At 64.8% G+C, this 55,975-nt stretch carries 56 protein-coding genes (2 of these 56 only partly in view); 38 read left to right on the top strand and 18 right to left on the bottom strand.

Features of this window, described 5'->3' with window-relative positions; all coding sequences use genetic code 11:
- The 3 genes from A7X65_RS36615 to A7X65_RS36605 form a co-directional block, all read right to left on the bottom strand.
- Positions 1-166, bottom strand: partial view of a cold-shock protein gene (locus A7X65_RS36615; protein WP_007599788.1) — the 5' portion only. 47 nt of this gene lie to the left of the window's left edge; only the first 166 of its 213 coding nucleotides appear in the window; it begins with the start codon at positions 164-166; its stop codon lies off the left edge, out of view.
- Positions 167-433: 267 nt separating this feature from the next.
- Positions 434-721, bottom strand: a complete 288-nt coding sequence (gene infA, locus A7X65_RS36610; protein ID WP_008131890.1) for a translation initiation factor IF-1 — start codon at positions 719-721, stop codon at positions 434-436.
- 24 nt (positions 722-745) lie between these two features.
- Complete coding sequence (locus tag A7X65_RS36605) at positions 746-2,320, bottom strand: DEAD/DEAH box helicase (RefSeq protein WP_063694243.1); 1,575 nt, start codon at positions 2,318-2,320, stop codon at positions 746-748.
- Between the two features lie 507 nt (positions 2,321-2,827).
- Here A7X65_RS36605 and urtA point away from each other — a divergent pair.
- The 16 genes from urtA (at position 2,828) to A7X65_RS36525 (ending at position 17,367) form a co-directional block, all read left to right on the top strand.
- Entirely contained in the window at positions 2,828-4,150 is a 1,323-nt protein-coding gene (gene urtA / locus A7X65_RS36600; protein ID WP_063694242.1) for an urea ABC transporter substrate-binding protein, read from the top strand.
- 81 nt (positions 4,151-4,231) lie between these two features.
- The gene (gene urtB, locus A7X65_RS36595) at positions 4,232-5,839 is read left to right on the top strand and encodes an urea ABC transporter permease subunit UrtB (RefSeq protein WP_063694241.1); all 1,608 of its coding nucleotides are present in this window, start codon (positions 4,232-4,234) and stop codon (positions 5,837-5,839) included.
- On the top strand, positions 5,836-7,002 hold the full coding sequence (gene urtC, locus A7X65_RS36590) for an urea ABC transporter permease subunit UrtC (RefSeq protein WP_063694240.1): 1,167 nt from the start codon (positions 5,836-5,838) through the stop codon (positions 7,000-7,002). Before urtB ends, urtC begins: the two co-directional genes overlap by 4 nt.
- A gap of 6 nt (positions 7,003-7,008) precedes the next feature.
- Positions 7,009-7,770 carry an urea ABC transporter ATP-binding protein UrtD gene (gene urtD, locus A7X65_RS36585; RefSeq protein WP_018646608.1) on the top strand — a complete coding sequence of 254 codons (762 nt, stop codon included), beginning with the start codon at positions 7,009-7,011 and terminating at the stop codon, positions 7,768-7,770.
- A 3-nt stretch (positions 7,771-7,773) separates the two neighbouring features.
- The gene (urtE, locus tag A7X65_RS36580; protein WP_063694239.1) at positions 7,774-8,469 is read left to right on the top strand and encodes an urea ABC transporter ATP-binding subunit UrtE; all 696 of its coding nucleotides are present in this window, start codon (positions 7,774-7,776) and stop codon (positions 8,467-8,469) included.
- A 33-nt stretch (positions 8,470-8,502) separates the two neighbouring features.
- Positions 8,503-9,333 carry an urease accessory protein UreD gene (locus tag A7X65_RS36575; protein WP_063694238.1) on the top strand — a complete coding sequence of 277 codons (831 nt, stop codon included), beginning with the start codon at positions 8,503-8,505 and terminating at the stop codon, positions 9,331-9,333.
- A gap of 37 nt (positions 9,334-9,370) precedes the next feature.
- Positions 9,371-9,673: an urease subunit gamma gene (locus A7X65_RS36570; protein WP_007605424.1), complete on the top strand. Its 303-nt coding sequence runs from the start codon at positions 9,371-9,373 to the stop codon at positions 9,671-9,673.
- A 131-nt stretch (positions 9,674-9,804) separates the two neighbouring features.
- The gene (locus tag A7X65_RS36565) at positions 9,805-10,110 is read left to right on the top strand and encodes an urease subunit beta (RefSeq protein WP_025576653.1); all 306 of its coding nucleotides are present in this window, start codon (positions 9,805-9,807) and stop codon (positions 10,108-10,110) included.
- Positions 10,111-10,279: 169 nt separating this feature from the next.
- Positions 10,280-10,819, top strand: coding sequence for an HD domain-containing protein (locus tag A7X65_RS36560; protein WP_063694237.1), 540 nt, complete (start codon positions 10,280-10,282; stop codon positions 10,817-10,819).
- 37 nt (positions 10,820-10,856) lie between these two features.
- Complete coding sequence (gene ureC, locus A7X65_RS36555) at positions 10,857-12,572, top strand: urease subunit alpha (protein WP_063694236.1); 1,716 nt, start codon at positions 10,857-10,859, stop codon at positions 12,570-12,572.
- 126 nt (positions 12,573-12,698) lie between these two features.
- Entirely contained in the window at positions 12,699-12,998 is a 300-nt protein-coding gene (locus A7X65_RS36550; protein ID WP_063694235.1) for a putative quinol monooxygenase, read from the top strand.
- A gap of 23 nt (positions 12,999-13,021) precedes the next feature.
- The gene (locus A7X65_RS36545) at positions 13,022-13,321 is read left to right on the top strand and encodes a putative quinol monooxygenase (RefSeq protein WP_063694234.1); all 300 of its coding nucleotides are present in this window, start codon (positions 13,022-13,024) and stop codon (positions 13,319-13,321) included.
- 12 nt (positions 13,322-13,333) lie between these two features.
- Entirely contained in the window at positions 13,334-13,918 is a 585-nt protein-coding gene (ureE, locus tag A7X65_RS36540) for an urease accessory protein UreE (protein WP_063694233.1), read from the top strand.
- Complete coding sequence (locus A7X65_RS36535; RefSeq protein ID WP_063694232.1) at positions 13,899-14,627, top strand: urease accessory protein UreF; 729 nt, start codon at positions 13,899-13,901, stop codon at positions 14,625-14,627. Before ureE ends, A7X65_RS36535 begins: the two co-directional genes overlap by 20 nt.
- A gap of 161 nt (positions 14,628-14,788) precedes the next feature.
- On the top strand, positions 14,789-15,412 hold the full coding sequence (ureG, locus tag A7X65_RS36530) for an urease accessory protein UreG (RefSeq protein ID WP_063694231.1): 624 nt from the start codon (positions 14,789-14,791) through the stop codon (positions 15,410-15,412).
- A gap of 299 nt (positions 15,413-15,711) precedes the next feature.
- Positions 15,712-17,367 carry a CHASE domain-containing protein gene (locus A7X65_RS36525; RefSeq protein WP_063694230.1) on the top strand — a complete coding sequence of 552 codons (1,656 nt, stop codon included), beginning with the start codon at positions 15,712-15,714 and terminating at the stop codon, positions 17,365-17,367.
- A 62-nt stretch (positions 17,368-17,429) separates the two neighbouring features.
- Here A7X65_RS36525 and A7X65_RS36520 read toward each other — a convergent pair whose 3' ends face one another.
- The gene (locus A7X65_RS36520; protein WP_208608646.1) at positions 17,430-18,038 is read right to left on the bottom strand and encodes a TetR/AcrR family transcriptional regulator; all 609 of its coding nucleotides are present in this window, start codon (positions 18,036-18,038) and stop codon (positions 17,430-17,432) included.
- Positions 18,039-18,130: 92 nt separating this feature from the next.
- Positions 18,131-19,279: an OpgC domain-containing protein gene (locus A7X65_RS36515; protein ID WP_063694229.1), complete on the bottom strand. Its 1,149-nt coding sequence runs from the start codon at positions 19,277-19,279 to the stop codon at positions 18,131-18,133.
- 696 nt (positions 19,280-19,975) lie between these two features.
- Here A7X65_RS36515 and A7X65_RS36510 point away from each other — a divergent pair.
- The 3 genes from A7X65_RS36510 to A7X65_RS36500 are packed head-to-tail and all read left to right on the top strand — an operon-like array spanning position 19,976 to position 23,381.
- Positions 19,976-21,985 carry a TonB-dependent siderophore receptor gene (locus A7X65_RS36510; RefSeq protein ID WP_245324042.1) on the top strand — a complete coding sequence of 670 codons (2,010 nt, stop codon included), beginning with the start codon at positions 19,976-19,978 and terminating at the stop codon, positions 21,983-21,985.
- Positions 21,986-21,990: 5 nt separating this feature from the next.
- Positions 21,991-23,199, top strand: coding sequence for a PepSY-associated TM helix domain-containing protein (locus tag A7X65_RS36505; RefSeq protein ID WP_063694309.1), 1,209 nt, complete (start codon positions 21,991-21,993; stop codon positions 23,197-23,199).
- Complete coding sequence (locus A7X65_RS36500; RefSeq protein WP_063694227.1) at positions 23,196-23,381, top strand: hypothetical protein; 186 nt, start codon at positions 23,196-23,198, stop codon at positions 23,379-23,381. The genes A7X65_RS36505 and A7X65_RS36500 overlap by 4 nt, the downstream gene beginning before the upstream one ends.
- 2 nt (positions 23,382-23,383) lie before the next feature.
- Here A7X65_RS36500 and A7X65_RS36495 read toward each other — a convergent pair whose 3' ends face one another.
- From A7X65_RS36495 to A7X65_RS36485, 3 genes are all read right to left on the bottom strand, one after another.
- Complete coding sequence (locus A7X65_RS36495; protein ID WP_063694226.1) at positions 23,384-23,839, bottom strand: hypothetical protein; 456 nt, start codon at positions 23,837-23,839, stop codon at positions 23,384-23,386.
- A gap of 78 nt (positions 23,840-23,917) precedes the next feature.
- Positions 23,918-24,289, bottom strand: coding sequence for an ElaB/YgaM/YqjD family protein (locus tag A7X65_RS36490; RefSeq protein ID WP_063694225.1), 372 nt, complete (start codon positions 24,287-24,289; stop codon positions 23,918-23,920).
- A 79-nt stretch (positions 24,290-24,368) separates the two neighbouring features.
- Entirely contained in the window at positions 24,369-25,481 is a 1,113-nt protein-coding gene (locus tag A7X65_RS36485; protein ID WP_063694308.1) for an AI-2E family transporter, read from the bottom strand.
- Positions 25,482-25,691: 210 nt separating this feature from the next.
- Between A7X65_RS36485 and A7X65_RS36480 the strand changes: the two genes are divergently transcribed.
- Both A7X65_RS36480 and A7X65_RS36475 read left to right on the top strand, forming a co-directional pair.
- Entirely contained in the window at positions 25,692-26,468 is a 777-nt protein-coding gene (locus A7X65_RS36480) for a L,D-transpeptidase (RefSeq protein ID WP_063694224.1), read from the top strand.
- A 19-nt stretch (positions 26,469-26,487) separates the two neighbouring features.
- Positions 26,488-27,135 (top strand): DUF2865 domain-containing protein, encoded by a 648-nt coding sequence (locus tag A7X65_RS36475; RefSeq protein ID WP_063694223.1) that lies wholly within the window; start codon positions 26,488-26,490, stop codon positions 27,133-27,135.
- Positions 27,136-27,361: 226 nt separating this feature from the next.
- On the opposite strand, the gene A7X65_RS36470 is transcribed toward A7X65_RS36475, so the two are convergent.
- The gene (locus A7X65_RS36470) at positions 27,362-29,455 is read right to left on the bottom strand and encodes a methyl-accepting chemotaxis protein (protein ID WP_063694222.1); all 2,094 of its coding nucleotides are present in this window, start codon (positions 29,453-29,455) and stop codon (positions 27,362-27,364) included.
- Positions 29,456-29,781: 326 nt separating this feature from the next.
- Here A7X65_RS36470 and A7X65_RS36465 point away from each other — a divergent pair, with 326 nt between their 5' ends.
- From A7X65_RS36465 to A7X65_RS36455, 3 genes are read left to right on the top strand one after another with little or no spacing between them, the layout of a single operon-like run.
- Positions 29,782-30,060: a hypothetical protein gene (locus A7X65_RS36465; RefSeq protein WP_063694221.1), complete on the top strand. Its 279-nt coding sequence runs from the start codon at positions 29,782-29,784 to the stop codon at positions 30,058-30,060.
- Between the two features lie 10 nt (positions 30,061-30,070).
- Positions 30,071-30,955: an ATP-grasp domain-containing protein gene (locus tag A7X65_RS36460; RefSeq protein ID WP_063694220.1), complete on the top strand. Its 885-nt coding sequence runs from the start codon at positions 30,071-30,073 to the stop codon at positions 30,953-30,955.
- On the top strand, positions 30,942-31,166 hold the full coding sequence (locus A7X65_RS36455; protein WP_063694219.1) for a hypothetical protein: 225 nt from the start codon (positions 30,942-30,944) through the stop codon (positions 31,164-31,166). The genes A7X65_RS36460 and A7X65_RS36455 overlap by 14 nt, the downstream gene beginning before the upstream one ends.
- 167 nt (positions 31,167-31,333) lie before the next feature.
- On the opposite strand, the gene A7X65_RS36450 is transcribed toward A7X65_RS36455, so the two are convergent.
- Entirely contained in the window at positions 31,334-33,427 is a 2,094-nt protein-coding gene (locus tag A7X65_RS36450) for a methyl-accepting chemotaxis protein (protein WP_063694218.1), read from the bottom strand.
- Positions 33,428-33,700: 273 nt separating this feature from the next.
- Here A7X65_RS36450 and A7X65_RS42300 point away from each other — a divergent pair, with 273 nt between their 5' ends.
- A complete protein-coding gene (locus tag A7X65_RS42300; RefSeq protein WP_063694217.1) occupies positions 33,701-33,856 on the top strand; it encodes a Thivi_2564 family membrane protein in 156 nt (51 codons plus the stop codon).
- Positions 33,857-33,984: 128 nt separating this feature from the next.
- On the opposite strand, the gene A7X65_RS36440 is transcribed toward A7X65_RS42300, so the two are convergent.
- The 4 genes from A7X65_RS36440 to cysD all read right to left on the bottom strand — a co-directional run bounded on the left by A7X65_RS36440 (position 33,985) and on the right by cysD (position 39,714).
- The gene (locus A7X65_RS36440; protein WP_025033984.1) at positions 33,985-34,185 is read right to left on the bottom strand and encodes a CsbD family protein; all 201 of its coding nucleotides are present in this window, start codon (positions 34,183-34,185) and stop codon (positions 33,985-33,987) included.
- Between the two features lie 161 nt (positions 34,186-34,346).
- Positions 34,347-36,512 carry a malate synthase G gene (locus A7X65_RS36435; RefSeq protein WP_063694216.1) on the bottom strand — a complete coding sequence of 722 codons (2,166 nt, stop codon included), beginning with the start codon at positions 36,510-36,512 and terminating at the stop codon, positions 34,347-34,349.
- Positions 36,513-36,981: 469 nt separating this feature from the next.
- Positions 36,982-38,898, bottom strand: a complete 1,917-nt coding sequence (gene cysC / locus A7X65_RS36430; protein WP_063694215.1) for an adenylyl-sulfate kinase — start codon at positions 38,896-38,898, stop codon at positions 36,982-36,984.
- A 21-nt stretch (positions 38,899-38,919) separates the two neighbouring features.
- Positions 38,920-39,714 carry a sulfate adenylyltransferase subunit CysD gene (gene cysD / locus A7X65_RS36425; RefSeq protein WP_063694214.1) on the bottom strand — a complete coding sequence of 265 codons (795 nt, stop codon included), beginning with the start codon at positions 39,712-39,714 and terminating at the stop codon, positions 38,920-38,922.
- A 236-nt stretch (positions 39,715-39,950) separates the two neighbouring features.
- Between cysD and cysG the strand changes: the two genes are divergently transcribed.
- The 12 genes from cysG to A7X65_RS36365 all read left to right on the top strand — a co-directional run bounded on the left by cysG (position 39,951) and on the right by A7X65_RS36365 (position 51,164).
- Positions 39,951-41,375: a siroheme synthase CysG gene (cysG, locus tag A7X65_RS36420; protein ID WP_063694213.1), complete on the top strand. Its 1,425-nt coding sequence runs from the start codon at positions 39,951-39,953 to the stop codon at positions 41,373-41,375.
- Positions 41,372-41,686 carry a DUF2849 domain-containing protein gene (locus A7X65_RS36415; RefSeq protein ID WP_063694212.1) on the top strand — a complete coding sequence of 105 codons (315 nt, stop codon included), beginning with the start codon at positions 41,372-41,374 and terminating at the stop codon, positions 41,684-41,686. Before cysG ends, A7X65_RS36415 begins: the two co-directional genes overlap by 4 nt.
- A gap of 11 nt (positions 41,687-41,697) precedes the next feature.
- The gene (locus tag A7X65_RS36410; RefSeq protein WP_063694211.1) at positions 41,698-43,353 is read left to right on the top strand and encodes a nitrite/sulfite reductase; all 1,656 of its coding nucleotides are present in this window, start codon (positions 41,698-41,700) and stop codon (positions 43,351-43,353) included.
- Positions 43,340-43,855 (top strand): DUF934 domain-containing protein, encoded by a 516-nt coding sequence (locus A7X65_RS36405; RefSeq protein WP_063694210.1) that lies wholly within the window; start codon positions 43,340-43,342, stop codon positions 43,853-43,855. The genes A7X65_RS36410 and A7X65_RS36405 overlap by 14 nt, the downstream gene beginning before the upstream one ends.
- A complete protein-coding gene (locus tag A7X65_RS36400) occupies positions 43,852-44,583 on the top strand; it encodes a phosphoadenylyl-sulfate reductase (protein WP_063694209.1) in 732 nt (243 codons plus the stop codon). Before A7X65_RS36405 ends, A7X65_RS36400 begins: the two co-directional genes overlap by 4 nt.
- 112 nt (positions 44,584-44,695) lie before the next feature.
- Positions 44,696-45,697 (top strand): sulfate ABC transporter substrate-binding protein, encoded by a 1,002-nt coding sequence (locus tag A7X65_RS36395; protein ID WP_145668315.1) that lies wholly within the window; start codon positions 44,696-44,698, stop codon positions 45,695-45,697.
- Between the two features lie 33 nt (positions 45,698-45,730).
- Complete coding sequence (cysT, locus tag A7X65_RS36390; RefSeq protein ID WP_082885187.1) at positions 45,731-46,567, top strand: sulfate ABC transporter permease subunit CysT; 837 nt, start codon at positions 45,731-45,733, stop codon at positions 46,565-46,567.
- An 11-nt stretch (positions 46,568-46,578) separates the two neighbouring features.
- Positions 46,579-47,496 (top strand): sulfate ABC transporter permease subunit CysW, encoded by a 918-nt coding sequence (gene cysW, locus A7X65_RS36385; protein ID WP_063694207.1) that lies wholly within the window; start codon positions 46,579-46,581, stop codon positions 47,494-47,496.
- On the top strand, positions 47,486-48,520 hold the full coding sequence (locus A7X65_RS36380; protein ID WP_063694206.1) for a sulfate/molybdate ABC transporter ATP-binding protein: 1,035 nt from the start codon (positions 47,486-47,488) through the stop codon (positions 48,518-48,520). Before cysW ends, A7X65_RS36380 begins: the two co-directional genes overlap by 11 nt.
- Before the next feature lie 99 nt (positions 48,521-48,619).
- Complete coding sequence (locus A7X65_RS36375; protein ID WP_063694205.1) at positions 48,620-49,120, top strand: CAP domain-containing protein; 501 nt, start codon at positions 48,620-48,622, stop codon at positions 49,118-49,120.
- A 78-nt stretch (positions 49,121-49,198) separates the two neighbouring features.
- A complete protein-coding gene (locus A7X65_RS36370) occupies positions 49,199-50,374 on the top strand; it encodes a DUF3734 domain-containing protein (protein ID WP_063694204.1) in 1,176 nt (391 codons plus the stop codon).
- Between the two features lies 1 nt (position 50,375).
- Positions 50,376-51,164 carry a 3-hydroxybutyrate dehydrogenase gene (locus tag A7X65_RS36365; protein ID WP_063694203.1) on the top strand — a complete coding sequence of 263 codons (789 nt, stop codon included), beginning with the start codon at positions 50,376-50,378 and terminating at the stop codon, positions 51,162-51,164.
- Between the two features lie 153 nt (positions 51,165-51,317).
- Here A7X65_RS36365 and A7X65_RS36360 read toward each other — a convergent pair whose 3' ends face one another.
- The 3 genes from A7X65_RS36360 to A7X65_RS36350 all read right to left on the bottom strand — a co-directional run bounded on the left by A7X65_RS36360 (position 51,318) and on the right by A7X65_RS36350 (position 54,782).
- Positions 51,318-52,142 (bottom strand): sulfite exporter TauE/SafE family protein, encoded by an 825-nt coding sequence (locus tag A7X65_RS36360; RefSeq protein ID WP_063694202.1) that lies wholly within the window; start codon positions 52,140-52,142, stop codon positions 51,318-51,320.
- A gap of 188 nt (positions 52,143-52,330) precedes the next feature.
- Positions 52,331-53,698 carry a flippase gene (locus A7X65_RS36355; RefSeq protein WP_063694306.1) on the bottom strand — a complete coding sequence of 456 codons (1,368 nt, stop codon included), beginning with the start codon at positions 53,696-53,698 and terminating at the stop codon, positions 52,331-52,333.
- A gap of 244 nt (positions 53,699-53,942) precedes the next feature.
- Positions 53,943-54,782, bottom strand: coding sequence for a protein-disulfide reductase DsbD domain-containing protein (locus A7X65_RS36350; protein ID WP_063694201.1), 840 nt, complete (start codon positions 54,780-54,782; stop codon positions 53,943-53,945).
- A 142-nt stretch (positions 54,783-54,924) separates the two neighbouring features.
- Here A7X65_RS36350 and A7X65_RS36345 point away from each other — a divergent pair, with 142 nt between their 5' ends.
- Positions 54,925-55,569: a YqgE/AlgH family protein gene (locus tag A7X65_RS36345; protein WP_063694200.1), complete on the top strand. Its 645-nt coding sequence runs from the start codon at positions 54,925-54,927 to the stop codon at positions 55,567-55,569.
- A gap of 167 nt (positions 55,570-55,736) precedes the next feature.
- Here the strand turns inward: A7X65_RS36345 and A7X65_RS36340 are convergent, their stop codons facing one another.
- On the bottom strand, positions 55,737-55,975 hold the end of the coding sequence (locus tag A7X65_RS36340) for a TauD/TfdA dioxygenase family protein (protein WP_063694199.1). It continues 649 nt past the right edge of the window; only the last 239 of its 888 coding nucleotides appear in the window; its start codon lies off the right edge, out of view; it ends in the stop codon at positions 55,737-55,739.

Below are 55,975 nucleotides of genomic sequence, written 5' to 3'. Positions count from 1 at the left end.
GGTCAGCGACGATCTCGTAGGAGATCTTCTGGCCTTCGCGCAGCGTGCCGAGACCGGCGCGCTCGACGGCGCTGATGTGCACGAAGACGTCCTGGCCGCCATCGTCGGGCTGAATGAAGCCGAAGCCCTTGGTCGCGTTAAACCACTTCACGGTTCCCATGCTCACGGGGGTAGTTCCTTCTCAGATATGCAGTATCGAAGCCCACTTTCGCAGGCAGGTTAGATCGAGTTTCTGGAAGGGTCGTCAGCGTGTCTGAACCGGCTGTACCGGTGGATGCCAATGTCGTCCGGCCGAAAATCGATTAGTTCATTTTATTGGAAATGGGGTCTCAAAACAATCGGGACGTGCACGATTTTTTGATCCGCCATGGCGTCCATGGCGGATCAGCATACAGGTCGGAATTTTACCTCTGCACTTGCGTGCGCGAAGTGATCAGCGGCGACGGAACTGGCCGCCGCGCTGTCCGGGACGCGGCGGTCCGCCAACGCCGCTCGGACGTTCGTCCTTGTGGCGGAAAATCAGCCGGCCCTTCTCGAGATCGTAAGGCGACATCTCCACCGTCACGCGGTCGCCCGCGAGCGTCTTGATGCGGTTCTTCTTCATCTTGCCGGCGGTGTAGGCGACGATCTCGTGTCCGGCGTCGAGCTGCACGCGGTAGCGGGCGTCGGGGAGGATTTCGGTGACCAGTCCTTCGAACTGGATCAGCTCTTCCTTAGCCATGTGGTTGTCTCCAGTCGTGGACGGCTAGTGCGAATGAGGATTGCGGTTCGGTCGGCCGTTGGGGCGACTCTCGCGACGCAAAAAGGCAACGCCTTGTATTCCATCAGGCTTGCCGGCGCTATGCGCGGGACGCTGTTCCGACCGATCGGCTGGTGAGGAATTCATCTTACCACCGGAACCGCGGCGGCGGCGAGACCCCTTGGAGGCCTTGTGGGCTTCACCGGGCCTGCCATCAACAGGTCTGCCATCGGCATGACGTCCTTCATGGCGGCCCTCGCCGGGCCGTCCGTCGCCGTTCCTGCCGGCGCTGTGGTGGCGTCCGTCGGCATGCCTGTCGTCGCCACGCCGTCCGTCACCATGCCGTGCGCCCTGCGGACGCTGGCCCGGGCGGCCGCCCGGCCGGCCCTGCCGCTGCTGCTGCGGCGGAGGACCCGCATCGCGGCGGCCGGCGTCGGTGCGGTGGTCCTCACGCGGCAGCGCCACGCGGATCAGCCGCTCGATGTCGCGGAGATAGGCGAGTTCCTCGCCACCGGCGACCAGCGAGATCGCGGTGCCGTCGGCACCGGCACGCGCGGTGCGGCCGATGCGGTGGACGTAGGTCTCGGGGACGTTGGGCAGGTCGAAATTGATGACATGGGTGATGCCGTCGACGTCGATGCCGCGGGCGGCGATGTCGGTGGCGACCAGGGTGCGGATCTCACCCGAGCGGAACTGGGCCAGTGTGCGCTCGCGATGGTTCTGCGACTTGTTGCCGTGGATGGCGCTGGCGGGGATGCCCGCCTTTTCGAGCGTCTTCACGACCTTGTCGGCACCGTGCTTGGTGCGGGTGAACACCAGTGCGCGGTTGATCGGTTCGTCCTTCAGGAGCTTGGTCAGGAAGCCGGGCTTGGCCGTGAAATCGACCTGGATGATGCGCTGGTTGATCCGCTCGGCGGTCGAGGAGACCGGGGTCACCGCGACGCGGGCGGGGTCGCGCAGCATGGAATCGGCGAGCTCGGCGATGTCCTTCGGCATGGTGGCCGAGAAGAACAGCGTCTGCCGCTTGATCGGGAGTTTCGCGACGATTTTGCGGATGTCGTTGATGAAGCCCATGTCGAGCATGCGGTCGGCCTCGTCGAGCACGAGGAACTCGACGCTCGAGAGCTTCAGACCGTTGCTCTGCACGAGGTCGAGCAGGCGGCCGGGGGTGGCGACGAGCACGTCCACGCCCTGCATCAGGGCGCGAACCTGGCGGCCCATCGGCACGCCGCCGATGGCCAGCGTCGAGGACAGGCGGATGTGGCGGCCATAGGCATTGAAGCTGTCGAGGATCTGCCCGGACAGCTCGCGGGTCGGCGACAGCACCAGCACGCGGGCGGTCTTGGGCTGCGGCTTGATGCGGTTCTCGAGCAGGCGGTGCAGGATCGGCAGCGCGAAGGATGCGGTCTTGCCGGTGCCGGTCTGGGCGATGCCGACGACGTCGCGGCCGGTCAGCGCCGTGGGGATGGTCTGGGCCTGGATCGGGGTGGGGGTGACGTAATTCTCTTCGGCGAGAGCACGTGCGATCGGTTCGGCGAGGCCGAAGTCCTGAAACGAAGTCAAAAGATGGGTTCTTTCCATGTCAAAAGCGCAACGCCCGGCGCATTCAGCGCGGCGTACGCAAAAGGGTGTCGAGAAGACACCTGCGTGTTTGGGGTGTCGGATGGCTTGGGAGCTGATGGGGCAAGCCAGAGGCCCGAGAGGGCTTAAGAACACGCGGCTCGCTACGACCCCTTGATTCGCAAGAGGTCTCGACCGTTCATATGGAACATTGAGCGGGCGCTTTCAAGGCAACTTGGTCCGAAACCGCGGTTGCGGTGCAGAAATAGTTATGCCGGAATTTTAGACAGAAGCACCATTTTGCTCAAAAAATGGACTGGCTGCCGCATTGGCATACATTTTATTCGCCCAAGATTTGAGCAGTCTAACTGCGGCGAAACTTGGATTGCGACAAAATTGTCTAGTCTGACCAATGAGTTGGCAAGTGCCCAAGGCATGGCACGGTTCTTGCGATTCCGTTAATCGCAGGCGGCCGTGGGGCCGTTTCGCAGCGTCTTTTCACGTCTGCGTCAGGGAGATGATACATCCATGCCTACCAAATCCATTCACGATATAGCGGCGTCATTTAGCCGCCGCGGCGTTCTCGCCGCGACCGCCGGCCTGATGCTCGGTCTGGCTTCCATTTCCGGTGCCAAGGCCGCTGACGACACCATCAAGGTCGGCGTGCTCCACTCCCTCTCCGGCACCATGGCCATCAGCGAAACCACGCTGAAGGACACCATCCTCTTCCTGATCGACGAGCAGAACAAGAAGGGCGGCGTGAACGGCAAGAAGCTCGAGGCCGTCGTCGTCGACCCCGCCTCGAACTGGCCGCTGTTCGCCGAAAAGGCGCGCGAGCTGATCACCAAGGACAAGGTCTCGGTCGTGTTCGGCTGCTGGACCTCGGTGTCGCGCAAGTCGGTGCTGCCGGTGTTCAAGGAGCTGAACAGCATCCTGTTCTACCCCGTGCAGTACGAGGGTGAGGAATCCGAGCGTAACGTGTTCTACACGGGTGCGGCCCCGAACCAGCAGGCGATCCCCGCCGTCGACTACCTGATGAAGGAAGAGAAGGTGAAGCGCTGGGTGCTCGCGGGCACCGACTACGTCTATCCCCGCACCACCAACAAGATCCTGGAAGCCTATCTGAAGTCGAAGGGTGTCGCCCAGGAAGACATCATGATCAACTACACGCCGTTCGGTCACTCCGACTGGCAGACGATCGTGGCCGACATCAAGAAGTTCGGCTCGGCCGGCAAGAAGACCGCGGTGGTCTCGACCATCAACGGCGACGCCAACGTTCCCTTCTACAAGGAGCTCGGCAACCAGGGCATCAAGGCCAAGGACATTCCGGTCGTCGCGTTCTCGGTGGGTGAGGAAGAGCTCGCCGGCATCGACACCAAGCCGCTGGTCGGCCATCTCGCCGCCTGGAACTACTTCGAGTCGATCAAGAACCCGGCGAACGAGAAGTTCATCAAGGACTGGCAGACCTACACCAAGAACCCGAAGCGCGTGACCAACGACCCGATGGAAGCGCACGTGATCGGCTTCAACATGTGGGTGAAGGCCGTCGAGAAGGTGAAGTCGACCGATCCGGACAAGGTGATCGACGCGCTTCCCGGCATCGAGGCGCCGAACCTGACCGGTGGCACCTCGAAGATGCTGCCGAACCACCACATCACCAAGCCGGTGTTCATCGGCGAGATCAAGGGCAACGGCCAGTTCGACGTGGTCTGGAAGACCCCGAGCCTCGTCGCGGGCGATGCCTGGTCGAAGGAGCTCGACGGCTCCAAGGACCTGATCGGCGACTGGGTCGGCAAGAAGTGCGGCAACTTCAACACCAAGACCAACAAGTGCCTCGGCTCCGGCTCCTGATCCGGATCTGAAATTGATCGCACGATGGGAGAAGACGGCTATTCCGCCGCCTTCTCCCCACTTCTGCCGGGGTGATCCACAGTGCCAACCAATCTTTCCGCTCGTCTCTGCACGTTCGTTCTCTCGCTATTCCTGATCGCGTTTGCACTGCCGGCCTTCGCCGGCCCGTTCGAGGATGCGGTCGCTAAATTCGCCAACGATGATTTTTCCGACACGGAAGAGGCGATCGCCGCGGTCGCCAGCAGCGGCAACAAGCTGGCCTTCCCGATCATCAGCGCGCTCCAGGACGGCCGCCTCATGGCCGATTCCGACAGCAAGAAGGTTTACGTCACCGGCGCCGACGGCAAGTCGATCGATGCCGCGACCGGCGAGGCCGTCGCCAGCGTTCCCGACAGTGCGAGCGCGGTCCGCCTCAACAACCGTCTGCGCCGCAGCGTCGATGCCGCGCTCGGCAGCCTGACGCTGCAGTCGCCGGACGTCGGAACGCGCCTGCAGGCCGCGCAATCCGTGTTCAAGTCGCACGAGGAGACCGCGCTCGAGCCGGTCGACGCCGCGCTCGCCAAGGAAACCAACAAGTCGGTCAAGACGGCGCTCGGCGAGGCCCGCGCCGCGATCCTGCTGTTCAAGTCCGATGCCACGGAGGTCGAGAAGCTCGAGGCCGTCGCCACCCTCAGGGCGCGCGGTGACCAGGAAGCGATGGCGCTGCTTACCGGCATGGGTGACCAGCCGGCCTCGGTGACCAAGGCTGCAGCCAGTGCAATCAGCTCGATCCAGTCTTCGCTCGCGGTCTGGTCCACGGTGCAGAACGCCTGGTACGGTCTCTCGCTCGGCTCGGTGCTGCTGCTCGCCGCGATCGGGCTCGCCATCACCTTCGGCGTGATGGGCGTCATCAACATGGCCCATGGCGAGATGGTGATGATCGGTGCTTACACCACGTTCGTGGTGCAGGAGGTGATCCGCACCCGCTATCCCGGCCTGTTCGACTATTCCCTGCTGATCGCCGTGCCGCTCGCCTTCCTCGTTGCCGGCGCGATCGGCGTGCTGATCGAGCGCAGTATCATCCGCTTCCTCTACGGCCGCCCGCTGGAGACGCTGCTGGCGACCTGGGGCCTGTCGCTGGTGCTGCAGCAGGCGGTGCGCACCATGTTCGGTCCGACCAACCGCGAGGTCGGCAACCCCTCCTGGATGAGCGGTGCGTTCGAGCTCGGTCAGATCACCATCACCTACAACCGGCTCTGGATCCTCGTCTTCACCCTCGCGGTGTTCGCGATCCTGCTCGCGATGCTGCGCTACACCGCGCTCGGTCTCGAGATGCGCGCGGTGACGCAGAACCGCCGCATGGCGGCCTCGATGGGCATCGCCACCTCGCGCGTCGACGCGCTGACCTTCGGCCTCGGCTCGGGCATTGCCGGCATCGCCGGCGTGGCGCTGTCGCAGATCGACAATGTCAGCCCCAATCTCGGCCAGAGCTACATCATCGACAGCTTCATGGTTGTGGTGTTTGGCGGGGTCGGCAATCTCTGGGGCACGCTGGTCGGCGCCTTCACGCTCGGCATTGCGAACAAGTTCCTGGAGCCGGTCGCCGGCGCCGTGCTCGGCAAAATCGCAATCCTCGTCCTCATCATCCTGTTCATTCAAAAGCGGCCGCGCGGCCTGTTCGCGCTCAAGGGCCGTGCGGTGGAAGCATGACCCCTCACATGCTGACGCGATCGCTGGACCGCGGCGCGACGATCTTCCTGCTGGTCGTCGCCGCGATCGGCGTGCTGATCCCGCTGTCCAACCTGCTGCTGCCCGCGGGCTCGGTCCTGCAGGTGCCGACCTATCTGGTCGCGCTCTGGGGCAAGTATGTGTGCTACGCCATCCTGGCGCTCGCGATCGACCTGATCTGGGGCTATTGCGGCATCCTCTCGCTCGGCCACGGCGCGTTCTTCGCGCTCGGCGGCTACGCGATGGGGATGTACCTGATGCGGCAGATCGGCACGCGCGGTGTCTACGGCAACCCGATCCTGCCCGACTTCATGGTGTTCCTGAACTATTCGAAGCTGCCCTGGTACTGGTACGGTTTCGACATGTTCTGGTTCGCGGCGCTGATGGTGCTGGTCGTGCCCGGCCTGCTCGCCTTCTGCTTCGGCTGGCTCGCCTTCCGCTCCCGCGTCACCGGCGTGTACCTGTCGATCATCACGCAGGCGATGACCTATGCGCTGCTGCTTGCCTTCTTCCGCAACGACTTCGGCTTTGGCGGCAACAACGGCTTGACCGACTTCAAGGATATCCTCGGCCTCAACGTGCAGGCGGAGGGGACGCGTGCCGCGCTGTTCGCGCTGAGCTGCCTGGCGCTGATTGTCGGCTTCCTGATCTGCCGTGCCATCGTCTCCTCCAAGCTCGGCAAGGTGCTGATCGCCGTGCGTGACGCGGAATCGCGCACGCGTTTCCTCGGCTACCGCGTCGAATCCTACAAGCTGTTCGTGTTCACGGTGTCGGCCTGCATGGCCGGCGTCGCCGGCGCGCTCTACGTGCCGCAGGTCGGCATCATCAATCCCAGTGAGTTCGCGCCCGGCAATTCGATCGAGGCGGTGATCTGGGTCGCGGTCGGCGGCCGCGGCACGCTGGTTGGTGCTGCGCTCGGCGCCGTCGTCGTCAACTATGCCAAGACTTTCTTCACCTCGGGCATGCTGGCGCCGTACTGGCTGTTCATGCTGGGTGCGCTGTTCATCCTGGTGACGCTGCTGCTGCCGAAGGGCATCGTCGGCACCTTCAATGCCTGGTGGGATCAGTCGAAGGAAAAGCGCGCCGCCGCCTCGACGAGCGCTGCGGCCGAAGACGGCGTCACCCAACCGAAGATGGCGGAGTAAGCGGTCATGAACGTCATGGATACCCGCGCGACCTCCGCGATGCTCTACCTGGACGGCGTGCACGTCTCGTTCGACGGCTTCCACGCCATCAACAATCTGTCGCTGACGCTCGAGCCCGGCGAGATGCGCGCCATCATCGGCCCGAACGGCGCCGGCAAGACCACGATGATGGACATCATCACCGGCAAGACCAAGCCCGACGAGGGCACGGTGCTGTTCGACGGCGTCACCGACCTGACGCGGCTCGACGAGACCCGCATCGCCGAGCTCGGCATTGGCCGCAAATTCCAGAAGCCGACGGTGTTCGAGAGCCAGACGGTGCAGGACAATCTGCTGCTGGCGCTCAACGTCGACCATTCGGTTCGCGGCACGCTGTTCTGGCGCGGCAGCAAGGCCGAGTCCGAGCGCATCGACAAGGTGCTGGAGACGATCCGCCTCACCGAGGCGCGCAATCGCCTCGCCGGCAGCCTCAGCCATGGCCAGAAGCAATGGCTCGAGATCGGCATGCTGCTGGCCCAGGACCCGAAGCTGCTCCTCGTCGACGAGCCGGTCGCGGGGATGACCGACGTCGAGACGCATCTCACCGCCGAGCTGCTGAAAGAGATCAACAAGACCCACACCGTGATGGTCGTCGAGCACGACATGACGTTTGTGCGCGAGCTCGGCGTCAAGGTCACCTGCCTGCACGAAGGCACGGTGCTGGCGGAAGGAACCATCGACCAGGTCTCGTCCAACGAGCGGGTCATCGAAGTTTATCTGGGACGCTGAGCGATGCTTGAGGTCAAGGACATCAACCTGTTCTACGGCGCGGCGCAGGCGCTGCGCGGCGTCTCGATCGCGGCCGAGCCCGGCAAGGTGACCTGCGTGCTCGGTCGCAACGGCGTCGGCAAGACCTCGCTGCTGCGCGCCATGGTCGGGCAGTACCCGATCTCCTCGGGCGCGATCGTGCTCGACGGCAGCGACATAACGGGCCTCAAGCCCTATGAGCGCGCCCGCAAGGGCATCGGCTTCGTGCCGCAGGGCCGCGAGATCTTTCCGCTGCTGACGGTCGAGGAGAACCTCAAGACCGGTTTCGGTCCACTCAAGCGCGAGGACAGGCACATTCCGGACGACGTGTTCTCGCTGTTTCCGGTACTGCAATCCATGCTCGGCCGGCGCGGCGGCGACCTCTCCGGCGGCCAGCAGCAGCAGCTCGCGATCGGCCGCGCGCTGGTGATGCGGCCAAAGCTGCTCCTGCTCGACGAGCCGACCGAGGGCATCCAGCCCTCGATCATCAAGGACATCGGCCGCGCCATCTCTTACCTGCGCAACCTCGGCAACATCGCCATCGTGCTGGTCGAACAATATCTCGACTTTGCCTGCGAACTCGGCGACAGTTTCGCGGTGATGGATCGCGGCGCGGTGAAGTTCACCTGCGACCGCTCCAATCTCGATCCCGGCGAGATCAGCCGCCAGATGGCGCTGTAAGCCTCATTTTGCCGCAACCGGCTGGGGAGGCGGATGCGCAGCGAGCTATCAGCCACGTCAACTCTGTTCGAGGCGAACCGTGCCCGCGGTGCGGTGCGCTTCGACGTGCATGCGCGCGATGGGGTGACGCGGCGCGGGACCTTGCATGAATCCGGCTCGCTGCGTGTCCGCTTTCCCTCGCCGGAAGATCAGGGCCTGTCCGGCGTGTTCGTGAACACGGCCGGCGGTGTCGCCGGTGGCGATCGCTTCGATATCGAGATATCGGCGGCGGACAGCGCGCGACTGACGCTGACCACGGCGGCCGCCGAAAAGGTCTATCGCGCGCCGGGGCCGGCGGCGCAGCTCAATATCGCCCTGACGGCCGGTCCGGGCGCGCATCTGTCCTGGCTGCCCCAAGAGACCATCCTGTTCGATCGCGCCCGGGTCCATCGCCGCTTCGACATCGACCTCGACGAGGCCGCCTCGCTCCTGCTTTGCGAAATTGTCGTATTCGGCCGCACCGCCATGGGCGAGCGGATGGAGCAGGGCGAGTTCGTGGACCGTTGGCGGCTGCGCCGCGGCGGCAAGCTGGTGTTCGCGGAAACCGTCCGGCTCGATGGCAGCATCGGCGCCAAGCTCGCGCGATCGGCCGTCACGAAGGGCGGCGCGGCGATCGGCACGGCTCTGATTGTGCCCGGCGACGAAGCTCTGGTGGAGCGCATTCGCGAGGCATCGGAGTCTTTCTCCGGCGAGGTCGGAATCTCCGCATGGAATGGCTTTGCAATGGCGCGGTTCTGTGCCCAAGATGCGGCGCGTTTGCGCGCCGACATGATGGCCGTGCTGGCGCGGACCGGCGCGGCGCTGCCGCGGCTTTGGCTGAACTGACTGGCTGAATTGACGTGATGAACGGAAGAGATTCTTCATGAACCTGTCTCCCCGCGAAAAGGACAAGCTTCTGATCTCGATGGCGGCGATCGTGGCGCGGCGGCGGCTGGACCGCGGCGTCAAGCTCAACCATCCCGAAGCGATCGCGATCATCTCCGATTTCATCCTCGAAGGCGCGCGCGACGGCCGCACCGTCGCCGAGCTGATGCAATCCGGCGCGCAGGTCCTCACCCGCGATCAAGTGATGCCGGGAATCCCCGAGATGATCCACGACATCCAGGTCGAGGCGACCTTCCCGGATGGCACCAAGCTCGTCACCGTGCACGAGCCGATCAGGTGAAGCGCGAAACTGCATCAACATCGTCATGCCCGGGCTTGTCCCGGGCACCCACGACCTTCGGACCAAGTGGCATCACGTGGATGGCCGGGACAGGCCCGGCCATGACGCAGCGGAGCAAGGCGAGGTAGCACATGATCCCCGGCGAACTCTTCATTCAGGACGGCGAGATCGAGCTCAATGCCGGCCGCAAGACCGTGACGCTGACGGTCGCCAATACCGGCGACCGTCCGATCCAGGTCGGCTCGCACTACCATTTCTTCGAGACCAACCCGGCGCTGAAGTTCGACCGCAAGAAAGCCCGCGGCATGCGCCTCGACATCGCCGCCGGCACCGCCGTCCGCTTCGAGCCCGGCCAGACCCGCGACGTCCAGCTCGTCGCGCTCGCCGGCAAGAAGACGATCTACGGCTTCCGCGGCGACGTGATGGGGAAGCTTTGACGTAAGCCGAGGCGAGTGCCGTGATCCACAATGAGGTGAGCACTCCGGTCGGGCTCCCTCCCCTCTTGCGGGGGAGGGTTGGGGAGAGGGGTATGCCCCGGGCGCTGACCGATGTGGTGTCGCGGCGCCATAACAACTCCACGTGTCATCACGAGGGAGCACGGTGACCATGCTCTCCGCTGTCAACCTCATATCCGAAGCTGCCGAGCTGGCTGCGCGCCGACACAATGGCATGGCGCGGAAGGGGCGGGGGAACGAGCCTTACATCAACCATCTCGCCGAGGTCGCGAACCTGCTCGCGACTGCGACCGATGGTGCCGATGCCGAGCTGGTCGCAGCCGGGTGGCTGCACGATACAATCGAAGACACCGACACCACGCGCGAGGAGCTCGCGCAGATATTCTCGGAGCGTGTCGCGTCCCTCGTCGTCGAATGTACCGACGATATGAGCCTGCCGAAGGCAGAGCGGCGGCAGAAGCAGGTCGAGGACGCTCCACACAAATCGCCGGGCGCCAAGCTGATCAAGATCGCCGACAAGATCAGCAATATCGGCGCGCGCGTTCATGCCGACCCGACCACTGCGGAGCGCGACGATCTCGTCGACTACACCGGCTGGGCCGAGCAGGTTGTCGCCGGCTGCCGCGGCGGCAATCCGTGGCTCGATACGAAATTCGACGATGCCGTGAGAGCAGCGAGGGCTTCGCTGTGAGTACCATCAAGACATTCAAACGCAAACGGGGCTTGTGATGTCCGTCAAAATAAAGCGTTCCGTCTATGCCGACATGTTCGGCCCGACCACCGGCGACAAGGTGCGGCTCGCCGACACCGACCTCATCATCGAGGTCGAGAAGGATTTCACCGTCTACGGCGAGGAGGTGAAGTTCGGCGGCGGCAAAGTGATCCGCGATGGCATGGGGCAGTCGCAGGTCACCAACAAGCAGGGTGCGGCCGACACCGTCATCACCAATGCGCTGATCGTCGATCACTGGGGCATTGTGAAAGCCGACGTCGCGATCAAGGATGGCATGATTTCCGCGATCGGCAAGGCCGGCAATCCCGATATCCAGCCGGGCGTGACCATCGTCATCGGTCCTGGCACGGATGTGATCGCGGGTGAGGGCAAGATCCTCACCGCGGGCGGCTTCGACAGCCACATCCATTTCATCTGCCCGCAGCAGATCGAGCACGCGTTGATGAGTGGTGTCACCTCGATGCTGGGGGGCGGCACAGGTCCGTCGCACGGCACCTTCGCCACGACGTGTACACCGGGACCGTGGCACATGGGGCGGATGATCCAGTCGTTCGATGCTTTCCCGGTCAATCTCGGCATTTCCGGCAAGGGCAACGCTTCGCGGCCCGCTGCCCTGGTCGAGATGATCAAGGGCGGCGCTTGCGCGCTCAAGCTGCACGAGGACTGGGGCACGACGCCGGCTGCGATCGACAACTGCCTGTCGGTGGCCGACGATCACGACATCCAGGTCATGCTGCATTCCGACACGCTGAACGAGTCCGGTTTCGTCGAGGACACGATCAAGGCGTTCAAGGGCCGCACCATCCACGCCTTCCACACCGAAGGCGCCGGCGGCGGCCATGCCCCCGATATCATCAAGGTCGCGGGCCTGAAGAACGTGCTGCCGTCCTCGACCAACCCGACGCGCCCCTTCACGCGCAACACCATCGACGAGCATCTCGACATGCTGATGGTGTGCCACCATCTCGATCCCTCGATCGCCGAAGACCTGGCTTTCGCGGAAAGCCGCATCCGCAAGGAAACCATCGCCGCCGAGGATATCCTGCACGATCTCGGCGCGCTCTCGATGATGTCCTCGGATTCGCAGGCCATGGGCCGTCTCGGCGAGGTCATCATCCGGACCTGGCAGACCGCCGACAAGATGAAGAAGCAGCGCGGGTCGCTGCCGCAGGACAAGGGCAAGGATAACGACAATTTCCGCGTCAAGCGCTACATCGCCAAGTACACCATCAATCCAGCGATCGCGCATGGCGTGTCGAAGCTGATCGGCTCGGTCGAGAAGGGCAAGATGGCCGACCTCGTGCTGTGGTCGCCCGCATTCTTCGGCGTCAAGCCGGATTGCATCGTCAAGGGCGGCACGATCGTCGCGGCGCCCATGGGCGATCCCAACGCCTCGATCCCGACGCCGCAGCCGGTGCACTACCAGCCGATGTTCGGCGCTTTCGGCAGGGCGCGCACCGCGTCCTCGGTGGTGTTCACTTCGAAGGCGGCCGTTGCGGGAGGTCTCGCGCGAAAACTCGGCATCGAGAAGAAGCTCTATGCGGTCCAGAACACCCGCGGCAAGATCTCCAAGAAGAGCATGGTCCACAACGACGCCACGCCGAACATCGAGGTCGATCCGGAGACCTACGAGGTCCGCGCCGACGGCGAGCTTCTGACCTGCGCGCCCGCCGAGGTGCTGCCGATGGCGCAGCGATATTTCATGTACTGAAATAGCGCCTCGATGCATGCCCCCGGCGCAGGTCCGGGGGCGGCTTTTCCGGTTTTGCGTTCGGTCCCGCCTGGTCTAATGTCCGGCCCGGTACCTAACCCAGAGAAGAAAAGCCGGGAGGATTTCGTGATCTACGTCGTTGCCACCTTGACCATCAAGCCCGAGACGCGCGCCGAATTCATTGCAGCCGCCACCGCCTGCATCAAGGAGACGCGGAAGGAGCCCGGCAATATCGCCTATGATCTGCATGAGAGCGTCACCGATCCCAGCAAGATGGTGTTCGTCGAGCAGTGGGAGAATGCCGAGGCGCTGGTGCCGCATCGTGGCATGGAGCACATGAAAACGTTCGGCCGCATCGCCGTCAAATGCTTCACGGCGCCGCCGAAGATCGAGGTGATCACGCCCGAGAAGGTCGACGTTCGCTAACAAGAATAACAGGGAACAACCCCATGATCTACGTCATCGCCACCACGCCGATGAAGCCGGAGAACAAGGACGACTTCATCAGGGGTCACAAGGCCTGCACCGTCGAGACGCTCAAGGAGAAGGGCTGTATCTCCTATGACGGCAACGTCAGCGTCAACAATCCGAACCTCTATGTCGTGGTCGAGCGCTGGGAGACCCGCGAGGATCTCAACGCTCACGGCCGGGCGCCGCACATGAAGGTGTGGCGCGAATATTCCGCGCAGATGAAGACGGCGCCGACGGTGATCGAGATCATCAGCGACGCCAAGGTCGAGAAGTTCTGAGGACACAAGCCAATGATCCGGGCGACGCAGGTTAAGGGACAGCACCGCTTCACGGAGACGCCGGCGGACACGGTCGTGCTCGATTTCGACGATCGGCACCGCCGCCGCATGGCGATGACGGGGACGCGCGGGCTCGAGTTCCTGCTCGACCTCGAGAACGCCGTCGCGCTACGCGGCGGCGATGCGCTGGTGCTGGAGGATGGCCGGCTGGTGGAAGTGGTCGCTGCGCCCGAGCCGCTGCTCGAGATCCGCGGCCGCGATCCGCACCACCTCATCCGCGTCGGCTGGCATCTCGGCAACCGGCATCTGCCGACGCAGATCATGGCCAAGGCCTTGCGCATCCGCAGCGACCACGTCATCGAAGCCATGGTGAAGGGCCTCGGCGCGCGCGTGGTCGAGATCGAGGCGCCGTTCGATCCCGAAGGCGGCGCTTACGCCGATGCTGGTCACGGACACGGCCATGACCACCATGGCCACGACCATCATGGCCATGATCATGCCGCGCATGACCATGGACACGATCATCATCATCACGACGAGCATTGCGACCATCCCGACCATCACCACGGCCACAAGCATGCTCATGACCACAAATGAGCCAGTCGGTGCCGGTGACCTCGCCGAACGCGAGGCGGCGGCGCTGTACCGGCTGATGACTTGGCTGTCGCCGGCGTTTCCCGTCGGAGGCTTCTCCTATTCCAGCGGGATCGAATGGGCGGTCGAGGCGGGCGATATCACGAACGTTGCGACGCTCGCCGACTGGCTCGATGCGATGCTCGGTGACGGGTCCGGCTTCTGCGACGCGACCTTCCTGGTCCACGCCTATCGCGCCGCCGAGGCCGGCGACGAGACTGCTCTCAAGGACGTCGCAGAGCTTGCGGCCGCCTTCGTGCCCTCGCGCGAGCGGCAACTGGAGACGGTCTCGCAGGGTCGCGCCTTCATCGACATCGCGCGCGCCGCGTGGGATGCGGAAGGGCTGGATGCCATGGTTGCGGCATGCCGGACACCACTGGTCTATCCCGTCGCGGTCGGCGTGGTCGCAGCGATGCATGGCGTGCCGCTGGCGCCGACGCTGCACGCCTTCCTGCATGCGCTGGTCTCGAACTGGATCTCCGCCGCCAGCCGCCTCATTCCGCTCGGCCAGACCGACAGCCAGCGTGTGCTGGTGAAGCTCGAAGCCGCAGTGGCGGCGACCGCCCATCGCGCCCTGAATGCGGCATTGGACGATCTCGGCAGCGCCACGTTCCGCGCCGATCTCGCCAGCCTGCGGCACGAGACGCAATATACGCGGCTGTTCAGGTCATGAGTGGAGCGGGATGTTGCCACGGTGTCGTCCCGGCGAAGGCCGGGACCCATAACCACCGTCGACAATTGTGGTGCACCGTATCGGCCAGAATGCCTTATTGCGAGATCACGCGGTATGGGTCCCGGCCTTCGCCGGGACGACGTTAGGAAAGAGCGAGCGATATGTCGAAAACTCACGGCCCCTTGCGTGTCGGCGTCGGCGGCCCGGTTGGGTCAGGCAAGACTGCGCTGATGGACCTGCTCTGCAAGACCATGCGCGAGCGCTATGACATCGCCGCGATCACCAACGACATCTACACCAAATGGGATGCGGAATTCCTGGTGCGCTCGGGGTCTCTGACGCCGGATCGCATCGCGGGTGTCGAGACCGGCGGCTGTCCGCACACCGCGATCCGCGAGGACGCCTCGATGAACCTCGCCGCGGTCGCGGACATGCGCGCCAAATTCCCGGGCCTCGATCTCGTGCTGATCGAGTCCGGCGGCGACAATCTCGCTGCCACTTTTTCCCCGGAGCTTGCCGACCTCACCATCTACGTCATCGACGTGGCCGCCGGCGACAAGATCCCGTCGAAGGGCGGTCCCGGCATCACCCGCTCCGACCTGCTGGTCATTAACAAGATCGACCTCGCCCCCCATGTCGGCGCTTCCCTGGAAAAGATGGACACCGACGCCAGGCGCATGCGCGGGGAGCGGCCCTTCGTCATGACCAACCTGAAGAAGAGCGAGGGGCTCGACCGCATCGTCGGCTTCATCGAGGCCAAAGGCGGGCTGAAACGGGCGGGCTGACCGACGCGACGACTTGGCGCAGGGGTTTTTCGCCGTTAACGCCTGAGGCAGAGCTGCCGCGGCGGAACAAAATTCCGACATGGCGATTATCTACCTTCGGTGCCCGGAGCAAAGCCCGCGTTGGCCGGACCCTCGGCCGGGCGGATTAAGCTTTTCAGGCGACCCAAGTTGCGTACTGATGCCTCCTCCTCCATTATCTCCGCCATTGGGGTTCACCCTGTTTCGGCACATGGCCGTTCGAGCGGCGTTCATATGCTCCGTGTTAATTGCCGACCTCCCGCTTCCGTCTGAGTAGTCGCGTGGTCAGGCTGGGTTTCATCATCGGCTTCATCGCTCTGCTCGGAGTGCTGCTCTCCGGGCTCGCCGCCTATCGCGTCCACGACCAGGAGCTGGCGCTGGACCGGATCGCGCTGGCGCGTGCGATCGATGTCCATGCAAGCCTGGTCCAGGACCGGCTCACCGAGCGCGAGCTGCTCGCCCGTGTCGCCTCAGGCCTGTTCCGTGCGCCGTCGGTGCTCAAGCCCAACATGCTGGAGCCGCTGCGCTCGGCGATCTACGCGTTCAAGACCGATTTCGTGGTGGCGGGCTGGGTCGCCCGGCTGCAGCCGAACGAACTCGCTGCGGCGCAATCCGCGATCTCGGCCGCCGGTTTCCCGCGACCGCAGATCCGCGACTACAGCGACAAGCCGATCGATCCGGCGAGCCTCACCCAGCCGATCGATGTGCTGCTGGATCTCGAGCCGCGCAGCGACGAGACCAAGGCGCTGCCCGGCCGCAGCTATGATCAGGACCCCGTGCGCAGCGCCATGCTCGCCCGGGCCCGGATCGAGAAGCGGTCGGTCGCCTCCGACCCGGTGCCGCTGCTGCGCGGCAACGGCCCGATCGGCGTCATCGTGGCAGCCCCCGTGATTCCCGAGGGAGCAACAGAGCCGGCCGGCTTCGTCACATTTTCTTATGAGCTTGCCTCGCTGATGCTGACCAATGACGACATGTCGTTGTTCTCGGTCGCACTCAAGGACCCCCGCAAGGAGGGCGGCGAGCTCGTTGCCAACGACCAGGGCATTGTCTCCACGCGCATGGGAGCGGATGGACCGCCGCCGTCGGCGACCCGCACCGTGAGCTTCGGCGGCCGTGACTGGCAGCTCGGCTACTACGCCAAGACCAACTCGCTGCGCCGTGCCGAGCAGACCGCGATCATCGTGGCCGCGATCGGCTTTGCCATCACCGCGATGGTGTGCGGCCTGTTCGGCTATGTCGCCTACAACAATCTGAGGCTCAGCCGCGAGATCCAGGTCAGGATCGGCTTTGAGCGCCGCCTGACCGCGGTCATCGACGAGCTGAACCACCGCGTGAAGAATATTCTGGCGGTGATCCAGTCGATCGTGACGCGCACGCTGCGCCACGGCTCCGACATCGACGTGGCGCGCGAGCTCCTGATCGGCCGCATCCACGCCATGTCCAACGTGGTGTCGCTGCTGAGCGAGAGTCAGTGGCAGGGCGTCAAGCTCAAGGGCCTGTTCGAGGCGCGCGCTATCCCGCATGCGGACCGCATCGCCGTCACCGGCCCCGATATTGCGGTGAGCGCGCGTGCGGCGCAGAGCCTGTCGCTGCTGTTCTTCGAGCTCGCCTCGCATTCCGACGAGGGCCTGTCGCTGGTCGGCAAGCATCCGCACATCACCGCCGCCTGGACGGTGACCGGCGAGGAGCCCGACGAGGTCTTCCATTTCCGCTGGGAGGAATTCAACACCAGCGAGGCAACGCGCCGGCCCGATTCCGACTTCGGCCTGATCCTGCTCGACCGCGTCGCGCCCGAGGCGCTCGGCGGCACCGCCAAGCGCTATTTCACCGACGTCTCCTACGTCTATGAACTGACGGCGCCGATGCAGACGGTGGTCGATATGACCGAACGCGACCGCACCGACAAGATCTCGGCGCCGGTCAGGCCGGTGCGGTAGGCGCTTGTCGTCTCGCGCATGATCTTTTCGGAAAACCGCTTCGCGCTTGTCCTGATCGTGCTCTAGCCCTTCGGCCGAAGGACGAGATCGACCAGGGCGCGCGCGTAGCCTGGCGTGATCGGTGCGATGCCGAAGACGTAGCGATAGAACAGGCTGCCATAGATCGCGTCGTAGAGATCCTCAGGGAGCCCCTCGGCGAGAATGCTGCCGTCCTTCTGGCCCGCGGCGATCATGTCCACCAGCGCGTCGCGCCGGAATTGCAGATAGCGGGCGTAGAACAGTTCCGCCGAGCCGGTCTTCGAGATGCATTCGGAGATGACGGCGAGCTGGACCTTGCCGAACTCGCCCTGGAGCGCCTCGGCATAGGCCGCGGCGTGGCGACGCGCGCGCGCCGCCGGCGTGCCGGAACTCGCGGGCGGCAGCGGCAGCATCTGCGCGGCATGATGAAGGAACGCGTCGATCAGCAACGCCTCCCGCGACGGCCACCATTTGTAGATCGTCATCTTGGAGACGCTGGAGTGGCGCGCGATCGCGTCGATGGTGGCGGTGGCAAGGCCCGTTGCGGCCATCAGCGCATAGGCGCTTTCGAGGATGGCGTTGGTGGTCTCGATCGACCTTGGCCGGCCGCGCCGCGGCGCGCTGTCAGCCTCGTCACCCCCGCCTTTCGCCATCGCCACGCCGGTCTCCTCGCACAGGAGTCCCGGCATAGCGCAGCGGTCGCTTTCGGCCTAGCAGAATCGCACGATTTTGTTGTCGCAGCGATTTAGCTCGAAGCCTGCTGCCGCAAGGCGGCAGGCAGGTCCTGCCGTTTGGACCAGGTGATGTAATAGGCGACGGCGGTCATCGCGGCGAAGCCGACGATGCTCACCGCGATCTGCATCATCACGAGGTTGGGCCCGGTGATCAGGATGAGATGGCCGGCGAAGGACAGGAACACGCCGACGCAGAACACCGCGAGCCATTCCTCGCCGCATGTGATCACCGCCTGGAGCGGTTTCCACTTCAGGCCGGGATGATCGGCCGGAATGAGATGGGTGGCAATGAACGCGAGCGCGAGGAAGTGGAGCACGCGATAGGGCGCGAGGTTTTCCTTGTCGGTCGGCGCGATGCCGTTGAGCAGAAAGTCGGGCAGGTAGGCGGACAGCGCCGGCGAATGGCGCATCAGGGTGACGGCCATCGCGAACACGAGATAGGCGCCCGCGAGAATCCGCAGCCAGGGCATGCGGTGCAGCGCGCGCCCCGGTGCGCCCGTGACGGCGAACCAGCCGCCGAGCACCATCAGCATCTGCCAGCACAGCGGATTGAAGGTCCAGTCCTGGTCCGGATAGACCCGGAAATTCCAGTCGAACCAGCGCGCCGCGACGTACAGCGCGACCGATGCGGCGAGCGTCACGTTCGGCCGTCGCAGCAGCCCCCACAGCACCAGCGGAAAGAACGCCATCAGCGGGATCATCAGTTGCAGCAGGTCGAGGTTCAGCGGCTCTTCCTGGAGTACGAGGCCGCGGATCAGGATGCGCAGCGGGTGCTCGAGGATCCCGGAGATGTTGTATTCGTGGATGATCTCCGGCGCCATCGATTGCGAGGCGACATAGGCGATGGTGTCGATATAGATCACGAACAGCACGACATAGGCGGCATAGAGCCGCCAGACACGGCGGAAGATGCGCGTGGCCGCGACCAGGTAGCCGCGCTCCAGCGCCATCCGGCCGTGGATGATAGCGACGCCGTAGCCCACCACGAACACGAACAGGTCGGCGGCGCCGCTGAAGCCGAAATTGCGCAGCGTCAGCAGGTTGACGACGTTGTTCGGGATGTGGTCGACGAACACCGACCAGTTGGCGATGCCGAGCGTCAAATACAGCCTGGCGTCGTGATGGAATGCGGCGAGGTTCGCCTTGACCGACGGTTTCATGAGTAAAATAGCTTTGGGAATCAGGGTGATGCTTTTACCGGCAACCGCCTGCCTATCCGAGTAGCGTTTGCGTGAGCGGCGGGCGAATTGTCCCGGCCGACGCAAAATTTCGCCAGGAATCCCCGCGCATTCGCGGGCCCGCGTTTGATCTGCCCGGAACGCAACTTTTGCAAAGGCGACAATCCGCCTGCGGTCGTGACCGGCACAGATCGCTCCCGGTGCTGCATGTATCTGCTCCGACCTGCAGCACCTCTGTAGTCTGGAAATGGAAAACATCCAGTCTGGAAGGCTTCCAGCCCGCAACATTGAACCGCTGCGCTACCTCCTTGGTCCGGCTGCGTTGCGCAGTCGTTGGAAGTTGGGGAAGTTGCAGTGGGCGTCTTGGAAGTGGGGCGCTGGCGGTTCATGGGAGCCGTCAGCTCGGTTGTTTTGATCGTTGTTACGGGCGGGGCGGCGGCCCAATCATCAACCTCGGGTGCGTCGGCGGCGGGCGCAGGCACGGAGCTTGGGACGGTTGTTGTCCAGGCGAGCGAAGCCCGCAAGCGGGCCACCGCATCATCCTCGCGCAGCCGCAGCGCGGCGCGCGCCCGTGCGGTCTCGCGGGCGAATACACAGGCGGGCGCTGCCGCAGCGGCTGCAGCCGGGGTTGGATCCGGCGGGGATAAGAAGGAATCGGCATTCGGCCATGTCGACGGCATGGTCGCGACGAGGAGCGCGACCGGCACCAAGACCGACGCGCCGCTGATCGAGACGCCGGTTGCGATCTCGGTCGTGACGCAGGACCAGATCCAGGCCCAGGGCGCGCAGAGCATCGCACAGGCGGTGCGATATACGCCGGGCACGCGCGGCGAATTTGCCGGCGCCGACGCCCGCACCGATGCCGTCTATGTCCGCGGCTTCCTCGCCGACCAGTATCTGGATTCGCTGCGGCTGCTGAACTTCGGCATCTTCGCCTATTCGCTGGTCGAGCCGTTCAATCTCGAGCGGGTCGAGATCCTGCACGGCCCGGCCTCGATCCTGTACGGCCAGTCGTCGCCGGGCGGCCTCGTCGACATGGTCTCGAAGCGGCCGACGCTCGATCCCTATCACGAGATGTTCGTTTCGACCGGCAGCTATGGCCGCGTGCAGGCTGGTGTCGATCTGTCCGGACCGATCGACAAGAACAAGGAGTTTCTCTACCGCTTCACGGCGTCGGGCTTCGACGTCGGCAGCCAGGTCGATCACGGCGACTACCAGCGCATCTCGATTGCGCCGTCGCTGACGTGGCGACCGGACAACAACACGACGCTGACGGTGCTCGGCACCTATCAGCGCGATCCCAAGGCCGGTTTCTACAATCAGCTGTCGCCGCTTGGAATCGGCACCATCACGCCCTTCAAGGGAAGCTTCATCCCTACCAGCTTCTATTCGGGTGAGCCCGGCTTCGACAAGACCGACCGCGCCTATGGCTCGGTCGGCTATCTGTTCGAGCACAGCTTCAACAACAACGTGAAGGTCCGGCAGAACCTGCGTTACACCGACCTCAGTACGGATTTTGCGGTGGTGTCCCCCAACTCCGGTACCGATCCCTCCAACATGACCCGCGGCGCCTTCACCACGCAGGAAAGCATCCGCTCCATCGCCGTCGACAATCAGGCCGAGGCGAAGTTCTACGCGGGTCCGTTCGAGCACACCGTGCTCGCCGGCATCGACTACCGCAACGGCGTCGACAAGACCCTCAACGGTGCGCTTGCGGTCGCACCGCCCATCAACGCCTTCAATCCGGTTTACGGCACGCCGTTTGGGCCGGTGCCGTTCACGACCCGAAACCGCCAGCAGATCGATCAGGTCGGCGAATATATCCAGGACCAGATCAAGTACGATCATTGGGTGGCGCTGCTCGGCATCCGCCACGACCTCGCCCAGTCCCGTACCGACAGCACGGCGCTCGCGTCGAACATCACGACGACCAGCCCGAAGTCCGATACCGCGGTCACCAAGCGCGGCGCGCTGCTCTACAAGTTCGACAGCGGCATCGCGCCCTACATCCAGTACACCGAATCGTTCCAGCCCACCGCCGGCACGACGTTCGCCGGCAGTCCGTTTGCGCCGACCACGGGCAAGCAGGAAGAGGTGGGCATCAAGTATCAACCCAACGACAAATCGCTCTACACGATTGCGGCGTTCAACCTGGTTCAGCAGAACGTGCTGACGCCGGATACCGATCCGACTCACGGGCCCGGGCAGCGCGTTCAGACCGGCGAGATCCGGTCGCGCGGCATCGAGCTCGAGGCCAAGACCGAGGTCAACCGCGAACTGACGGTGCTGGCCTCGTACACCTACCTCGACAACGTCGTGACCAGGACCAACACCGCCGCGCAACTCGGCAAGCATCCGGTCGGCTTCCCCATGAATTCCGCCGCGGTCTGGGCGGATTACACCTTCCGCGGCGGTGCGCTCGACGGCTTCGGCCTGTCCGGTGGTGTCCGCTATATCGGCGAGCTTCCGGGAAATACGGCCAACACGTTCTATGTCCCCGACGTGACGCTGTTCGACGCGGCGATCCACTACGACTTCTCGGCGCTGGGGCCGATGTTCAAGGGTTATTCGGCGCAGGTCAATGCGACCAACCTGTTCGACAAGACCTACGTGACCTATTGCCAGGACATCGGCTGCTATTACGGCCTGCGCCGCAACGTGATTGCGACGCTGCGCTACAAATGGTGACGGACATGAGCGGGCAGGCGATCTTCGGCGAACGCGTCTATGGACGAAAGCCCGCGCTGCGGCGCTGGCTGTTCGTGCACAAATGGTCGAGCCTGATCTGCACGCTGTTCCTGCTGCTGATCTGCATCACCGGCCTGCCGCTGGTGCTGCGGGAGGAAATCAACGGCCTGCTCGATGATGCCTTGCCCTACGCGCAGGTGCCGGAGGGTACGCCCAATGTCGATCTCGACCGGGTGGTCGAGGCCGCCCGGAAGCTGTATCCCGGCGAGACCATCGTCTCGGTGTTCGTCGACGACGACGAGCCCAAGATCATGGTCTACATGGCGAGCTCCTGGGAGGCGTTCAGCGCCAACCGCAAGGCGCTGCACTCGATCCGGTTCGATGCCCATACCGGCGACGTGCTGAAACAAACCAAGCCGTTCGGCGAGGACGGGCTCACCTTCCTGCAACTGATGCTGACGCTGCATCGCGACCTCTTCATGGGGCTCCCGGGCGAGCTGTTTCTCGGGGCCATGGCGCTGCTGTTTTGCGCGGCAATCTTGTCCGGCATCGCGGTCTACGGACCCTTCATGCGCAAGCTGGATTTCGGCACCGTGCGCGTGGCGCGGTCGCGGCGGCTGAAATGGCTCGACCTGCACAACCTGCTCGGCGTCGTCACGCTCGGCTGGGCGCTGGTGGTCGGCGCGACCGGCGTGATCAACGAGCTCTCGACGCCGTTGTTCGCGCTGTGGCAGCAGACCGACGTGCGCGCGATGCTGGCGCCGATGCGCGGCAAGCCGGTGCCGCAGGTCTCCGAGATTGCCTCGACCCAGGCGGCCTACGACACGGTGAAGGCGGCATTCCCCGACATGATCACCACCAGCATTGCGTTTCCGGGCTCGCCGTTCGGCTCGCCCTTCCACTACGTGGTCTGGACCAAGGGCAAGGAGCCGCTGACCTCGCGGCTGTTCAGCCCGGTGCTGGTCGATGCGCGAAGCGGCGCGCTGGTGTCCGCGGTGACGATGCCGTGGTATCTGCGCGCGCTGGAGCTCTCGCGTCCGCTGCATTTCGGCGACTACGGCGGCATGCCGCTGAAGATTATCTGGGTCCTGCTCGACCTCGTGACCATCGTCGTGCTTGGCAGCGGGCTTTATCTCTGGCTGGTGCGGTCCCGGGCCGCGAAAACGCAGCCTCAGTCCGCCGTCGCGCTACAAATGCCGGGAGCCGCGGAATGACCGGAAATCGTTCGCTCGGTCTGATCTGGCGCTGGCCGGTCCTGCTCGCAGCGCTGAGCGTGTTCGGCCTGCTGGCCGCCTTGATCGGTCAGACCGGGATATGGCTGCCGCTGTCGTGGATCGCGCTGACCATTCCGCTCGCGGTGGCCACGATCTGCATCCTCCGCAGCCGGACGAGCTGAGACTATTCGGCAGGCTCGGCCGATGCTTCGTCGGCGACGCCGGCGCGGCTCGCCATGATGCCGAGTGCGACGCCCCCGATCGCCAGGATCGGCAGCAGCCGCTTGACACCGATTGCGCGGACGATCTGGAGCCCGGTGGCGAGCAGCATGGGGTCGGCGAGCATGCTGTGCGCTGCGGACTTGGCGGCGCGCTCGGCGGCGATGTGGGCTTCCTTGCGCAATTGCCGCTTGTAGGCCCAATAGCTCGCAGCCGCGGTCAGGGTCAGCAGGAAGAAGATGCCGGCACCGGCGAGACAGGCCTGCACCGGACCATATTTGTCGAGGACCGAGATGAAGGCCGCGGCGCAGAGGAAGCAGGTCGTGATGAACAGCGCGAAGGCCGCGCCTGCGGCAAGGGACGTCAGTCGCGCGGTCGAGCCGGCGGATGCACTGATCCCGTCAATGATGCGCTGAAACATGGCCTTGCTCCTCAGATCCCCACAAGCCGATACCGGCAGCGCGGCCGCGCTGCCGTCCTCTCGATCCGTTCCGCGACCTTACCGCCGCCAGGCGGCGCCGATCAGGAAGCCGATGCCGAGCGCGAGCCCGACGGTCGCCAGCGGCCGCTGCGTGATCGCGTCCTCCAGCGTCTCCTCGATTGATCCATAGGCGTCCTGCGCCGCGCCCATCATGGCGCTGCCGCGCTCCGACATGTCGTCGATCGCCGAATCCATGTTCTCGCGGGCCTGGCGATAGCCGCGCCGGGCCTGCTTGCTGGTGGAATTGGCAAAGGTGTTGAGCGCGTCGGTGATCTGATCGGTGAGGGCGGCGATATCGCTTTTCACGGCTGCTACATCCTTCTCGAGGCGTTCTCTGGTGGCTTTGTCGGTCCAGTCTCTCATCCCGGCTTCGGCTTGACTCGATGACATCTGGGACTCCGAATTGTTGGCGGCTGAGATAGCCGGAAAACGTTTCGTGCCGGGGTAAGTTCCGTTTGTGGAAACCGCCTCAGGCCTGCGGCAGCTGCGGCGCATCCTCCGGCAACAGATGTTCCTTCAGGATCAGCCCGACGATGAGCAGCGGCGACGACAGGAAGGCGCCCATCGGCCCCCACAGCCAGGTCCAGAACGCCAGTGCCAGCAGCACCGCCAGCGCATTCAACGCCAGGCGGCGGCCGATGATCATCGGCGTGACGAAATGTCCTTCCAGGAACGTGATGCCGCCGAACGCGGCGGCGGCCAGCAGGCCGGAGCCGAGGGTCGGGAAGGCGACGATACCTACAACGACCAATACGGCGAACATCGCGACCGGCCCGATGATCGGAATGAAGTTGAGGGTTGCCGCGAGCGCACCGAGGCCCGCCGGGTTAGGCATGCCGGTCACTGCGCAGACGAGGCCGGTGGTGATGCCGACCCCGACATTGATGATGGTCACCGTCAGCAGGTAGTTGCCAAGATGAACCTCGATCTCGTTGAGGATGCGCAGCGTGCGCAGTCGGGCATCACGGTCGCTGAATGTCATGATCAGTGCCCGCCGCAGATCGCGCCAGCTCGCGATGAACAGGATCAGGGTGACGAAGAACAGCAGGAATTCGGTGAAGGTCGGCGACAGGAATTCCAGCGCCGGCTGCACCCATTCGAATTTCGGCAGCTGGAAGCTCGGCAGCCCTTCCGAACCGCCGACCATTGATTGAAGCTCCTGCCACAGCGCCAACGGCCGGTCGAATATATGGAGCTTGTCCTTCAACTGGGCGCCCAGCTCCGGCAGCCGCGAGCTCCATTCCATCACGGGCGATGCGATCAGGGCGACGACGAAGGCGACCACCGTGGTCACGGCGATCACGATGAGGACGGCGCCCAGCCCGCGCGGCACCCGGCGGTTTTCCAGGAAGGTCGCCGCCGGAGACAGCATGGTACCGACGACAAAGGCCATCACCACGGGAAGGAAGAACGCCCGGGCGACATAGAGCACCGTGACCACGGCGATCAGGAGCAGGCCGGCAAGCGCGAAGGCGACGAATTCGGTGCGGCGGATGACCGGGGGCAATTCGGCAGTGCTGCCGGGGAGCGGATTACCTTCGCCGCTGCCGGACATCAAACGTTCACTGGGAAGGACGCGCACAATATATCTCCCCGCACGGAAAGCCTTCCGCGCGCCCATTGATGGATGGTGAAACGCTGAGGGAACGCTGCGGTTCCATCGCGGCTTCGTGAAGTTGCGCTCGCTTGACTGTGACGTCGTTGCAGCGACATCGCGCGGAACTTGAGTCGCCCTGCCTGCGTTTGTTGGCAAGCCGCATCACCCTGATGCGCCCATCCAACGGGGCAGCACATGACAACGTTCCTTGCCGTCCGCCGCCGCTTCTTGCCGCGCGCCACCACCGCCTTTGCCTTCGCGACCGCACTGCTTGTCGTACCGTTCGGGGCGGCGAGCGCGCAAACGCTCGGCTATCTCCCCATGCAGCCGCAGGCCTATCCGCAGGATCAGGCCACCTATTCCCGCGGCTATGTGAACGACGAGGCGCAGGCGGCCGATGAGGATGCCCAGCTGCCCGACCGCCTGCGCAAGCAGATCGTCAGCTTCGACCGCGGCGAGCCGGCCGGGACCATCGTGATCGATACCGGTAATACTTACCTCTATTACGTGCTCGGCAATGGCCGGGCGATCCGCTACGGCGTCGGCGTCGGCCGTGAGGGCTTTACCTGGTCGGGCGTGCAGAGCGTCAGCCGCAAGGCGGAGTGGCCGGACTGGCACCCGCCGGCAGAGATGATCGCGCGCCAGCCCTATCTGCCGCGCTTCGTCGCCGGCGGCCCCGGCAATCCGCTCGGCGCCCGTGCGATGTATCTCGGATCGAGCGAATACCGCATCCACGGCACCAACGATCCCACCACCATCGGCAAGTTCGTGTCTTCCGGCTGCATCCGCATGACCAATGAGGACGTCACCGACCTGTTCAGCCGCGTCAATGTCGGCGCCAAGGTCGTCGTGCTGCCGAAGAACGCGCCGCTGATGGCGAGGGGCGGCGACCCCGCACGCAAGCGCCCGGCCGTGACGACGCTGCCCTCGGGACGGCAGGCGTTGAACGTCGCGACGTCGGCCGTGAACTGAAGCGTTTGAGTGAGGCCATATGCAGAGACGTTCGATGAGCAAACCGGCTGGCGCGGCGGCTTTCCTCGCCGTCGCATCGCTGGGCCTCGCCCTGACGCCGCCGGCGCATGCGCAGGATTTCTTCTCGCAATTGTTCGGCGGCTTCCGGATGCGGCCGCCGCCGGAGATCCGCGTCCCGTTCCCCAATGACGACATGCCACGCTACGACCAGCCCCGGCGCGCCGCCTATGGCGGCGGCACCGCCTATTGCGTGCGCGGCTGCGACGGTCGCTACTTCCCGGCGCAGGGCAACGATGCCGAGAGCAAGGCGCAGTCCTGCAAGAGCTTCTGCCCGGCGTCTGAAACCTCGCTGGTCTATGGCAGCAACATCGACGACGCCACGACGGACAGGGGCAAATCCTATTCCGACTTGCCCAACGCGTTCCGCTATCGCAACGAGATCGTCGCCGGCTGCACCTGCAACGGCAAGGACCCGGTTGGTCTCGCCCAGGTCAAGGTCGAGGACGACCCCACCTTGCGCAAGGGCGACATCGTTGCCGGCAGCGATGGCCTCGTGGTCGCGAACCGCAGCGCCAATGACCGCCGCGGCGTCGCCGTGAATTTCTCGCCGCTGCCGGAGTCGGTCCGCGCCAAATTCCGCCAGGTCCCGGTGGTGGCGAAGGAGTAGGGGGCGGTATCGAGTTGCGGGCGCCGCCAGCGCCTAAATTACCGCCGTCGTCCCGGCGCAGGCCGGGACCCATAGCCACAGGACGTGGTTTGGCGATGACTCGTGGTTGGCAGCTCGCGCCGCAACTTCTCCCTGGGGGTATGGGTCCCGGCCCCCGTGCGCAATTGCGCACTAGGCCGGGACGACACCGAGGGAGCGGCTACAGCTTTCTATCCAATCCGCAGCCCTACGCCGCGCGGATCTTGCCCAGGAAATCGCTGACCTGCTGGCCGAGCTGGCGGCTCTGCGTCTCCAGTGTCTCGGAGGCCTGCTTGACGTTGTCTGCCGCGCCGGCCGCGGTGTCGGCGTCGGCCTTCACGCCGGTGATGTTGTCCGAGACGTTCTTGGTGCCCTGCGCCGCATATTGCGTGCTGCGGGTAATCTCCTGCGTCGCCGCACCCTGCTCCTGTACGGCGGCGGCGATGGCGGTGGCGACCTCGTTGACCTCGCCGATGATGCCACCGATCGCCTGGATCGCGTTGATGGCATCGCCCGCGACCTTCTGGATGTCGGCGATCTGCTCGGAAATCTCTTCGGTCGCCTTCGCGGTCTGGCTGGCCAGGGACTTCACCTCGGAGGCGACCACGGCGAAGCCGCGTCCGGCCTCGCCGGCGCGCGCCGCCTCGATCGTGGCGTTGAGCGCGAGCAAATTGGTCTGCGCCGCAATCGTGTTGATCAGGCCGACGACCTCGCCGATGCGTCCTGCGGACTGCGCCAGCCCCTGCACGGTGCCGTCGGTCTCGCGGGCCTGATTGACGGCGCGGCTGGCGATGCCCGCGGCATGGGCCGCCTGCTGGCTGATGTCGTTGATCGAGGCCGAGAGTTCCTCGGCGGCGGCGGCCACGCTGTCGACGCTCATGGAGGCGTCGTTGGACGCCTTGCCGGCGATTTCGACGCGTTCGTTGGTCTGGCGCGACACCGCGGAGAGGTCGCCCGAGGTCTTGCGCATCTCGCCGGAGGCTTCGCTCAGCTCGCCCAGCGACTTGCGCACCACGCCCTCGAACTCGCCGACATAGGCCTCCATCGCGCGCTGACGCGCGGCGGCGCCGGCGTTGCGCTCGCGCTCCTGTTCCTCGATCTTGAGCTTGTCGATCGCCTGCTGCTTGAACGTCTCGAGCGCGCCCGCCAGCGAGCCGATCTCGTCGTGCCGGTCGAGATAGCCGCTGTCGACCGCGAGATCGCCGCCGGCGACCTTCAGCATGGCGTCGCGAATCCGGTGCAGCGGCGTGATCACGCGGCGGCTGACGGCCAGCATGGAAGCGCCGGTCAGGACGATCGCGGCGACGAGCAGGGCGGTGTTGATGATCAGCCACTGCACGGCCGTCGCGCGCTGGGCGGCGGAATGGTCCTTGGCGGCCTGCAGGGCCGCGTCGGCGAGCCTCACGGCGGTCATCATGCGGGGCACCGAATAGGGGCTCCACTGGTTGGCGGTCATCGACGGCTTCTCGCCCTTGGCGATCGTCGCGATGACGCCGTCGCGCGTCGCGGCGTATTGCGGGTCGAAATAGGTCGTCTTGGTCTCGGTGATCGCCGAGGCCAGCGCCGGCGGCAGTTGCATACCCGCGGCGGCAAGCTCGATCGCGGTCCAGGCGGCGTCGGTGCCGCCGACGAATTTGGTGTAGGCGAGCTGCACCTCGGGCGCGATCTTGCCGCTGCCGAGGGCGTTGCCGACGATCTGCGAGGATTCGCCGGCGGTATTGCGCAGCAGCCATGCCATCTGCTTGATGGTCAGGAGCTGGTCGATGGTCGCATCCTGGTGATTGACGCTGGCGGCGAGGGCGCCGGAGAGCTTCTCGAGTTGCGCCATCAGCGCATCCTCGGTGGCGACATACTCCTTGGCAAGGCCGGCGCGACGATCGGCGCGGGGCTTGAGAGCCTCGATCCAGAACTCGGCCTGCGCCGCGAGCAGCGTCTTGTTCAGCGTGCCGAGTTCGGCGAGGAAAGTATCGCGCTGGGCGAGATCGGTGGTGGGCAGGATCTCGAGCGTGCGCGCCAGCGCGGGCATCAGGGCCTCGCGAATGTCGCGGATGTATTTCTCGATGTCCTTGTCCATCGGGACGTCGGAGGTGAGCTGGCGGTTGCTGGTCGAACGGTCGGCCCGGATGTTGGCCATCGCCTTGAACACTTCAGCCGAGGCCGCGGAGACCGCGACGATCCGGTTGGCCTGCTGCAGCCGGCCCCATGAGCTCCAGGCGCTGATCGAGAAGCCGATGACCACGACGAGCGCGGTCGAGAGGATCACCGCTTTGAGCAGCGTGGATACGGTCAGGCGGTTGAGCATTGGACACCCCGGTACGCGTTTCGAAGTTCGTGGCCCCCAATCGGCAGCCCCCAACGAACTTCGAACGACCAAAGGGATGCGCGCAGACGCGCGTGCCCTGGCGCACGCGTCTGGAACGCATTTGGCCCGAAAAGGGTAAAAACTTAGACAGTGTTCCTGCCGTAAAATTACGGGCGTCGGCCTGCCGTTGTCCGACCGCCACCGATCTTTGATGCGAGTTGCGAGGCCCACCTGGACCGCACCGGGCCTGCCCCCGCGGCGAGCTTCCCGTTTGATTCCCTTTTAAGTTGTGTTATCGTCCGGGACGATCATAAGGGGAGGGCTTCATGGCGGACGTGACGACGCTCGTGATTGGCGAGGAATCTCCACCCATTACTACGCTAGCCCTTGGCGAGGAGAATCCGCCCGTTACGACGATGGCAGTGGGCGAGGAAGGGCCGATCCACATGTCGGGTGGCCCCACGACTAAAGCGATCGGTGAGGAGGATCCGCCGATTACAACCCTGCCACTCAACGAAGAAAACAACGTCGTCACGACGCTAGCAATCGGCGAGGAAGACCCGCCGATCACCACCAAGGCCGTTGGCGAAGAGGACAAGCGCTAGGCCGCCACCTATGCTTCTCGTTGCAGGTGGACAGCTCGATCCCAATATCGGAGCGCTACTTCGCCGCTGCTTGCAGCGGCGGGAAAGTTTCAAAGAGTTGTTAGTCGGTCCCCAGCTGCGACCGCGCATTCACCTTGATATCGAGCGTCAGACGCTGACGCTCGACGGAATTCTGCTGTCACCAACGTCCTGCTTTATCCGTCACGACGTATTCTTGCACGAGGCAACACGCTCGGCGCACGACAGCGCGGCATCGCTCAATTGGTATTTCACCGTGCGCGGATATGTTCTCAGCAGCCCTGCAATGCGCCTACTCAATCGCCGATCATACTCGAGCGAAAACAACAAGATCGAGAATTTGCTATTAGCCAGGCGCTGCGGACTGCCAATTCCACCGACTATTATTACCAACGACCTGGACAGCTTCAACGAGAGCGACGAGGACCTCATCCAGAAGCCGGTCGCTGGAGGCAGTCTGACGACGACGCTCCGCGATCACGTCCAATCGCGAGACCAGGTGGCTGCAGAATTTCCGCGCTTCATCCAGCGGCGGCTGCTCCGCCCCGAAGTTCGCATCTACCAGGTTGGCGACGCGTTGTTCGGCTACGAGCTCTCGTCTCAGGCTCTTGACTATCGCAGCGCGCAAGACGTGACGATTCAGCCATGCGCAGTTCATGCCGAGGTCGTCGAACCGTTGCAACGTCTCGCCACGATGCTCGGCCTCGATTTTTCGGCATCCGACTTCATGCGCGATGAGACCGGGCAACTTTACTTTCTTGAAATCAATACCCAGCCGATGTTTGCCGCGTTCGATCGGGTCAGCGATGGACGATTGTGCGATGCCATCCTGGATCATTTAACAAAACGAGGAGACGAGATCGATGCCCAGCTATGATGGACCTCTCGTATTTGAAGGTGTTGCGGCGACGCTTGAGCGCGCAATCGAGGTGGCAACCATGAAGATACCACCGCGCCCAAACCGCGACTTTGTGACTGCCCATGTCGTTGAGTTTGGAATGCAATATGGTGGGATCGCGTTGCAGAAGATGTTCTTCGCCAAGGTCGTTGAAGACCCCGACTCGCAATTTAAGCCCACAAGTCCGTAGCCTGCGCTCCGCAGCATCCTGACACCGTCGTGGCGCCAGAATTCAACAACACCAAGAACTGGGCTATTGCGTTGATGTAGGTTCTTTCGGCCCCGCCTCTGCGCAATTGTGCACCAGGCGGGGACGATGTTCAGGGCGTAGCGATAGCTCCGTCTGGAGCCCGCAACCTACGCCGCGCGGATCTTGCCGAGGAAGTCGCTGACCTCGTGGCCGAGCTGGCGGCTCTGGCTCTCCAGCGTCTCGGAGGCGCTCTTCACGTTGTCGGCGGCCGCAGCGGCGGCGTCCGCATCGGCTTTGACGCCGGTGATGTTGTCCGAGACGTTCTTGGTGCCCTGCGCCGCATATTGCGTGCTGCGGGTGATCTCCTGCGTCGCCGCGCCCTGCTCCTGCACGGCGGCGGCAATCGCGGTGGCGACCTCGTTCACCTCGCCGATGATGCCACCGATGGTCTGGATCGCGTTGATGGCGTCGCTCGCCACCTTCTGGATGTCGGCGATCTGCCCGGAGATTTCCTCCGTCGCCTTCGCGGTCTGGCTGGCCAGCGACTTGACCTCGGATGCGACCACGGCGAAGCCGCGGCCGGCCTCACCGGCGCGCGCCGCCTCGATCGTGGCGTTGAGTGCGAGCAAATTGGTCTGGGCCGCGATGGTGTTGATCAGGCCGACGACCTCGCCGATGCGTCCTGCGGACTGGGCCAGCCCCTGAACCGTGCCGTCGGTCTCGCGGGCCTGGTTGACGGCGCGGCTGGCGATGCCGGCGGCATGGGCCGCCTGCTGGCTGATGTCGTTGATCGAAGCCGAGAGCTCTTCGGCGGCCGCGGCCACGCTGTCGACGCTCATGGAGGCGTCATTGGAGGCCTTGCCCGCGACCTGCACGCGGTCGTTGGTCTGGCGCGAGACCGCGGACAGATCGCCCGAGGTCTTGCGCATCGCGCCGGAGGCTTCGCTCAACTCGCCGAGTGTCTTGCGGACCATGCCCTCGAACTCGCCGACATAGCCTTCGATCGCGCGCTGGCGCGCGGAAGCGCCGGCATTGCGCTCGCGCTCGTGCGCCTCGATCTTGAGCTTGTCGGTCGCCTGTTGCTTGAAGGTCTCCAGCGCGCCGGCGAGCGCGCCGATCTCGTCCTGGCGCTCGAGATAGCCGCTGTCGACCGCAAGGTCGCCGCCGGCGACCTTGAGCATGGCGTCGCGGATGGTGTTGAGCGGACGGATCACGCGGCGGCTGACCAGCATGATCGCGCCGACGGCAAGTCCGACGGCGAGCGCGAGCAGCACGAGCTGCACGATCAGCGCGCGCAGCGCGGCACTGCGCTGCTCCAACGTATGGCTCTTGGCGGCGTCGAGTGCCGTCTCGGCGACGGCGACCGCGCTCGAGAGGCGGCCCACCGTCACGGGGGTCCACTGGTTCGCAGTCATTTCGGCCTTCTCGCCATTGGCGAGCGTGTTGGCGAGGCGATCGCGAAGCGCCAGATATTGCGGGTCGAAATAGGCGCTCTTGGCCGCGGCCATCGCCGACGACAGGGCCGGCGGCAGCTGCATGCCCGAGGTCGACAATTCCAGCGCCTTCCACATTGCGGCCGTTCCGCCGACGAATTGGGTGTAGGCGATGCGCGTCTCCGGCGTGATGCGGCCTGCGTTGAGCCCGGTCGAGATGATCAGCGAGGCTTCACCGCCCGTGTTGCGCAGCAGCCAGGCGTTCTGCTTGATCGACAGCAGCTGGTCGATCGTCGCGTCCTGGTGGTTGACGGTGGCGGCGAGGGCATTCGAGAGCTTGTCGAGCGTGTCGAGTAGGCCCTGCGTCGTCTCCATGTAGTCCTTCGGCAGGCTCGCGCGGCGCTGGTCCTTCGGCTTGGCCACGTCCTCCCAGAACTGCTTCTGCTGCTCGCTGGCCGTTTTGTAGAGCCGCGCGAACTCCGGCACCAGCGAGGTGGACTGCGGAAAGTCCATCGCCGGCAGCAGCTCGAGCGCGTGGGCCATCGCCGGCATCTCGGCGTCCCGGATCGCGCGCAGATATTTTTCGATCTCGGCGTCCATCGGCTCGGTCGAATTGAGGAGCCGGTTGGTGGTCGAGCGGTCGGTGCGCAGATTGTGCATCGCCTTGAACAGGTCGGCGGACGCATCCGTGATCTGCGAGATGCGGCTCGCGGTCCTCAACCGATCCCAGGACTCATACGCGGTGAGCGAGAGCGCAATCACCACGCAGGCCGACGTGATCGCGATCACCGCCTTCAGCAGTGTGGATACGGTCAGACGGTTCAGCATCGAAGTCCCCCAATTCCCAAATCGAAGTTCGCGAAGCGCCCCGGCAACGAGCGAAAAAGGATGGGGCCTGCAAGAATCAGCAATCACATGCCGTTTGCGCTTCAAGGCCCAAACGGTTTCCGCATGTGAAAGGAAAAGGGTAAAGTTTTAGGCATCCCGCTCTACGGTAGAAGTACGTATTTACTAGAAGTTGCAGGGGGTTGCGGCGATGGAACCAGCGCGCGAGACGAGCGTTAAGATAACGTTCGCAACTTGCCAGAAGGGGGCTTCGCGATGCTGGTTGGCGTACTCGTCACCTTTCTCGTCATCATTCTCGTTCTTTATCTGATCAACATGCTGCCGATGGACGGCCGCGCCAAGCAGATCGCGCGCGTGATCGTCATCATCATCGGCATCGTGTCGCTGCTGAAATATCTCGCGGTGTTCTAGCGACGGTACGTTGCCCGGATGAGCGCATCCAGGGTGCCGCAGCAAAGGTCCCGGATGTCGCTTCGCTCATCCGGGCTACGAGCGTAACAAAAAGCCCCGGCTTTCGCCGGGGCTTCGTTCGTACTGCGCTAGTGCAGCGACTTCAGCCAGTCGTCGACGTCCTGACGAACCTGGTCCTTGGCCTTGCCATAGCGTTCCTGGAGCCGGCCCTCGAGCTGCTCGCGGCGGCCCTCGATCAGCGTGAGGTCGTCGTCGGTGAGCTTGGCCCACTTCTCCTTGGCCGATCCCTTGAACTGCTTCCAGTTTCCTTCGATGCGGTTCCAGTCCATGTGCATCTCCCGTTGCTGATGGCCCGACAACGCGACGTGTGGGCGGCCGTTCCTCGCTACGCCGCGACGTTTCGCCCACGACGTGTCTCGCTCCATCCTGGCTAGGCCCAACAAAAAAGCCCCGGCTCGCGCCGGGGCTTTTGACACTCGAATGAGCGGGCTCAACCGGCCGCCTTGGCCTCGCGGCGGCGCGCGGTGAGGATGTACTCGGTGTAGCCGTTCGGCTGCTCGCGCCCCTTGAAGATCAGGTCGCAGGCGGCCTTGAAGGCGACGCCGTCGAAGGCGGGGGCCATCGGCTTGTAGATCGCGTCGCCCGCGTTCTGCTTGTCGACGACGACGGCCATGCGCTTGAGCGATTCCATCACCTGCGCTTCGGTGATCACGCCCTGGTGCAGCCAGTTGGCGAGATGCTGGCTGGAGATGCGCAAGGTGGCGCGGTCTTCCATCAGGCCGACGTCGTGGATGTCGGGCACCTTGGAGCAGCCGACGCCCTGGTCGATCCAGCGCACGACGTAGCCGAGGATGCCCTGGCAGTTGTTGTCGATCTCCTGCTTGACGTCGTCGGGCGCCCAGTTCGACTTCGACACCGGAATGGTGAGGATGTCCGAGAGCTTGGCGCGCGGGCCGCCCTTGGTCAGCTCCTGCTGGCGCGCGATGACGTTGACCTGGTGGTAGTGCAGCGCGTGCAGCGTCGCCGCAGTCGGCGAGGGCACCCACGCCGTGGTGGCGCCGGCCTGCGGGTGGCCGATCTTCTGCTGAAGCATGTCGGCCATCTTGTCGGGCGCGGCCCACATGCCCTTGCCGATCTGGGCATGGCCGGGCAGGCCGTCGATCAGGCCCATGTCGACGTTCCAGTCCTCATAGGCCTTGATCCAGGCCTGCGCCTTCATCTCGTTCTTGCGGATCATGGGACCCGCTTCCATCGAGGTGTGGATCTCGTCGCCGGTGCGGTCGAGGAAGCCGGTGTTGATGAACATGATGCGCTTGGAGGCGCGCTGGATGCAGGCCTTGAGGTTGACGGTGGTGCGCCGCTCCTCGTCCATGATGCCGACCTTGAGCGTGTTCTCGGGCAGGCCCAGCATCTTCTCGACGCGGTCGAAGATCTCGCATGTCAGCGACACCTCGTCCGGGCCGTGCATCTTCGGCTTGACGATATAGGCCGAGCCGGTGCGGCTGTTCTTGACCTTGGAATTGCCCTTGAGATCGTGGATGGCGAGCAGGCCGGACACGGCGGCATCGAGCAGGCCTTCCGGAATTTCCTCGCCCTTCTCGTCCAGCACCGCGTCGGTGAACATGTGGTGACCGCAATTGCGCATCAAGAGCAGGCTGCGGCCGTGCAGCTTCACTTCGCCCTTGCCGTCCGGCGTCTTGTAGCTGCGGTCAGCATTGAGCGAGCGCGTCAGCGTCTTGCCGCCCTTCTCGAAATCGGCGGACAGCGTGCCGTTCATCAGGCCGAGCGTGTTGCGGTAGACCAGAACCTTGTCCTCGGCATCGACCGCGGCGACCGAGTCTTCCATGTCCAGAATAGTGGAGACAGCGGCTTCCATGATCATGTCGGCGACGCCGGCCGGATCGTCCTTGCCGATCGCGCTGCTGCGGTCGATCTTCACCTCGACATGCAGGCCGTTGTTGACGAGCAGCACTGCGCTCGGCGAAGCAGCCTCACCCTCGAAGCCGGCGAACTGCGCGGCGTTCTTCAGTGCGGTGGCGTTGCCGCTCTTCAGCTTCACCGCGAGCTGGCCCGCGACCACGCTATAGGCGGTGACGTCGGTGTGGCTGCCGGTCGCCAGCGGCGCTGCGGCATCGAGGAACGCTTTTGCTTTCGCGATGACCTTATCGCCACGGGCCTTGTTGTAACCCTTGCCGCCTTCGGACGGGTCGTGCGGGATCGCATCGGTGCCGTAGAAAGCGTCGTAGAGCGAACCCCAGCGCGCGTTCGCTGCGTTCAGCGCGTAGCGCGCATTGGTGAGGGGAACGACGAGCTGCGGGCCGCAGATCTTGCCGATCTCCTCGTCCACATTGGCGGTCTCGACCTTCTGCGTCGCCGGCTCCGGGACGAGATAGCCGATCTCCTTCAGGAAGGCGGTGTAGGCGGCGAGGTCGAACGCCTTGCCCTTGTTGGCCCGGTGCCAGTCGTCGATCTTGGCCTGCAGCGTGTCGCGCACCGCCAGCAGCGCGCGGTTCTTCGGCCCCAGGTCCTTGATGATGCCTGCAACCCCGGCCCAGAACGCATCCGGCGCGATCCCCGTTTTCGGGGCCGCTTCCTTGGCGATGAAGTCAAACAGGACGGGTGCGATCTTCAATCCGTGGGCGTCGACGCGTTTCATGATGGGCTTTCTTGTTGGAAATGGCTGTTTTTGGCTGCTTTTGACCCGACAGCAGCAAAATGCGCCCACAGGGGGCGGCTTTCGGGACCTATTAGCCCCAAAATCGGGGCGGTGAGAAGACCCCCAAAGGTCTGTCAAAATGTCAAGAAGAGGTGAGGGCGTGACGCTTTTTACAAGCGCGGTCCCGCCCAACTTGATCGAGCCCAAATCCGCGCCACGCGCGCAACCGCGCCCCCTCCCCTTGCGGGGGAGGGCATCGCGTGTGCGGCAGAATGTGGAGGGACGCTCGGCCCGCGGCCATCCTTCGAGACGCCCGCCTTCGGCGGGCCCTCAGGATGAGGGCGGAGTATGTGGCAGCAATTCCAGCAAGCTGAGCTGCGGCTTAGCCTCATCCTGAGGAGACCGCGCAGCGGTCGTCTCGAAGGACGAGGCGTTCGCTCGGACCCGCCCCGCAAGGGGGCGGCGTGCCTTAGATATTCGCGGCGAGGTCCACGACTTCGTCGAACAGCACGCCCGAGGTCTTCAGCATCTGCTCGATCTCGTCTGCTGCCTCGGCGACCGTCCGCTTCGACGTGTCGATCACGAGCTCGGCGGCCTCAGGCCGCTCGTAGTCGTTGCCGATGCCGGTGAACGAGGCCAGCGCGCCGGCTCTGGCCTTCTTGTAGTGGCCCTTGGGATCGCGCTCCTCGCACACCTCGGCCGGTGTCGCGACATGAACCTCGCGGAACGCGGTGTCGGCGATGCGGCGCGCGGTGGCGCGGTCCTCGCGCGCCGGCGAGACGGCGGCGACGATCGCGATGTGGCCGTTGCGGGCGAGGTGCGTCGCGACTTCGGCGAGGCGGCGGATGTTCTCGCTGCGGTCAGTGGCGGAGAAGCCGAGATCGCTGTTGAGGCCTGCGCGCAGCGTGTCGCCGTCGAGCAGGATCGGCGACCCGCCATTGGTGAACAGCCGCCGCTCCAGCGCCTTCGCCAGCGTCGACTTGCCGGAGGCCGGCAGGCCGGTGAGCCAGACCACGGCGCCGTTGTGCTGATAGCGCGCCGAGCGCTCGTCAGGCCGCAGTGCCGATTCCACCGGCACGATGTCGACCGGCACCGCACGCTGGCCGGCATCGACCGACAGCACGAGGCCGCCGCCGGCGATGCGCCCGGAGACCTCGATCACGAGGCGGCCGGTGCGCGGGTTCTCGGTGTAGGGATCGGTGGCAATCGGATTCGAAAGCGAGATGTCGATCTCGCCGACATGGTTGCGGCCGATCGCCTTGTTCTCGGAGCTCGACAGCTCGCCGGGATCGACCGCCTTCTCTATGGCGACGACGGTAGCGCGGCTTTCCTTCGGTCCGCAGCGGACCAGGAGCTGATCGCCCTTGGCGAGCGGCTTGTCGTGCAGCCAGAAGATACGCGCGCGCAGGCGGCGCGTCTCGCGCGGGGCGGTGCCGGCATGCGCGATGATGTCGCCGCGTTCGATGAACAATTCGCGGTCGAGCGTGATGCCGACCGAGCGGCCCGCGCCCTGCCGTCCCTCGACCGGCGTCGCCGGCCAGCTCTCGACGGTCTTGATCTTTGCGATCTTGCCGGCCGGCATGATCACGATCTCGTCGCCCGCGGTGAGGCTGCCGGATTCGATGCGGCCCGCGACGATGCGGCGGTCGTCGAACTTGTAGATCGCCTGCACGGGCAAACGCAGCGCCAGCGCTTCGAGCGGACGCGCCGGCTCAAGCTGGTCGAGCGCCTCGACCACGGTCGGGCCCTTGTACCAGCGGATGCGGTCGGTGCGCTCGGCAACGCCGTCGCCGTCGCGCGCGGAGATCGGGATCACGGCGGTCGGCGTCACGCCGAGGCCGTTGAGATGCGCGGAGATCTCGTCGCTGATCTCCTTGAAGCGGTCGGCCGAGAAGTCGACGCGGTCCATCTTGTTGACGACGACCGCGACCTGCTTCACGCCGAGCAGATGCAGGAGATAGCCGTGCCGCCGCGTCTGGTCGCGCACGCCTTCGAGCGCATCGATGATCAGCACCGCGCCGTCGGCCTGCGAGGCGCCGGTGATCATGTTGCGCAGGAATTCGGCATGGCCGGGCGCGTCGATCAGCACGATGTCGCGCGAATTGGTGCGGAAGCGGATCTGCGTGGTGTCGATGGTGATGCCCTGGTCGCGCTCGGTCTGCAGCGCGTCGAGCAGGAACGACCATTCGAACGGCATGCCGCGCCGCGCGCTGACGGCTTTCAGCATCTCGAGCTTGCCGTCGGGCAGGCTGCCGGTCTCGTGCAGGAGGCGGCCGACCAGCGTGGACTTGCCGTGGTCGACATGGCCGACGATGACGATGCGGACCTGCGGTCGCGTGGTGCCGTTCGGCGTCGCGGACGAAGAGGGGGTGACGATCATGTTCATATCGCGCTCGCGTCCTGGAGATCAGAGATAGCCGGCGACGCGAAGGCGCTCGAAGGCGTCCTCGGTCTCGTGGTCGAGCGCGCGTCCGGCACGCTCCGGCACCTTGGTCTGTTCGAGCTCGATCAGGATCTCGTCGATGGTCGACGCGGTCGAGTTCACGGGGTTGGTGATGTCCTGATCGCCCAGCGAGCGGTAGCGCTTGCCGTCTTTCGACAAATAGAGCGGGATGATCGGGATGTTCTCGCGCTTGGTATAGGCCCAGATGTCGGCCTCGGTCCAATGCAGAATCGGATGAATGCGCAAGTGCGCGCCTTGCGGCGGCGAGGCGTTGAAATGGTCCCAGAACTCAGGCGGCTGGTCGCGCACGTCCCAATTGCCTTCCAGGCCGCGCGGCGAGAACACGCGTTCCTTGGCGCGGGTCGCTTCCTCGTCGCGGCGGATGCCGGCGATCAGGCCGTCGAAGCCGTATTTGGCGAGCGCCATCTTGAGCCCTTCCGTCTTGCGCGCGGCGGAACGGGCGGCTGGCGGCAGCGTTGGGTCGACGGCATCGATGGGCGGGCAGGGCTCAACGCGCAGATCGAGTTCCCACTCCTTCCCGTAATGATCGCGGAAGCGATACATCTCCGGAAACTTCTTGCCGGTGTCGACGTGGAGGGCCGGGAACGGCATCTTTCCGAAGAATGCCTTCCGCGCCAGCCAGATCATGACGTTGGAGTCCTTGCCGAGCGACCACAGCAGGGCGATCTTCTTCAGACGGGCGAACGCCTCGCGAAAAATGTAGATGCTCTGCGCCTCGAGCTGGTCGAGATGGTCCATGCTGGGGGCGGTCAGCCCGACTGGAATTTGCTCGGAAACGGCGGGGCGGAAGTCCCGTCCATCTGCACCGGAATCGGTCCTGAGAAGATGCATCTCTGCCACTTTGCGTTTGGAGGCGAATTTTCTATAGTTGCGGTGCAGAAGAGAAGAAAAAATTTTCTCTTTGCGCGCTCGAAACGACACATATATAGAAAATAATTCCAGTCAACCCCGGATGTGGGGGAAGCGAGTATCGCATGCGGTTCTTGCCGGTGTTCCTCGATCTCAAGGCCGGTCCGGTGGTCCTCATCGGCGCGGGTGAGCTTTTGCGCGCAAAACTGCGCGTGCTCATTGCTGCCGGCGCGCGCCTTCGCGTGCATGCGATCGACGGCAATGATGATCTCGGCCTCGGCACCGACGCCGCCGCGCACATCGAAATCGCGGCCGGTGATCCGCTGACCGCCGACCTCTCGGGTGTCATCGCCATCGTCTGCGCCGGCGCGGGCGATGTCGGCGTTGCCATGTCGGTCCGCGCCAAGTCGCTCGGCCTGCCCGTCAACGTCATGGACGATCTCGAGCATTCCAGCTTCATCTTCCCGGCGATCGTCGATCGCGGCGACGTCGTGGTCGCGGTCGGCACCGGCGGCACCTCGCCGGTGGTGGCGCGCCGCGTGCGCGAGAAGATCGAGGCGCTGCTGCCGGCGCGCATCGGCGAGCTCGCCGAGTTCATCGGCGGCTTCCGCAAATCCATCAACGAGCGCATTGCCGAGTTTCCGCTGCGCCGCCGCTTCTGGGAGCGCGTCATCGACGGCCCGATCGGCGCCGCCGTGCTCGCCGGCCGTAAGGCCGAGGCGGACGCGTCGCTCAAGGCGATCGCCGATCCCTCCGATTTCGCACGCGCGGACAAGCCGGAAGGCTCGGTCGCGCTGGTGGGCGCAGGTCCCGGCGATCCTGACCTTCTCACCATCAAGGCGCTGCGCGCCCTTCAGGACGCCGATATCGTCTTCCACGACGAGCTGGTCTCGCCCGAAATTCTCGACCGCATCCGTCGCGATACCACGCGCGTGCCGGTCGGCCGCCGCGTCGGCAAGCCGGGCATCGGCCAGGACGCCATCAACAAGCGCATGATCGAGGCCGCGCAATCCGGCCAGCGCGTGGTGCGGCTGAAGGGCGGTGATCCCTTCGTGTTCGGCCGCGGCGGCGAGGAAGTCGAAGCGCTGCGCGCAGCGGGCATTTCCTATTCGATCATCCCCGGCATCACCGCAGGGCTCGGCGGCGCAGCCGATTTCGAGGTGCCGCTCACCTATCGTCACGAAGCGACCCGCATCACCTTCCTCACCGCGCACAAGGCGCGCGACGCGGAAGCCGTGGACTGGTCGACGCTGACCGACACCAGGATGACCGTCGTGGTCTATATGGGCATGACCGCGGCGCCCGCGGTTCGCGCCGGCCTGTTCGCAGCCGGCCGCTCGCCGGAGACCCCGGTCGGCGTCTTCGCCCGCGTCACGCGGCCCGACGCGCAAGGCGCGATCGGCACGCTGCGTGACCTGCCCGAGCTCGTGCGGCGGACCCAAGGCGGTCCCGCCATCCTCATCATCGGCGACGTGGTCCGGCATGCCGGCTCGCTTCGCCGCCAAACACCCAAACAAATCATCTCTGACCTCCTGGATGCTGCCGAATGACCTCCCCACTGCAACAGAAAATCAAGATCGCCGGTCCCTCCATCGTGACCGCCAACCGCACCTGGGACGGCATTGTCGTCTACCGCACGGCCGACAAGGGCTGGTCGGCGGAACTGGCCGATGCCGCAATCGTGCGCAACTCCGACGAGGCGAAGGCGTTGCTTGCCGAGGCCGTTGCCGATGACGTCGGCGCGATCGGTCCCTATATCGCGCCGGTGGAGCTCGGCGACGACGGTGCGATCAAGCCGGGCAATCTGCGCGAACAGATCCGCAAGGCCGGCGTCACCATCGAGCTGCCGGCTCAGGGTTAAGGCACTCTTCAATGTACGCTTACGACGAAATCGACCGCACGCTTGTCAACGAGCGCGTCTCGGAATTCCGCGACCAGGTGCAGCGCCGCCTCTCGGGCGAACTCACCGAGGACGAATTCAAGATGCTGCGCCTGCAGAACGGCGTCTATCTGCAGCTGCACGCCTACATGTTCCGCGTCGCGATCCCCTATGGGACGCTGGCGACGAACCAGTTGCGGGCGCTCGCCCATGTCGCGCGCAAATACGACCGCGGCTACGGCCATTTCACCACGCGGCAGAACATCCAGTTCAACTGGATCAAGCTGTCGGACCTGCCGGACGCGCTGGCCGATCTCGCCGAAGTCGGCATCCATGCGATGCAGACTTCCGGCAACAACATGCGCAACGTCACCTCGGATCAGTGGGCCGGCGTCGCGCCCGGCGAGATCGAGGATCCCCGCATCTGGTCGGAGCTGATCCGCCAGCACACGACGCTGCATCCGGAATTCTCGTTCCTGCCGCGCAAGTTCAAGATCGCCATCACCGCGTCGGACCATGACCGCGCCGCGATCAAGGTTCATGATATCGGCCTGCGCCTGATCAAGAACGAGAAGGGCGAGACCGGCTTCGAAGTGCTGGTCGGTGGCGGCCTCGGCCGCACGCCGTTCATCGGCAAGACCATCAAGCATTTCGTCCATGGCCGCGATCTCCTCAGCTATATCGAGGCGATCCTGCGCGTCTACAATCAGTACGGACGCCGCGACAACATCTACAAGGCGCGCATCAAGATCCTGGTGCACGAGCTCGGCATCGAGAAATTCTCCCGCGAGGTCGAGGAGGAGTGGCAGCACCTTCGCAACTCCTCGCTCCAGATCGACGACGAGGTGATCGAGGACATCCGCTCGCGCTTCATCTACCCGACCTACGAGAAGCTGCCGCACATGCCGGACGAGCTGCGGCAGGCCGCGGCCGATCCCGAGTTCGAAGCCTGGCGCAAGAACTCGGTGGCCCCGCACAAGGTGCAGGGCTATTCCATCGTCACGATCTCGCTCAAGCCGATCGGCGCGCCTCCCGGCGACGCCACGGCCGATCAGATGGATGCGCTCGCCGATCTCGCCGACAAATATTCCTTCGGCGAGATCCGCGTCGGCCACGAGCAGAACCTCGCGCTGCCGCATGTCGCCAAGCGCGACCTGCCGGCGCTGTGGAAGGCGCTCGACAAGCTTGGCCTGGCGACACCGAACGTCAACCTGATCACCGACATCATCGCCTGTCCGGGCCTCGACTATTGCTCGCTGGCGAATGCGCGCTCGATCCCGATCGCGCAGGAGCTGACGCGGCGCTTCGCCAATCACGAGCTGGCCAATCTGATCGGCCGTCTCCACATCAACATCTCCGGCTGCATCAATGCCTGCGGCCATCACCATGTCGGGCATATCGGCATTCTCGGCGTCGAGAAGAACGGCGAGGAGGTCTACCAGATCACCATCGGCGGCCGTGCCGACGAGAATGCCGCGCTCGGCAATCTGATCGGCCCCGGCGTCAAGTTCGACGAGGTCGCCGACGTCGTCGAGGACATTGTCGAGGCTTATCTGGCGCTGCGCGAGCGGCCGGAGGAGCTGTTCGTCGAGACGGTGAAGCGTCTCGGCGTCGAACCCTTCAAGGAGCGCGTCTATGCCACTCGTTAACGGCGGAAAAATCGCCGACGACAGCTTCGTCAAGCTGGCCGTCGACACGCCGCTGCCCGAGGGCGGCGACATCCTGGTGCCGGCCGAGCGTTTCCTCGGCGAGGCCGAGGCGCTGCTCAAGCGTGGTGGCAAGATCGGTGTGATCTGGCCGAACAACCGCGACATCGCCGAGCTGGTGCCGTATCTCGGCAAGATCGCCGTGGTCGCGCTGGTGTTCCCGAGCTTCCGCGACGGGCGTGCCTACAGCCAGGCGCGGCTGCTGCGCGAGCGTTACAACTATCGCGGCGAGTTGCGCGCCACGGGTCAGGTGCTGCGCGACCAGTTCGTGTTCATGCTGCGTGCCGGCTTCGATTCCTTCGAGGTCAAGAAGCAGGCCGACGCGGAAGCCTTCATGCAGACCGCAAAGCGCTATTCGGTGTTCTACCAGCCGACCGGCGACGGCCGCATCACGGCGCTGCACCGGCGCATGCAGCTGCGTCACTCCGAAGGTGTCGGCACGTGAACGCGATCGCGCCCCAGGTTTCATCGGTGCCAGCCTCTGCGCTGCCTTCCGCGGCGAAGCTTGATCGCGCCTTGCGCGATGCTTCGCCTGCGGAGGTCATCGCGGCGGCGCTGAAGACCGTCGGGCGCGAGAAGCTGGCGTTGGTGTCGTCCTTCGGCATGGAATCGGCAACGCTGCTCAAGGTGATGGCGGATGTCGATCCTGCGATCCCCGTGATCTTCCTCGACACCGGCTGGCTGTTCGAGGAGACGCTGGCCTATCGCGACACGTTGATCGCGACGCTGGGCCTCAAGGATGTCCGCTCGATCAAGCCGGCCGAGGAGACGCTGTCGGCCGAAGATCCCGACCGCGATCTCTGGTTCTCCGATCCCGACGCCTGCTGCCGCATTCGTAAAGTGGAGCCGCTGGCACGTGCGCTGAAACCGTTCGATGCCTGGCTCAACGGTCGCAAGCGCTTCCAGGGAAATGCGCGCGCCGATATTCCCGTCGTCGAGGATGACGGTGCGCGGTTGAAGTTCAATCCCTTCGCCAACGTCTCGCGTGAGGAACTCGAGGCGATCTTCGTCCGCGCCAAATTGCCGCGTCATCCACTTGCGGCGTCCGGTTTTCGCTCGGTTGGGTGTATGCCTTGTACGAGCAGAACGGCCGAAGGCGAGGATGAGCGCGCGGGTCGCTGGCGCGGCCGGGCCAAGACAGAATGCGGCATTCACACGATGAAGACTTCGTAGCACAGCCGCGCTGCCCCGCTTCAAACAAGAAAATCCGGTTCCGTTGACTTGAGAGTGTTTCGCCACGAGTTTCGCCTGCATGTCTTCGCCGACATTGACGTCGTCGGAGTGAATGGAGATGGACATGATGCGCCGTATCGTTCCGCTCGCTGCAGGACTCCTCTGGGCAAGCTCGGCTCTCGCCGCTGACATCAATCTTTTGAACGTGTCGTACGATCCGACGCGCGAGCTCTATGTCGAGTTCAACAAGGCATTCGCGACCGCCTACCAGAAGGAAACGGGCAAGAGCGTCGAGATCAAGCAGTCGCATGGCGGCAGCGGCTCGCAGGCGCGTGCGGTGATCGACGGGTTGCAGGCCGATGTGGTGACGCTGGCGCTCGCCTATGACATCGACGCCGTCGCGAACAAGGGTCTCACCGCGGCCGACTGGCAGAGGCGTCTGCCGCAGAATTCGTCCCCCTACACCTCGACCATCGTCTTCCTGGTACGCAAGGGCAATCCCAAGGGCATCAAGGACTGGGACGATTTGCTCAAGCCGGGCGTCGCCGTGATCACGCCGAACCCGAAGACCTCGGGCGGTGCACGCTGGAATTATCTGGCGGCCTGGGGCTTCGCGCAGAAGAAGTACGGCTCGGCCGACAAGGCCAAGGAGTTCGTCGGCAAGCTGTTCCAGCAGGTCCCGGTGCTCGACACCGGCGCGCGTGGCGCCACCGTCACCTTCGTCGAGCGCGGCGTCGGCGACGTGCTGCTCGCCTGGGAGAACGAGGCCTATCTCGCGCTCAAGGAATTCGGCCCCGAGAAATTCCAGATCGTGGCACCGCCGCTGTCGATCCTCGCCGAGCCGCCGGTCGCGATCGTCGACAAGGTTGCCGATAAAAAAGGCACCCGCAATGCGGCCGACGCCTACCTCCAGTACTGGTACACCAAGGAGGGCCAGGAGATTGCCGCGCGCAACTTCTACCGTCCGCGCGATGCGGAGATCGCCAAAAAGTACGAGAATTCCTTTGCCAAGGTCGAGCTGTTCACGATCGACGACGTTTTCGGCGGCTGGACCAAGGCGCAGCGGGAACATTTTGCCGACGGCGGCGTCTTTGATCAGATCTACAAGAACTGATCGGGCGCCGTCGGAGGGGCAACAGGGGGCCTGGTGAGCGCACTCGCAGCACGACGCCGGACATTGCCGGGCTTCGGTCTCACCATGGGACTGACGCTTTCCTGGCTGTCCATCATCATCCTGATTCCGCTCGCCGGCCTGTTCCTGAAATCGTTCGAGCTCAGCCCCGAGCAGTTCTGGAACATCCTCTCCAGCCGCCGCACCCTGAACGCGCTTCGTGTGTCCTTCGGGCTCGCTTTCGCGGCGGCCTGCGTCAATCTGGTGATGGGCAGCGTCATCGTCTGGGCGCTGGTGCGCTACCGCTTTCCCGGCCGTCGCATCTTCGATGCCATCGTCGACGTGCCGTTCGCGCTGCCGACGGCGGTGGCCGGCGTCGCGCTGACCGCGCTGTTCGCCGAGAAGGGCTGGCTGGGAGCGCCGCTTGCCGCGCTCGGCATCAAGGTGGCGTTCACGCCGGTCGGCATCTTCGTCGCCATGATCTTCATCGGTATCCCCTTCGTCGTCCGCACCGTGCAGCCGGTGCTCCAGGATCTCGATCCCGAGATCGAGGAGGCCGCGGGTAGCCTCGGGGCCAGCCGCTGGCAGACCATCATCCGCGTGATCCTGCCGTCGCTCGCGCCGGCGCTGCTCACGGGCCTCGCGCTCGCCTTCGCCCGCGCGGTCGGCGAATACGGCTCGGTGATCTTCATCGCCGGCAATCTGCCGAACGTCTCGGAGATTGCGCCGCTGCTGATCGTGATCCGCCTCTCTGAATTCCGCTATGCCGATGCGACCGCCATCGCGGTGGTCATGCTCGTCGTGTCCTTTGTCATCATCTTCGCCGTCAACCGGCTCCAGCGCTGGGCGCAGAGCCGGATCCCGGTGCGGTGAGGGAGGATGCGATGACGATGCAGATCGCAGATACGGTGTCGCTCTCGGCCTCCGACGCCAAGGCCCGTGAAAAGGCCCGTGCGGCGGCGGCACGCGACAGCCTCCGGACCGAGCCGCCCGCGGTGCGGATTGCCATCATCACGCTGGCGGTGCTGTTCCTCTCGGTCTTCGTCGTGCTGCCGCTGGTGGTGGTGTTCGCGCAGGCCTTCTCGAAGGGCGTCCTGGCCTATTTCGCCGCGCTCGCCGAGCCGGAGGCGATGGCGGCGATCAAGCTGACGTTGATCGTCGCCGCGATCTCGGTCGGCCTCAATCTCGTGTTCGGCCTCGTCGCCGCCTGGGCGATCGCGAAATTCGAATTCCCGGGCAAGACCTTCCTGATCACGTTGATCGACCTGCCGTTCTCGGTGAGCCCGGTGATCTCGGGCCTCGTCTTCGTGCTGCTGTTCGGCGCGCAGGGCTATTTCGGCAGCTGGCTGAGGGATCACGACATCCAGATCCTGTTCGCGGTGCCCGGCATCGCGCTCGCCACCACCTTCGTCACCTTCCCCTTCGTGGCGCGCGCGCTGATCCCGTTGATGCAGGAGCAGGGCACGCAGGAGGAGGAGGCCGCGATCTCGCTCGGCGCCTCGGGCCTGCAGACCTTCTTCCGCGTCACGCTGCCTAACATCAAATGGGGCGTGCTCTACGGCGTGCTGCTCTGCAATGCGCGTGCGATGGGCGAGTTCGGCGCGGTTTCGGTCGTCTCCGGCCACATCCGCGGCGAGACCAACACCATGCCGCTGCTGGTCGAGATCCTCTACAACGAATACCAATTCGTCGCCGCCTTCGCGATCGCCTCGCTGCTGGCGATGCTGGCGCTGATCACGCTGATTGCAAAGACCGTTCTCGAACGTCACCTCGACGAAGGACAAGACGTCAATGACCATTGAAGTCAAAAATCTCGTCAAGAAGTTCGGCAGCTTTGCCGCGCTCGACGGTGTCGACCTCAAGGTCGACAATGGCGAGCTGCTGGCGCTGCTCGGCCCCTCCGGCTCCGGCAAGACCACGCTGCTGCGGATCATCGCCGGTCTCGACTGGCCCGATTCCGGCGAAGTCTCCTTCAATGGCGAGGACGCGCTGGCGCAGGGCGCGCGCGAGCGCCACGTCGGCTTCGTGTTCCAGCACTACGCGCTGTTCCGCCACATGAGCGTGTTCGAGAACGTCGCCTTCGGCCTGCGCGTGCAGCCGCGCGCCGTCCGGAAGGACGAAGCGACCATCCGTGCGCGCGTCAAGGAGCTGCTCGACCTCGTGCAGCTCGACTGGCTCGCCGACCGTTATCCGAGCCAGCTCTCCGGCGGCCAGCGCCAGCGCATCGCGCTCGCCCGTGCGCTCGCGATCGAGCCGCGCATCCTTTTGCTGGACGAGCCCTTCGGTGCGCTCGATGCCAAGGTGCGGAAGGAGCTGCGCCGCTGGCTGCGCTCGCTGCATCACGAGATCAACGTGACCTCGATCTTCGTCACGCACGACCAGGAGGAGGCGCTGGAAGTCGCCAACCGCGTGGTGGTGATGGACAAGGGCCGGATCGAGCAGATCGGTTCGCCCGACGACGTCTATGAGAGCCCCGCGACGGCCTTCGTGCACGGCTTCATCGGCGAGTCCATCGAGCTGCCGGTCCAGGTCGATGGCGGCGTGATCAGGCTCGGCGACCGGCCGCTTCAGCTCGCGGCTGAGGGCCTGGCGCCTGGCGCGTCAAAGCTGTTCGTACGGCGACATGACATGCTGGTCGGCCCGGCCGGCAGCGGCGCCTTCGAGGGCGCGGTCCAGCATGTCCGCAATTTCGGCCCCGTGCAGCGGGCCGAAGTGGCGCTATCCGGCGGCGAAACCATCGAGATCGATGCCCCCCGCGACAAGGAACTCCGTGCCGGCGACACCATCGGCCTCAATCCCCGCCGCTACCGGATATTTGCGGGTTGAGGCCTGTCGCCCCGGGACGATAGCGACGATTTTCCTCAAAATTCACCTTTCAGCCACGGTTGGTATGCAACAACGGCCCCTCATTGGGGGCTCCTGACCATGCGCGCTGCGGCCGCAATTCTCATCATTTTGCTGCTCGCCGGCTGTGCTGGCAACGACGCGCCGGTCCAGCAGCCGTCGATGTATACCGACATGGCGGTCCCGGGCGCCAAGCTCGATGCTCAGGCGGCCGCGATCATGATCTCGCAATACCGCCAGAACAACATGCTCGGCGCCGTCGTGATCGACCCCGACCTGATGCGGCTTGCCGAATCCCAGTCGGGCGCCATGGCGGCCGCCAACAAGATGGACCATGACGTCCGCGCGCCGCTGGCCAAGCGGCTCGCCACCGGCGGCTATCCCGCGACCGTCGCGGTCGAGAACGTCTCGGCCGGCTATCATACGCTGGCGGAAGCGTTTTCCGGCTGGCGCGACTCGCCCCCGCACCGCGCCAACATGCTCAAGAGCGGTGTCACAAAATTGGGCATCGCGGCGAGCTATGCTCCGGGCACCAAGTACAAGGTGTTCTGGACCATGATCCTGGCCTCGACCGAGCGATAAGCCAGACTTGATCCCGGGATGCATTGACGCCGCGGCGGACTGTCGCCACGGTGGCGCGCCATTTGCTATTGTTCCCTTATGACAGATCATAGCCCGGAATCCGCCAGCGTCCCCGCGAATGCCCAAAGCGTCCTGGTCCTGCAGGGCGGCGGCGCGCTCGGCTCCTATCAGGCCGGCGCCTATCAGGCGCTGTGCGGCTACGGCTTCGAGCCGGAATGGGTCGCCGGCATCTCCATTGGCGCCATCAACGCCGCCATCATCGCCGGCAATGAGGGCCACACCCGCGTCAAGCGGCTGAAGGAATTCTGGGAGATGGTCTCGGCGCCGGTGCCGTGGAAGCCGGTCGGCAAGAGCGATCACAGCCGCGAGCTGTTCAACTCGACCAGCGCCGCGCTGATCGCGACCTTCGGCGTGCCCGGCTTTTTCGTTCCGCGCGTCCCGCCCGCGCCGATGTGGCCGCCGGGCCATCCCGAGGCGGAAAGCTATTACGACACCGCGCCGCTGAAGAAGACACTGGAGCGCCTGGTCGATTTCGACCGCATCAACGACCTCAAGACGCGCTTCTCGGTCGGCGCGGTCGGCGTCACATCGGGCAACTTCAAATATTTCGACAATTACGAGTTCAAGAAGCTCGGCAAGAAGATCGGCCCGGAGCACATCATGGCCTCCGGCGCGCTGCCGCCGGGCTTTCCGTCAGTGATCATCGACGGCGAGCACTATTGGGACGGCGGCATCGCCTCCAACACGCCGCTCGACTACGTGCTCGACGCCGAGCTCGCGCGCGACATGCTGATCTTCCAGGTCGACCTGTTTTCCGCGCGCGGCGATCTGCCGAACTCGCTGCTCGAAGCGACCGAGCGCGAGAAGGACATCCGCTTCTCCAGCCGTACGCGCATGAATACGGACAAGAACAAGCAGATTCACAATGCGCGCCGGGCCGTGCGCGACCTGATTTCCAAATTGCCCGATTATCTCAAGAACGACCCTTCCGTCGAATTCCTTGCCAAGGCATCTCGTGAGAGCACGGTCACCGTGGTGCACCTGATCTACCGCAGCAAGAACTACGAATCCTCGTCCAAGGACTACGACTTCTCGCATGTCGCCATGGTCGAGCATTGGGAAGCCGGCGTGCGCGACGTGCATCTGTCGATGCGTCACAAGGACTGGCTCGAGCAGCCGCAGTCCGGCGAGACCATGGTGACCTACGATCTCACGGGGGACGTCACCGCGCCCCCGCCAAAAAGGAGCGAATAACATGGGTACTCTGTCAGGCAAGAACGCCGTCGTGACCGGATCGACCAGCGGCATCGGGCTCGCCTACGCGCGTGCCTTTGCCGCTGCCGGAGCCAATGTCGTCATCAACGGCTTCGGCTCCCCTGAAGACATCGAGAAGGAGCGCGCCAAGATCGAGTCCGATTTCGGCGTCAAGGCGGTGTACTCGCCCGCCGACATGACCAAGCCGGCCGAGATCGCCGGCATGATCGCGCTCGGCGAGAAGTCGTTCGGCTCGGTCGACATCCTCGTCAACAATGCCGGCATCCAGTTCGTCTCGCCGATCGAGGAGTTCCCGGTCGAGAAGTGGGACCAGATCATCGCGATCAACCTGTCCTCGGCCTTCCACGCCATCCGCGCCGCCGTGCCCGGCATGAAGAAGAAGGGCTGGGGCCGCATCATTAACACCGCTTCGGCGCATTCGCTGGTCGCCTCGCCCTTCAAGTCGGCCTACGTCTCCGCTAAGCACGGCATCGCCGGCCTCACCAAGACGGTGGCGCTGGAAGTTGCGACCCACAAGATCACCTGCAACTGCATCAGCCCCGGCTATGTCTGGACCCCGCTGGTGGAGAAGCAGATCCCCGACACGATGAAGGCGCGCAACCTCACGCGCGAGCAGGTCATCAACGACGTTCTGCTCGACGCGCAGCCGACCAAGGAGTTCGTGACGTCCGAGCAGGTCGCGGCGCTGGCGCTGTTCCTGTGCGGCGACGATGCCGCGCAGATCACCGGCACCAATTTGTCGATCGACGGCGGCTGGACGGCGGAGTAAGGGCGCAGCCCTGTCTCCAGGACGACAGATCCGTGGGGTGGGCAAAGGCGCGAAAGCGCCGTGCCCACGCTCAGTACCTGATCGAAAAAGGTGGTGGGCACGCTTTCGCTTTGCCCACCCTACGAGAGCGAGGCTGAGGCAGCAGCCTCCCGCTCAATGCGTCCAGGCCAGCGCCGTCACGATGGCCGACGACAGGTTCAGCTCCGCGAACACGATCTTGCCGGCGACCACGAACAGCACGGTGGCAAGCGTCAGGCGCAGCACCGTTTCCGGGACGCGCGTTGCGCTGTAGCTGCCGACGATGATGCCGGGCAGCGAGCCCATGAGCAGCACGCCCATCAGACCCCAGTCCACGTCGCCCAGTGCCCAGTGCCCGATGCCGGCGACCAGCGTCAGCGGCACGGCATGGGCGATGTCGGAGCCGACGATCGTCGCCATCGGCAGGCGCGGATAGAGCATCAGCAGCACGGTCACGCCGACCGCGCCGGCGCCGACCGAGGAAATCGAGACGAGCACGCCGAGCACGATGCCGGTGACGACGGTCGCGATCGCCGTGGTGCGCTCGTCGACCTGCTCCAGTCTCCTGCGATAGCGCTCCATGATCGCCTTGCGGAAGATCAGCGAGGTCGCTGTGAGCAGTAGCGCGAAGCACAGCACGAGATTGACGAGGCTGCGCTCGGCATCGCTTTTCAGGTCGAGCTTCCACAGCACGAGCAGCGTCAGCGCGCTCGCCGGAATGCTGCCGCAGGCGAGCCGCAGCACCGCCGGCCAGTGCACGCTGCGCGACCAGCCATGCACCACGCTGCCGCCGGTCTTGGTGGCGGCGGCATAGAGCAGGTCGGTGCCGACAGCGGTGGAGGGGTGGACGCCGAACAGCAGGATCAGCAGCGGCGTCATCAACGAGCCGCCGCCCACGCCGGTCATCCCGACAAGCAGGCCGACGCCAAATCCGGAGGCCACATAGAGTGGATCGATCATGTCCAGGGAATCTTAGGTTTATCGCGTCGGTTGAGCAATATGACGTAGAATAAACTTTCCCTGAGGTGCAACTACTTGGATGGAATAAGAAAAATCATGCTGCCGACCCAGAATGAGCAGGAGTTTCGCCTCTTTTTGCAACTTCCGGCGAAACAGCCGTTCCCTCGTAAGGGCAGGGCTCACAGCGCCTATCTGCGGAACGCCAGCACGTGCAGCCCCAGGCGCTGCCGCACGATCCAGAACAGCAGGACCGTTTCGAAGGTCAGCGAAATCGACGTCGCGGCCGCGGCGCCATGGCCGCCGTAACGCGGCACCAGGATCAGGCAGAGCACCAGGTTCATCACGAAGGCCAGGGCGTAGGCGAGGGCGCAGATCCGCTGCTCGCCCAGCATGTTGAGCAGGCGCTCGACCGGCCCGATCGCGGCGCGCACCACGAGGCCGATGGCGGCGACGAACATGATGTCGTAGCCGATCACAAATTGCGGCCCGAACAGCCAGAGCAGCGGCTTGCCGAGCGCGAGCAGCACGATGGTCGCCGCCAGCGACGGCCAGAACGTCCAGTTGATGGCGTGCGCGACGTAAGCCGACAGGCGTGCCTTGTCACCGAGCGCATTGTATTCGGCGAAGCGATGCGCGGTCGTCGCCGACATCGCGTAATGAATGAACGACACCAGCGCCAGCGTCTTCACCACGGCGAAGTAGACACCGACCTCGTCGGAGGGGCGGAATTGCTGCAGCACCAGCACGTCGGTGTAGGACAGCAGCAGGTAGAAGCTCTCGACCAGCAGGATCGGCAACGAGATGGCGAGCCAGCCCCTGACGTCATAGGCCTTCGGTCCGGGCTCGATGTGCCCGGCGAGCTTGCGGTTCAGCACCACCATCTGCCCGGTCATCGCGATCCACACAGCGCCCGCGCTCGCCACCATCGCCGCGACCGCGCCGAGATGGTAGCCGAGCAGGAACGCGCCGGCCGTGATGCCGATGATCAGCCCCTGGCGGATGATGAATTGCGGCATCAGGCCGAGCTGCATCCAGTCATGCGAGCGCGCGATGCCGTCCTGGGTGTTGGCGACGACGAAAGCCGGCAGCGTCATGCAGCCGATATAGAGCGGCAGCACCTCGGCCGGATTGATCCAGGGCGAGAGCAGCCTGACGAGGCCGGCAAGGCCAAGCGACACCAGCGCGGAGGCGGCAAAGGTCAGCCAGCGGCTGCCGGAGAGAAAGCCGCGCAGCAGCGCATGCGCGCCGCTGGTGCGGTATTCCGGAATGATCTTCTGCGCGGACGCCGAGATGCCGAAATCCATCATGCTGCCGAGCAGCAGCACCCAGGTCCAGACATAGACATAGATGCCGTAGTCGGAGGTGCCCATCCAGCGCGCGAGCAGCACCTGCGAGAAATAGGCGAGGCCTGCGCTGATCACGCGGATGATGAAGATGGTGCCCGCCAGCCGCCGCGTCAGCGACGCCTCGCTCGATCCGCCCGTGAGCCTGGCCCGCAGCCGCGCGATCAGCCCGGCCGGTCCGGTCGTTGCGGGTTGTGCATCCATCACGGCCACGAAGAGTCCCCAGGCGTTCCGCATGCTGCGGCAGGCTTGCTGCGGTAGGCTTGGGGATTAGCAACCATTCGTTAAGATTCGGTTGGGTGCCTCGTCGTCCTGGCGAAAGCCAGGACCCATTACCCCAGGGAAAAATTTGACGAAGATTCCCGGTTACCAGCCTTCGCCAAACTGCGTCCTGGGGTAATGGGTCTTGGATCTGCGCTTCGCTTGTCCAGGACGACAGCCGGGGCCGGGACGACGATTAGTCCAGGTTCGTATTGAACTCGTATGACTTGTCCGGCCCGACCAGCGTGAACTTCAGCGCCGCGCCGTCGGGCTTGGCGCCCGGGGGTAGTCCGTCGAGCTCGAACGAGAAGCGCTTCACGCCGGCCGGGCTCTCCTTGACCGGTGCGGGAATGGGCAACGCCCAATCGGGCGTCGGCCCTTCCACGTAGAGATGGACGTTGCGGCTGTCGGGCGCGACCACGTCGACGATCACGTTCTTGGGCCCGTCACGCTTGACGTCGCGGATGGTCAGCTGGTTGGGATCGCCGATCGTGGCGGGTTTCGGCACGGTGTCGAGCGCGGCACGCAGGTTCGCGTCCTCGGTCGAGGCGACGCTGTTGAAGCCGAGCTCGGCATTGGCCTCGACGGGAATGCAGAGCTTCTCGCACACCGCATAGTTGATCTCGGCGCGCAGGGTCACCGGCTTGTCGGCGGCCTTGGCGACGATGCGCAGCGGCAGCACGACCTGGTCGTGATAGCCGATCGAATGGCCGCCCGCGCCGTCGTCGAATTTCAGCGGCGCCGGCCACATCACCGTCACCGCTTCGACATTGTCCGACTTGGAGAAGTCGAACCGCGGCGGGACGCCGGAATCGCCGGGCATGCGCCAATAGGTCTTCCAGCCGGGCTGGAGCTGGAAGGCGATACCGCCGAGCAGCACGGCGCCGCTGCGCGACCCCGCGAGCAGCCGCACCGCGGAATGTCCGTCACGCTGCCAGGGTGAGGCGTCGTCGGCACGAGCGGCTAGCGCCAGCGACGACGCAAACAGGGTTGTCACGACGCCAATCGCCGCACGCAGGGGAACTTGTGTGAGCATGGCACGTCTTTACAGGGTCACCCCGGGGCAAACCATTGAATTGCTTGTGATGGATGCACTCGAATCAAATCTCGGCAAGCCTTGATTTGACAGCGGCCCGGCCCGACATCAGGATAGGAATTGAAACCGGAGTGCTTCAGCGATGGCTCCTACTGGCAAGAGGATGGGCGAAGGCACCCGCGGCGCGGGTGTCGCGCTCCCCAATTCGGCCGGTTACCTCGACGGCCGCCTCCTGATCGCGATGCCCGTGATGGGCGATCCCCGCTTCGAACGCTCGGTGATCTATCTCTGCGCCCACTCCGCCGAAGGTGCCATGGGCATCATCGTCAACCATCCGGCAGGCAGCATCGATTTCCCCGAACTGCTGCAGCAGCTCGGCATCATCAAGAAGGGCGAGCACATCAAGCTGCCGGGGAATGCCGAGAGCATGAAGGTGCTGCAAGGCGGTCCCGTCGACACCGGCCGCGGCTTCGTGCTGCATTCCAGCGACTTCTACATCGAGAAGGCGACGTTGCGTATCGACGACGGCGTCTGCCTCACCGCGACCGTGGACATCCTGCGCGCGATCGCCAACGGATCCGGTCCCAAGCACGCCATCCTCGCGCTCGGCTATGCCGGCTGGGCGCCGGGACAGCTCGAGACCGAGATCCAGAGTAACGGCTGGCTGCATTGCGATGCCGACGCGGACCTGATCTTCGGCGACGACGTCGACGAGAAATACGGCCGCGCCCTGCGCAAGATCGGCATCGACCCCGGCATGCTCTCGAACGAGGCCGGGCACGCGTAGCTGGTAGCGGCTTGGCGTAGCTCTCGCCCCATCGTCATTGCGAGGAGCCCTTGCGACGAAGCAATCCAGACTGTCTCCGCGGAGGCATTCTGGATTGCTTCGCTGCGCTCGCAATGACGGAATTCGTTGAGGCTGTATGGCTCCTGACCTAAGGCTGATTGCTCAGCCTACTCCGCCGCCTGCTGCTGCACCGTCGGCTCGGTGCCCGCGACGGTTGCCCTGCGCATATCGCGGGGCTGCGACTGGTCGTAGCGGCGCACGCGGTGCATGGTCTGGCGGTTGTCCCACATCACGAGGTCATGCAGCTTCCATTTGTGGACGTAGACGAACTCGGCTTGCGTCGCGTGTTCGTTGAGATCGCGCAGCAACAGGCGTCCTTCGGGCAGGCTCATGCTGACGACCTTGC

The sequence above is a fragment of the Bradyrhizobium stylosanthis genome, from assembly GCF_001641335.1.
Taxonomy (GTDB): Bacteria; Pseudomonadota; Alphaproteobacteria; order Rhizobiales; family Xanthobacteraceae; genus Bradyrhizobium; species Bradyrhizobium stylosanthis.
Note: the sequence above shows the minus strand (reverse complement) of the source record. Positions and strands in the feature narration are given on the sequence as shown.

Excerpts from the sequence above, each read along its gene's own strand:
- infA (WP_008131890.1), bottom strand. The coding sequence starts at position 721 with ATGGCTAAGGAAGAGCTGATCCAGTTCGAAGGACTGGTCACCGAAATC.
- A7X65_RS36605 (WP_063694243.1), bottom strand. The coding sequence starts at position 2,320 with ATGGAAAGAACCCATCTTTTGACTTCGTTTCAGGACTTCGGCCTCGCC.
- urtA (WP_063694242.1), top strand. The coding sequence starts at position 2,828 with ATGCCTACCAAATCCATTCACGATATAGCGGCGTCATTTAGCCGCCGC.
- urtC (WP_063694240.1), top strand. The coding sequence starts at position 5,836 with ATGACCCCTCACATGCTGACGCGATCGCTGGACCGCGGCGCGACGATC.
- urtD (WP_018646608.1), top strand. The coding sequence starts at position 7,009 with ATGAACGTCATGGATACCCGCGCGACCTCCGCGATGCTCTACCTGGAC.
- urtE (WP_063694239.1), top strand. The coding sequence starts at position 7,774 with ATGCTTGAGGTCAAGGACATCAACCTGTTCTACGGCGCGGCGCAGGCG.
- A7X65_RS36575 (WP_063694238.1), top strand. The coding sequence starts at position 8,503 with ATGCGCAGCGAGCTATCAGCCACGTCAACTCTGTTCGAGGCGAACCGT.
- A7X65_RS36570 (WP_007605424.1), top strand. The coding sequence starts at position 9,371 with ATGAACCTGTCTCCCCGCGAAAAGGACAAGCTTCTGATCTCGATGGCG.
- A7X65_RS36565 (WP_025576653.1), top strand. The coding sequence starts at position 9,805 with ATGATCCCCGGCGAACTCTTCATTCAGGACGGCGAGATCGAGCTCAAT.
- A7X65_RS36560 (WP_063694237.1), top strand. The coding sequence starts at position 10,280 with ATGCTCTCCGCTGTCAACCTCATATCCGAAGCTGCCGAGCTGGCTGCG.
- ureC (WP_063694236.1), top strand. The coding sequence starts at position 10,857 with ATGTCCGTCAAAATAAAGCGTTCCGTCTATGCCGACATGTTCGGCCCG.
- A7X65_RS36545 (WP_063694234.1), top strand. The coding sequence starts at position 13,022 with ATGATCTACGTCATCGCCACCACGCCGATGAAGCCGGAGAACAAGGAC.
- ureE (WP_063694233.1), top strand. The coding sequence starts at position 13,334 with ATGATCCGGGCGACGCAGGTTAAGGGACAGCACCGCTTCACGGAGACG.
- A7X65_RS36535 (WP_063694232.1), top strand. The coding sequence starts at position 13,899 with ATGCTCATGACCACAAATGAGCCAGTCGGTGCCGGTGACCTCGCCGAA.
- ureG (WP_063694231.1), top strand. The coding sequence starts at position 14,789 with ATGTCGAAAACTCACGGCCCCTTGCGTGTCGGCGTCGGCGGCCCGGTT.
- A7X65_RS36520 (WP_208608646.1), bottom strand. The coding sequence starts at position 18,038 with ATGGCGAAAGGCGGGGGTGACGAGGCTGACAGCGCGCCGCGGCGCGGC.
- A7X65_RS36515 (WP_063694229.1), bottom strand. The coding sequence starts at position 19,279 with ATGAAACCGTCGGTCAAGGCGAACCTCGCCGCATTCCATCACGACGCC.
- A7X65_RS36510 (WP_245324042.1), top strand. The coding sequence starts at position 19,976 with ATGGTCGCGACGAGGAGCGCGACCGGCACCAAGACCGACGCGCCGCTG.
- A7X65_RS36505 (WP_063694309.1), top strand. The coding sequence starts at position 21,991 with ATGAGCGGGCAGGCGATCTTCGGCGAACGCGTCTATGGACGAAAGCCC.
- A7X65_RS36500 (WP_063694227.1), top strand. The coding sequence starts at position 23,196 with ATGACCGGAAATCGTTCGCTCGGTCTGATCTGGCGCTGGCCGGTCCTG.
- A7X65_RS36495 (WP_063694226.1), bottom strand. The coding sequence starts at position 23,839 with ATGTTTCAGCGCATCATTGACGGGATCAGTGCATCCGCCGGCTCGACC.
- A7X65_RS36490 (WP_063694225.1), bottom strand. The coding sequence starts at position 24,289 with ATGTCATCGAGTCAAGCCGAAGCCGGGATGAGAGACTGGACCGACAAA.
- A7X65_RS36480 (WP_063694224.1), top strand. The coding sequence starts at position 25,692 with ATGACAACGTTCCTTGCCGTCCGCCGCCGCTTCTTGCCGCGCGCCACC.
- A7X65_RS36475 (WP_063694223.1), top strand. The coding sequence starts at position 26,488 with ATGCAGAGACGTTCGATGAGCAAACCGGCTGGCGCGGCGGCTTTCCTC.
- A7X65_RS36470 (WP_063694222.1), bottom strand. The coding sequence starts at position 29,455 with ATGCTCAACCGCCTGACCGTATCCACGCTGCTCAAAGCGGTGATCCTC.
- A7X65_RS36465 (WP_063694221.1), top strand. The coding sequence starts at position 29,782 with ATGGCGGACGTGACGACGCTCGTGATTGGCGAGGAATCTCCACCCATT.
- A7X65_RS36460 (WP_063694220.1), top strand. The coding sequence starts at position 30,071 with ATGCTTCTCGTTGCAGGTGGACAGCTCGATCCCAATATCGGAGCGCTA.
- A7X65_RS36455 (WP_063694219.1), top strand. The coding sequence starts at position 30,942 with ATGCCCAGCTATGATGGACCTCTCGTATTTGAAGGTGTTGCGGCGACG.
- A7X65_RS36450 (WP_063694218.1), bottom strand. The coding sequence starts at position 33,427 with ATGCTGAACCGTCTGACCGTATCCACACTGCTGAAGGCGGTGATCGCG.
- A7X65_RS42300 (WP_063694217.1), top strand. The coding sequence starts at position 33,701 with ATGCTGGTTGGCGTACTCGTCACCTTTCTCGTCATCATTCTCGTTCTT.
- A7X65_RS36440 (WP_025033984.1), bottom strand. The coding sequence starts at position 34,185 with ATGGACTGGAACCGCATCGAAGGAAACTGGAAGCAGTTCAAGGGATCG.
- A7X65_RS36435 (WP_063694216.1), bottom strand. The coding sequence starts at position 36,512 with ATGAAACGCGTCGACGCCCACGGATTGAAGATCGCACCCGTCCTGTTT.
- cysC (WP_063694215.1), bottom strand. The coding sequence starts at position 38,898 with ATGAACATGATCGTCACCCCCTCTTCGTCCGCGACGCCGAACGGCACC.
- cysD (WP_063694214.1), bottom strand. The coding sequence starts at position 39,714 with ATGGACCATCTCGACCAGCTCGAGGCGCAGAGCATCTACATTTTTCGC.
- cysG (WP_063694213.1), top strand. The coding sequence starts at position 39,951 with ATGCGGTTCTTGCCGGTGTTCCTCGATCTCAAGGCCGGTCCGGTGGTC.
- A7X65_RS36415 (WP_063694212.1), top strand. The coding sequence starts at position 41,372 with ATGACCTCCCCACTGCAACAGAAAATCAAGATCGCCGGTCCCTCCATC.
- A7X65_RS36410 (WP_063694211.1), top strand. The coding sequence starts at position 41,698 with ATGTACGCTTACGACGAAATCGACCGCACGCTTGTCAACGAGCGCGTC.
- A7X65_RS36405 (WP_063694210.1), top strand. The coding sequence starts at position 43,340 with ATGCCACTCGTTAACGGCGGAAAAATCGCCGACGACAGCTTCGTCAAG.
- A7X65_RS36395 (WP_145668315.1), top strand. The coding sequence starts at position 44,696 with ATGGAGATGGACATGATGCGCCGTATCGTTCCGCTCGCTGCAGGACTC.
- cysW (WP_063694207.1), top strand. The coding sequence starts at position 46,579 with ATGACGATGCAGATCGCAGATACGGTGTCGCTCTCGGCCTCCGACGCC.
- A7X65_RS36380 (WP_063694206.1), top strand. The coding sequence starts at position 47,486 with ATGACCATTGAAGTCAAAAATCTCGTCAAGAAGTTCGGCAGCTTTGCC.
- A7X65_RS36375 (WP_063694205.1), top strand. The coding sequence starts at position 48,620 with ATGCGCGCTGCGGCCGCAATTCTCATCATTTTGCTGCTCGCCGGCTGT.
- A7X65_RS36370 (WP_063694204.1), top strand. The coding sequence starts at position 49,199 with ATGACAGATCATAGCCCGGAATCCGCCAGCGTCCCCGCGAATGCCCAA.
- A7X65_RS36365 (WP_063694203.1), top strand. The coding sequence starts at position 50,376 with ATGGGTACTCTGTCAGGCAAGAACGCCGTCGTGACCGGATCGACCAGC.
- A7X65_RS36360 (WP_063694202.1), bottom strand. The coding sequence starts at position 52,142 with ATGATCGATCCACTCTATGTGGCCTCCGGATTTGGCGTCGGCCTGCTT.
- A7X65_RS36350 (WP_063694201.1), bottom strand. The coding sequence starts at position 54,782 with ATGCTCACACAAGTTCCCCTGCGTGCGGCGATTGGCGTCGTGACAACC.
- A7X65_RS36345 (WP_063694200.1), top strand. The coding sequence starts at position 54,925 with ATGGCTCCTACTGGCAAGAGGATGGGCGAAGGCACCCGCGGCGCGGGT.